Consider the following 54,219-nt stretch of genomic DNA (forward strand, 5'->3'; position numbering starts at 1 on the left):
CGATGGCGTACTTGCCCACCCGGCGGATCTCCTTTGGGTCCATTTCAAGCCCGGCAAGGAGCATGAGGAAAAACACTGCCAAATCAGACAGGACGTCAAGGCTGGGACCGTGCTGTACTATGCCAAGGACAGAGGGCCCTATCAGCACGCCGGCAAGGATTTCGCCTATGAGCGGCGGCTGCTTTATGCGCTGGAACAGCTCGCCAAGCACCCTCGCCGCCACGAGTATGATTATTACGCTGACAAAAAGCTCTTCCGCGGCCATGTGGTCTTTTCTGCTGCACACTAGGGAGAGATAACCCTTCTGGACTTTGGTATGCTACTATAGGGCATAGCGACTGCTTTGCACCTGCGGCTTTTTAGGCAAATTGCCAAAGTCGACGGACAGTTTCTCGTTTTCAACGTCCAGAGTCATGGAAAACTTGGACTGCCTGCCTTTTACAAAAAGTGGGCCAGAAAATTCCATTTTCCCGCAGCCTGCCTTTAGCGATTCTGGGATTTGAGGGTTGATGCTGACAGTGTCATTTACCATGTCAATCTTCATGCCAAGGGCCATGTCAAGAAACGCCTTGACGTACATGCCGGCGGACCACGCCTGCAATATGCACGAGTTAAAGGGCTCCGGCCTGTCTCCCCGGTACGTCTCGGCAAACATGCCGTTTTCCTCAAGTATCCTGTCAGCCATCATCCTGACATAGCGGTATGCCGCTTCCCTGCGGCCGAGGCGCAGCTCTGCCAGCGCCATCCACCCGGTAACAAGCGGCCACACCGCGCCGTCGTGGTAGAGCGCCGGCTGGTACTTTAAATCAAGATTTGAAAGCGTCCTGACGCCCCAGGGAGTGGTAATGTCGTCCTTCTCAAGCCTCTCGACTACCAGCCTTGCCCTCTCTTCCTCTGCCACGCCGGCAAGGACGAGCACCAGCGCGTTTGGCCGTATGCTTGCGTCCTTGGTCAGGTCCTTTCTTATCGTGTCAAAGTAAAAGCCGGCGTCCGGCCTCCAGTATTCCTCGTTTATCTTGCGTTTTAGCTCGTCAGCCCTGTGCGCCCACCTCTTTTCGCTTTCTGCGTCGCCGGCAAGCCGCGCAAGGTCGCTTCCTACCACCAAACTCTCGTAAAAGAGCGCCTGGACGTCGTTTGCGCTTTTGCGCCTGTCGATGTGGTCCATCCAGGTCGAGTCCTGTATTGGAAGCTTCATGGCAATGCCGGAAAAGCCGTGCTCGACAAAGCCGTCGTTGTCAAGGTCCTTGTGCAGGCCCCAGTCGACGAGGTCGACTATTTGCTTCCAGCGCTTCTTTAGGTACGCAATGTCGCCGGTGGCAAGTGCGTATTCGCGGATGGCCCATGGAAAGAGAAAGGTCGAATCAGCCGAGCCGTACGTAGTAGAATGTAAAAAGGCCTTGCCGCTTATTATCATGGGAAGCTCGCCCCTTGTCACCCCCGGCACGTTTCTTGCCTGGTGCGATAGAAAGTTGTCAATCGTAGTCCGGGCAAAAGAGTAGTCGCCGATTGCAAGGTAGCCCCGGAGCGACCATCCCGTGTCACGCGCCCAGTAGTTTGGAAAGCGGGGCAGGCCGGCGCATATGCCCTCGCCAAGCCCGTCGTACTCTCCCTTTAGGTATTGCAGCGACGCCTTGGCCTTCTCGTACGCACTCAAAAGCCTGGCCATGTCGTTTCCCGGCGTTGACCCGGACTGCCTCAAAACCACGGTTGAAGACGCATGGTCCCGGAACGACTGCTCGGTTTCCTGCAATAGCTCCTGGTAGTGGTTGCGCATGTGCAGAAACTCTGCAAGCGATCCCCTTGCGCTCGTAAAGCTGCCCGCACCCACCAGCGCGACTTGCACCGGTTCTTTGTTGCCGACTTCTACGTCGTACGACAATTCAGTGTCGTTGTCAAACGAGTTGACGAGTATGTTGCACGGCGAAAGCATCTTTGGCGCTACGCCTATTGTGCCAAAGTATTGCGCCGCCTTTTGGTGCGCGGTCCTGATGTGCAGGCACTGGTTCTTGGTGTCAAAGCGGGCGACGTTGCTCTGCGAGACTGCGGCAAGGCCGTAGCTGGTGATGTTGCCGTCGATGATAAAGTGGATTCGCAGCTTGCGCTTTTTGCGGCTCCCGTTTGAGAGGCCGCCGGTGCTCATGCGCATCTCCATCGCAATGACAAAGCCCCGGCTTTCCGGCGGCACAAACAGCTTGCGCTGGACCTCGATGCCGCCCAGCTCGTGCCGGGTGGTAAGCACGCCGTTTTCATGCCTTGACCAGACTACGAAATTTGGCAGGCGCTTTCTCACGCCGTCGTCCATGCTTATCTCGACTATTATCCTGCCAAAGACCCGGGCAGGCGGCACGTACAGCCCGCCGTTGTCGTACTTGACTCCCATCCATTCCCAGGGGGCCGAAAGCGAGCCGTTTGACGAGCAGAGGATGTATGCCCTCTTGCCAGAAAGCGCAAGTGGCGTTGAAAAATTGCGAAAGACCGAGTCAGAGACTGCGACAAGGTCGACTGACAGGTCCGACGGGAGCACTATTCGCTCATTCTGCCGGCCTGCCGTGTCGGAAAAAGTAAACGGGATGGCTATCAGCTCAAACCCTTCCAGCTTGCTCACGAGAGTTATCCTGTGCTTGCCCCTGCCAAGCCACGAGTCGTTTATCACGAGGAACCTTGCGCTCTGGAACGGCTTGAACGCAATCGGCCTGCTGTCTGAAAGCGAAGAGGCGTTGACGATGCTTTCCTGCGTCGCTATGTACACCATCTTTTTCTGCACTGGTATGTCGTCGACAAAGACGTCGAGGGAAACTACGTTTCCGCCAAGCGGCACCGGCGGGTTCAGGAGCGAAAACGAAAACGCCTTGTGCTCCTCGCCCCCGACCACCACTGTAGCGTTCTTTAGGCTGCCCTTGACGTAGGAAAGCGACGTATGTATAGAGTCGAGCGCACGCGTCATGCTGTTATGGTCTGAAAGGATGCATACACGGATATTTGAAACCTTTTCGCGTAATCGGTTAGGATTGCATAACCATTTTAAGCAGTCAAACCATACGCTTGCATGGCATGAAGCTGGACTTTCCCAGATACACTGAAAGGCTTGGAGCCGTAAGCATCCACGGGGTGCAGAGGATCTACGAGCTTGACTCGGGCAAGTCCAAGGGGTTCCTCACGTCCCACCAGACGATAAAGAAATTCGACTATGACGAGATATCCAACATACTCCACGACATGGCAATCGTGGTGCCGGTGAAAGACGAGAAACTAAAGCTGCTCGAAGGCGTCCTCTCCGGCATACCAAACGAGTGCCTCGTGATAATAGTATCAAACAGCCCGAGAAACCCCGTCGACAGGTTCACCATGGAGGCAGAGACAGTGAGGCAGCTTGGCCGTTTCATGGACAAGCGCATGATAGTGATGCACCAGCGCGATCCTGCGCTTGGCGACATTTTCAAGAAACTTGGCTATGACTCAATTCTTGCGCCCGACGGAAACGTCAGGAGCGGAAAAGCAGAGGGCATGGTTATCGGCATGTTGATTGCCAAGATGTACCAAAAGGACTATGTCGGCTTTATAGACAGCGACAACTATGTCCCCGGCGCCGTCAACGAATACGTGAAAATATTTGCGGCCGGCTTTGGCATGGCAAGCACGCCGTACAGCAACATCCGCGTCTCGTGGGTCTTCAAGCCCAAGGTGCGCAACAACTCGCTCCAATTCTCAAAGTGGGGCCGCGTGTCAGAAGTCACCAACAAGAACCTCAACTCGATGCTCTCAGGCATCACGGGCTTTGAGACAGAGGTGATAAAGACAGGCAACTCTGGCGAGCACGCGCTTTCGATGCCGCTTGCAGAATCCCTCCACTACTCCAGCGGCTACTCGATAGAGCCGTACGAGTTTGTCGACATTTTTGAAAAGTTCGGGGGCCTCTTGCCGTCGCACTATCCAAACGCCATAGAAAAGGGGGTCGAGATATTCCAGATAGAGACGCGCAACCCGCACTTTCACGAAGACAAGGGCAAGTTGCACCTCAACGAGATGCTTGAAGCCGCCCTTGCGACAATAGCCGGAAGCAAGATATGCCCGCCGGACCTCAAGGAAGGGCTTGACGACCAGATAGCGCACATGTCCGGCGTCAAAGCGCACAAAAAGCCGGACTACCGCAAAAAGTATCCAGTCATCGAGCCGATAAGCGCCATCCCAATAGAGGAGTTTGGGAAAAACCTCAGAGAAAAGGTCGAGACCTTTTTCAGGTATGGCGGACTAAAGTAAAACAAACGACGGCCCCTCCCTCCCCCCCGCAGTGCCCTACATCTTAAATGCGGCCGGCGGCATACCAGCCTTGTGGTAGCGGCATCGCCAGAAACCAAGCTTGAAGGGCTGGAAGCAAAAGAAGAAAAAGAGAATGAGAATGATGAAAGCAAAGAAGAAAGCGTAGCGCTGTTGATGGAGCAGGACATCGAATGCCCTCGGTGCCACGGCTCGATGGTGCTATGCTCGGACTTTGACAGCCTCTACTATAGCTGCGAAGAATGCGACTTTACTCTGTATACAATAAAAAGATGAGGATGAGGTTTTCTATCCTTCTGCGATCTTTTCTACGGGCTCGCCTGTCGGCAGCGGCGCGTCCCTGTCAACCTTGTACTTGAACACGTCCTTGTAGTCCATTCCCAGGATGATGTTTCTGCCAACCGCAATTATCTTTGACTTGGGGACATCAAAGCGCCAGTCGTAATGTCCCCATATTACCACCTTGTCGTCGGTCTCTTTCATCACGTGGCCAACATGCTCTTCGTCTTGCGTTCTCACGCCCTTGTTGAACAGCGAGCGCGGATACTTGCCTTCGTATGTTGCAAGGTCTATGGGTTCAGGCAGGTCTGTGGCATGGACGTGTTCCTGATCAGTCGGCAGCGGTTCGTTTCTGCTCACCTTGTATTTCTTTACCACCTCATAGAACGGCAAGTCTACAAGCACGTTGGCTGCGGCAAAGCGAATCTTGTCCTTTGGAATATCGTACCTGTCGTCGCCTTCTCCAAATACCACTATCTTGTCAGCTGTTTCTCTCACTACATGACCAATGTGGGGGGCATCAAGTGCCTTTACGCCCTTGTTGAAATATTTTCCAGATACCATATGTCTGCTCATCATAGATCCCGCCTTCCAGCTATTTCTGTTTGATAGAAAAAGTGTCTATATCTACATGTGCGGAAGCAGATTTTTTACAACATCTTGCAACAGTAGCAGAACAAAGAAGAAATAGCAAAAGTATCGTATTGTTCACCGGTTGATTATCAAAAACCGCGCGGACCTTGAAAGGGCGCACGGCAAAGGCGCCAAGATAGTACTTGGCGCTGTCGAGGCCGCGATAAAAAGCGTCGAGCCGGGCATGCTTGTCAAGCGCGCAGTCAAGGCAGGCAAGGACTCGATCACATTTTCAGACATTTACAAAAAGTCCTTTACGATAAGGGATTTCAAGGACGTTTATGTTGTCGGCGCAGGCAAGGCGGCCGGACCAATGGCCGCGGCCCTATCCAAGATGTTGAAAGGAAGGGTCACAGGTGGCGCCATAAACGTTCCAAAAAGAACGCGTCATGCAGCAGCAATCGACCGCATTTCAATCACGTACGCTTCGCATCCCGTACCCGACGAGAGCGGCGTAAGAGGAGCAAAAAGGATTACAGGCGTGCTAGAAAAAGCAAACGAGGATGACCTTGCAATAGTACTGATATCTGGCGGAGGGTCGGCACTTTTGCCGCTTCCTGCAGAAGGCATATCCCTCTTGGACAAACAACGCGTAACAAAGGATCTGCTTGCCTCTGGCGCGTCCATCTTCGAGATAAACACAGTGAGAAAGCACCTGTCAGCGGTCAAGGGAGGCCAGCTTGCAAGGCGCGCAAGGTGCAGAGTAGTTTCGCTTGTCCTGTCAGACGTGGTCGGCGACGACCTTGCAGTCATTGCGTCCGGCCCCACGTTCCCGGACCCGACCACGTATTCCGACGCGCTAGAGATCATCAAGAGGCATAAAATCAGAAACGCAAGAGTCGCAAGGCACCTTGAAAGGGGAGCAGCCGGCAAGATCGCAGACACACCCAAACCGGGCGACCCGCTATTTAGCCGCGTCAAAAACGTCCTTGTAGGAAACAACCAGGTCGCCTGCGAAAGCGCTGCGAGGTATCTTGCTTTGCGGCAAATACCTGCAGTCGAGAGCCTCGGGTCAGAATTTGACGGAGAAGCCCAGGACTTTGGCAGGTTTGTGGCAAGGGTCGCATCTGGCAGGTCCGGCCCGTTTGCACTAGTCGCAGGCGGAGAAACGACCGTAAGGCTTGGAAACACGGCGGCAAATAATGGCAAGGGCGGAAGAAACCAAGAAGCGGCTCTTGCCTGCGCCCTTTCACTCAATGATCCAAAAGGCATAACGGCGGCGTTTGTCGGGACCGACGGGATTGACGGCAACTCCGATGCCGCCGGCGCCATAGTTTCAGACAGGTCTGCAGCAGGGATTGCTGCAGTAGGCCCGGCAAACGTTCAGAACCACTTGCGCAGCCACGACAGCTATCATGCGCTCAAAAAGATGAAATCCCTGATCTTTACGGGCTATACGGGGACCAACGTGAACGATATTGCGATAGCACTGAGGCTCAATACCTCATGACGTGGACGTCGCCAGACACCACGTTTACAGTAGTTCCAGACTCTGTCTCTATCAAGAGCGAGCCGTCGTCGTTGATGTCAGCCGCAATGCCATCAACAAAAGAAGAAGCCTTGCCGTGCTGTGCCTGCGCGACTGACACTTTTTTGCCAAGCATGTCAGAGCGCCGGCGCCACTCTGCAACTATTTTTTCAGGCCCGCCGCTTTCCAGCAGCATGCCGTAAAACCGCTCCAGATGTTCAAAAAGCAGCCTTGCAAGCTCAAGGCGGTTGACATCGTGGCCAAGCTCTTCTTTTAATGAAGTTATGGCTGGCCTGCCCCTCCTGTCGCCAACAATTGTGTTTTTTATTCGCGACGTGTCGACGTTTGCGTTTATCCCGATTCCAATGACTGCATAGTTGACAGTCTCCGCCTCGGCGCTTATGTCAACAAGTATGCCGGCAGTCTTTTTGCCATTTATCATCACGTCGTTTGGCCACTTTAGGGTCGCCAAAAGGCCTGTTTCTTGCCGTACTGCATCGCACACAGCAAGCGCTGCCACAAACGGAAGCATCGTGCTTGCGGCGGTAGGCACCGGCGGCTTTAGCACAACAGACACCCAGACTCCGCCTCGAGGAGAGAGCCACTTTCTTTTCATGCGCCCGCGGCCGCTGACCTGCTGCTCTGCAATCACTACCGCGCCGTGGACGTCCTCGTGCTTTTCTGCAAGCGCAATGGCGATGTTCTGCGTCGAATCGGCGCTGTCACGGTAGACAATTCTGCCCTTTCCCACAAACGACGTTTTTAGAATCTTGGCAAGCTCCCACGGCACCGGATGCGTCGTGCCGCCGGCAAGCCTGTAACCCTTGCCGTGCAGCGACTCGATTTTATAGCCGTACTGGCGCAGCCCGCGCACCTGCTTCCACACGGCGCTCCTTGATATGCCTGCTCTTTTTGCAAGCGACTGGCCGGATGCAAAATCCTGTGATTTTTTTAACAGTTCCAGAAATTCCTGCAGCCGATGGTAACTGTTGTCACCACTTTGCGCGACGCGAACCACATATTGTCACCGGTTCCACTTGTAGTAGACCGTCCCGCCCCTGCACGTCGCATAGACTTCTGACTTGGACTCTTTTAGCGAGCTTGCAACTTCAAGCTCGGCCAAGAGCCCGTCTATCTCATCATCGCTTTTCATCTTAGAAAGCAGGTTCAGGATTTCCTCTCTCGAGTACATCCTCTCTGGGTTTTTCTTTAGTATCTCTGTGATCTCTTGCAATAGCGCTTGTTTGGACTTGGTTGTCATTTCTTTTTCTTTGCCGACACTATCGAAAGCACGTCCCTGTCCTTTAGGTGGTAGTTGGTTGGCAGGTGCAGTCCGTCGCGGGCGTCAAGCGCGTACAGCAGGCCCTTTGCAAGCTCGCTGTGTATCTCCCTTGCCAGGTCTTCTACCGTCGAGCCGGAGCGCATCAAGTAGACGTCAGGAAGCACGTTTCCGTGCTTGTCCGACATTTTCTTGGCGTCTGCGACAGGGTAGACTGCGTTCATCTTTAGTAGCTTGAACACCGCGACGTTTATCGCAAACTGGACGCCGGTTCGCATGTACTCGCCCAGGATGTCTTTGCGTATAAAGTTGAGGGCCCACTTTTGCTTGTCGTTAAGAGGCGTCTGCTCGTTTATCTCAAAGCGTTCGTCGCCGGGTATGTAGCGTATGAGCCCGCGGCTTTCTGCCCTTCTGAGCGTAAGCTCGGCGTCCGCGCTTGACGGGACGACTATCATGTCCTTGTACTCTTCGCGCAGGCGCCGGAAATTGTCAGTGGCAGTCGGCAGGTCGACCTTGTTTGCGACTATGAGCGTCGGCTTTGAAATGTCCCGGAGGCTCCAGCAAAAGTCCTTGCTCTGCTGCGGCCCAAAGTCGTCCAGCGGGACGCTTGCAAGGTTGTTCTGCGCAAGCGCCATCTGCACGTGGTCTTCCCTCACCCCGATGCCGCGGAATACCTCGGTGATTGCCGCAACCGGCTCGATGCCCGAGTCGACGTTTCGCGATATCTTGTCGCGGTTTGCTTCAAACAGCTTCAGATACCACATCACAAGCTCCTCCTCGATGTCTCCCACGTCTGCCACAGGGTCGCCGGAGCCCGGCTCGGCTATCTTGCCCGACGCGTCGATGCTGCCGGACGCGTCGACGATGTGCAACAGCGCGTCAGACTGCGCCGCTATGGACAGGAACTGGTTGCCAAGGCCCTTTCCTTCCCATGCGCCCTTGATGAGCCCCGGCAGGTCCACAAGCTCCACAGGGATGAACCGCCAGCCGTCTATGCAGCGAGAGTTTTTCGGGTTGTCCTGCACGCCAAACTCTTTGTGGACGCATACGGTGATTGCGTGCGCGTTTCCAATGTTTGCCTGCTTTGTGGTGAACGGGTAGTTTGATATCTCGGCTGACGCAAGTGTGGCGGAGTTGAAGAATGTCGTCTTGCCGGTGTTCGTCTTGCCGATCAGGCCGATTTTGATCATGCTCTAGCCTCCCCTCTGTTATTATTTATATACTTCTGGGGATCGCTTGCACGGCAAGAGATTCCGCCAAGGTTTTGCAAGCGGGTAGAATGCCGCATTTGGGGGCTGATAGGGTTGTAATAGCGGCCGATGCTTCTATACTTTTTGAGTACTATGTGCATGTCTGATTTTCTTGTTAAATGTAAGGATCTGGGATAGAAAAAAAAGAGATGAATGGACAAAAATAAAAAATGTGGAAGGGATGTGGCATATGCGCATCCCGGTTTTTACCTTGTCATGTTGCTTTGAGCGCTGCCAGTAGTGTTCTGCTGTATTTGTGGCAAGTGAGCGCCAAGTTCTTCCAGTTTTTCTGGACTTAATATCATGCCGTTAATCGGAGTCGGACCAAAGTGGTTGTCTATCTTGCCGGGGTTGACCCATATTGACATGATGTTGTTTTGGAAGTGAAGGTATCCAGGTACATTTTCTGTGGTGCCTTTTTCAGTAGTTACAGACATGGTGCCGTTGATGGCCGTGACATTGTTGCCCTGAAACAGCACTCCTGATTGTACGAAATTGTAGATGTGGTGAGTGTGGAACATTGTACCATTGGAAAGGAGCACCATGTCAACGGTGGCGTCGAAGCTTTTTACAGTTGGCTGCGTCTGGTTGTTTCCTCCAAATATCGGCTTATCCGTAACCAGTTTCCAGGAACCTGCCGAAAGCCACAGGGGTGCACCTGCGTTACTTATCTGCGTGCTTGCAATGATTCCTGATAGTGTAGAATTACCAGTTGTAGTTTGCTGTTGTGCGAAAGCAGCCGGCAGTAGCGATAATGTTGTTGTTGTCATGACAGCAGAAGCTGTTGTTGCAAGTACTGATGTAGTTACTGACAGCACTGCAGCAAAAAGAAGACTCTTTGCAGCTAGTCCGCGTGTCAGATTCATTTTGCAAAGATATCTCTCGTCTCCTAAAGATATACGCATTTAGAACTAGCTTCTCATTTATCCGACGTCTTTTTCTTTTCTGTAGAGTTTTCAGGTACAGCAAAATCAGTGCAGCATGTGGTGGCACATCATGCCAAGGTAGCCAACAAGGCTCACAAAGCTTCCCAGCATGAACAGGTGGACGCCAAACAAGAGGTTGTTCCTGCTTTTCTGGACGCGCTGTCTTGCAGTACTGTTAGTCGTAGGGACTTGCGCCATGTTCACATTATTAACGCAGAACATGCGGATAAAGTTTCTAGCCATCTTGGTGATGATGAGGGTGCATGTCGCCGGCGCGCTCTAGCGCCATCCTTATCTCGTCCAGCCGCCAGCCTATCTCGCTTGTGTTGTCCTGCGACAGGTCCGAGTCCCATTTTTCAAGCAGTATTTTCGAGATCTCTGCCGCGTGGTACAGCATACCCCAGTATGGGTGGTGCTCGGCCGTAGTGTAGGCAAGTTCCAGTATCTCGGCAAGGCCGGCAGACGCCTTTTTCAGCGCGTCAGATTTTTCCGTATAGACTTTGACGAGGCCGGCATCGCGGTCAATCCCGATCTTTGTCATTATTCCGTCCTTTTCGAGGTCGGAAAGCGCGGACTTGACCCGCTCTGCCACCTGCGAAACGTTCCGGTCTGGCTCCTCTGACATTTTATGTGTAGACTAGCATGTAACATGTTGTTATTTATTATTCTTGCAAGCCATTCCTGCATAGGCAAGCTCTTTTGAGCGTGCATAAACGCATAATTTGAGCACGGCCGTGCATAATTGCGCGTTTGCATGGCTGGCCGGATGCCGGCGAGATCATCATCATGTTGTATGCGGCTCGTAGTATGTACACATACACGTGGTCAAGCCTTAAAAGAAATACTTGTCAACGAGAAGGATTGCGTCAAGTTCAAGCAAAAGTCATGGATTGAAAAGCCTGGATGAAGAGAGAGAGAGAGAGAGATAAACGACATCCTGGGCATCAACGGGTTTGCTTGGCTGTTATACCAGTTTTGGTGTAGGAAGGATATGTCCACCCTAGTATCACGCAGGGCTTGATGGTGTATGTGTGCGTGTGGCTAAAAATTACCAAAATTAATTAAAGCCCGGCGTACACACGCAGATTACAAATAAATCAGCAATAACCGAGTTACTGGAACCATTTTACCAAGTCCTTAACTATTTCGCATCACATTATAGAGAGTAGTGGATTAGAGAGTGTCTGACACAATACTGAACTGGGAATCGATAATTCACAAGAACGCAAGGACAAGCGACAGGGGCGACGCCGGGAACGTAATCGAGATAGAGGAAGACACGATAACCATTGAAAGAGGGCCAACCGCCGAGTACGTAATCCCAAAGTCAAAGGTCGAAGGGTTTAACGGCGCAGAAGTCGCCTTGGATGTCACGCTCAAGGAGCTTGGCCAGTACAGAAGGAAGTAAAAAGAGAGAAAGAACCTTCAAACAGAAATACAATATTCGGCGTATAATAATGCAGGGGCGGTCTGTACGCCGAATATGCCTTCTTTTTCCAATCTATAACGCACATATACACACGTTTTATCGATTTTTCAGTCGCCAAAAAGCCTCTGGTGCTCTTCTAGCATGCAGCGGTTGTACACCACCTTGATGCCCTTTTCCTTGGCGAGTTTTTCTGCCTGCTCGTTGTAGATTCCAAGTTGCATCCACACCACCTTGATGCCGGCCTTTTTCACGGCATCCATCACCACGGGCAGGACGTCGTCTGACGGCCTGAAAACATCGACGATGTCGATTTGATCTGGAACGCTTGAAACGTTCGGATACGATTTTCTGCCCATTATCTCTGGCGCCGTCGGGTTGACAGGTATCACGTTGTAGCCCTGCTCTATCAGGTATTTTGGGACATAGTTTGCCGGCTTGCCGTCGGCCTTGGACATGCCCACTACCGCGATGTTTTTCAGCTTGTAGAATTCCCGGATTTCCGCGTCAGAGCACGAGTCGGTGTTCACAACGTGATTTTCGTCCAGATGTTATTTAAACGCAGTCAAGACATCTTGATCCTGATTCCCACAACGACAACTGCCGCCAGACTAGACGCAAGGACGACAGGCGCCAGAGGAAATTCTGGAATAGTCTGCTGCCTGTTTGTCGTCTTTAAAGCTGTACCTGACTGTGGCGTTTCCAGTTGCGCTGTGCAGCATGTTGTTGGGGCTGTTGGCCTGCTTTGCAGCATTGAATAATTCATTGCCGGATGGATCTGACGAATTTGCGATTATGATATTGTAATTAACATCTTTGAGCGGCTTTATGCTGTCGGGCGCAAAGCAGGAAGGAGTTCATAGATAAGGAGTAAAAATAGTATCCCCTTGTTGAGCACAAAAACCTGACATGCTGTCGTAAACTGTAAAGCTTGGTAGATGGTATAATTTGCCAGCTCCGAGAATGAGCATCGGCAAGATAAGCTAATCATTCGCTGTTGAAATGTCCTATGAAAAGCTAAAGTGAGTCTTACTTGTATATATTATCTCGGGAACAATGCGCCAGCACGCTAGCAGACTATCTAAAAGACTGGTGTTCACAGCCACAAAGGCAGTGGCTTTGCTGGCAGTGTTGACGGCCGCCGTCTTGTCTCCCTTTGTGTACCAGAGTGGGACTGATAGTGCAATGGCTATTGGCGCTGAAGATAATGATGGAATGGTACTAGATCAACAAGCAGCTAGTGGAAAAACACATTTCTTAAATCATCCTAGTCCTGATGCGCCTGACGGATATTCTCTGTTGACCCTTAACACAATGGACACGAATGGCACTTCTATCAGAATTGGCAATGTAACTGTGGCGGATATAAGTGAAAAGTCATCTGAAAATAGTGAGCCACAGAATAGGAATAGTGATACTGTTGATAACGAATCCTCCGTGTTATCCAACAATAATAGCAACAACAACCACCCTCTCACTCCAAAGACATTCCTTCTAAAGGACAATCACCGTTACGACATCACCGTACCAGATCACTGGATTTACAATGGTACGTACTACATGTTTGACCATTGGCTTGGAATAGGCAAGAATGATGAAGTTATTGATGATGATGCTAAAGGTAATGGTTCGGGTTCCACTACCACGTTAAACACACTTGCGGGCAGTAATAATACTACTCTTACTGCTGTCTACCAAGCTGTTCCTATAACGGGAGAGCATTTCTCAGACAAGATCTATCATCAGTTCCTTACAAATAACACTGTGATTACACTAAGCGAGGGAGAATATTGTTGTGTCCCCAATGGCCCTGTACAAATTGAAAAGATATACCCCGACCATGTGGCGCTTAAAGTGTTTGGGTTTAACATAGTCAGGATCATTACTGAGAACGCGACATTGCATGTCGGTGAGAATATCACTGCTGGCTGTGGGGATTCGTGGGTTAACCTGAGGCTCTTAAAGATAAATGATAATGACAATACTGCGACATTCTACAAGATTTATACCGTGACTGGTTGTCCCGTTTGAACATAGATTAAACATTTGATGATAGTCAGAGTATCTTCACGGGGAAAAGAAGAAAAGGGCGTTTTTCCCTTCCCCTCTTCCTCCTTAAGACTTTGTCCTATCTGAATATATATCGAAGTTTGCGGCGTTTGTTCCATTAATATTCCTACTATCTGTCCAGACAGTGTATGCTTCTCTAACAGTGGAAGTTGCTATGCCGTGGTAGTCATCGAGAAACCACGTGTTTCCGGATGTTTGTTTATTTGCACTGTCTACGGAGCTTATCTGCTGGTTGAACCATCCTTCTTGTGACGAGCGGCTTACAAAACTATCGTTGTAGCAGTAATAGTCGTAGGGTCTGTACAGTATGTTATTGGCATCGTTTCTTCTATCATAGGCTGTAATGTGTATAACATTTCTTACTTTAGACGCTACTATGGCAGGCTCCCATTGATCGCGATTCAGTGTATCCTTAATTGGTTGAGAGAAGCTGCAGCAAGTGCTAGCAGTTGCCTTATCATCGATTGGTTGTTTTTTGGATAATTTTCCGGCCAATGAAGAATTACCGCACAATCGGATTTTGAAAAGACTCGGATTGGTAGTGGTATTTAGGAGCCTATCATTCCCGGCAACTTTATCGGCGCGCGGTACGCCTGCACTATTTTGATGTCATGATCCGCAGTCACCGTCACAAAAGTCAGTTGCGTTCCTTCCGGCGGCGACACCGTCGTCTTGTGTCCCGGCGCCATCGTGCCGACAAATTCCGTCGAGTTGCCGCCATAGTTTACCATGACGTTTGTAAGGGGCATCCTGCCCGTGTTTGAAAGGACCACGCGGGCGTTTGTGAAAATCGACTGCTCGTCCTTTAGCGCGTCAACGCTCAGCGAATAGTCCTGTGTGGGCAGCTGCGATGCGTACATGGCGACCACCGCGGCGACTATGATGCCGCCTGCAATCGCGACTACAAAAGCGATCCGCATCTACAACAGATTATCTGCGCTTTTCAATATTTAAGAGCGTCGTCATTATTCGCCCTTTATCTGGGCACGGGTCTTGAACACCGGCTTTATCCCAAGAGGCGCATAGTTGCCGGTCGAGCACGTAAAGCACAGCTCTTCTTCCGGCATTCCAATTGCACTTGCAAGGTTTGAAGTGTCGTTGTACGCGACATAATCTGCGCCAATCACCCTTGCGACCTTGCCTGCCACCTTTTCGTTTGCCTGCTCTTCTGCTCCGTGCTGGTACGCGATTAGTTCCTCCTGCGACGGAAAGTCGATGCCGGCGTAGCATGGGTAGCGTATGGGCGGGTACGTGACTACGAGGCTTATCCTCCTTGCGCCGGCAGAACGAAGCGTGCTTATTATTGACGCAGAGCTGGTCCCCCGCACGATGCTGTCGTCCACCACCACGACGTGCTTGCCCTCGATGACCTCCCGTATCGGGATTATGCCCTTGTTTATCTCGACCCTGTCCGTCTGGTATGGCTCGATGAAACTGCGCATCGAGCCCTTCTTGCTGTACCTGTCCTTCAGCAGGCCCTCCTCAAACGGCAGGCAGGATTCAAGCGCGTAGCCAAGCGCCGCGGGCCTTGCAGAATCAGGCACTGGCACGACTACGTCGGCATCCTGTATCGGGAATTTCTTGGCAAGGAACTGGCCTATCTTTTTTCTTGCCGAATAGACGTTTATCCCCTCCATGATGCTTGACGGGTGCGCAAAGTACGTGTATTCAAACGCGCAGTGGGCGTGCGGCTTTTCAGTCGCAAACTGCTGCGACTCGACCCCCGCCTTGCCCATCTTGACCAGTTCCCCGGGCTCGACGTCGCGGACAAGCTGCGCCCCGACTGCGGCAAGGGCGCACGATTCTGACGCCACCATGTAGGTGCTGGTTTCCTTGTGGAAGCCAAGGACAAGCGGGCGGAACCCCCGCGTGTCCCGCGCCGCATACACTGAACCTTCGTCGGTGAGAAAAGTAAAGCAGAACGAGCCGACCATCTCGCTTTTCAGGATGGACATCGCAGACGCCATGTCGTCTTTTTCGGCAATGTGCATCACAAGGCGCTGGGCCGCTACAAGCGTGTCGCTCATGGTCTGCGGCGTGAACGTGCAGCCGCCCACCATGCCTGAAAGCTGCTCCACGTTTGCAATCGTGCCGTTGTGGGCTATGCACAGGTCCTTGACCTTGAGGGGCTGGGCGTTTTCCAGATTGCTCTTGCCAAAAGTGGAATAGCGCACGTGGCCGATGGCTGCGCTTGACTTGTACTTGCGCACAATCGTCTGGAAATCAGGCGCGGCCTGCGATACAAGGCCAAGCCTCTTGAACGGAGGCTTGTTTGGAATGGCAATGCCCCACGCCTCCTGGCCGCGGTGCTGGAGCGCGCGCAGCATGTCGACGGCAAACGGTATGACGTTGTGTCCGGCAAGCGAAAAGATGCCTACTACGCCGCAGTTTTCATGTACCAATGTTGTTTTTTATCCCCCAAGCACAAGCGGCCGAGCAAGTCATGCCCATGACCGGCAGTAGATAAACGCCATGCGTTAAAAAACGTATCTTGCTTTCTCTCCTCATCATCCCATTATCTTTCCAAGCGAGTCAAAGGCGCCTTGCAGTTTTGATAATGGTAACGATATCTTGGCCCTCTTGCCCTGCACAAACTCTGCCTTGCCGCGTACAGACTTGCCAATCTGGGCAAACTTGACCCCCTCTGACTGCAGCAGCCTGGCAACTTGCTCCGGCTTGGTCGTCCCGACAAGGTAGCGCGAGTGCGACTCTGAGAACAGCAGGTCGTCAAGCCTTGTGCAGGTGCTTGGGACAGAATCCAGCTGCACACGAAATCCAGTGTTTCCTGCAACTGCCATCTCGGCAAGTGCCACCGCAATGCCTCCCTTGCTGCAGTCGTGGGCGCACGACGCAAGGCCGCTTCTTATCAGCTTTAGCACGGCAGAGCCGTTTGTCCTGTCGGTCGCAAGGTCGACTGTCGGAAGCTGGCCTCCTGTTATCCCGTGCACGTATTCATAGTATTCCGAGCCACCCATCTCCGGGCGCGTCTGGCCAACCACAAATATCGACTGGCCTGTGCCAAGCGCAGACTTGGTTATCCATTTTTCATCGTCGATGAGGCCAAGCGTGCCCATGACAGGCGACGGCTTGATCGGGCCCTTGGCAGTCTCGTTGTAAAAGCTGACCTTGCCTCCGACCACCGGAATCTCCATAAAGTTGCAATAGTCGACGATGGCGCTTACCGCCTGCGAAAATGTCCAGAATATCTCTGGGTCTTCCGGGCTTCCAAACTGCAAATGGTCGACCACGCCTGCAGGCTCGGCGCCGGTGCAGATGACGTTTCGGCACCCTTCTGACAGGCAGCCAAGCGTCCCCTGGTACGGGTCAAGGTAGCAGTGCTTTGAGTTGCCGTCCAGCTTTACTGCGGCAAACTTTCCGTTGTCAAGGCGCATGACGGCCGCGTCGGCCGCGCCCGGCTTGGCTACGGTGCGCACGCCCACCTCATGATCGTATTGCTGGTAGACCCACCTCTTGCTTGCTATTGTCGGGTTTGAGAGGAGCGCAAGCAGCGTCTTACCCAAGTTTGCAGGCATTTTTGGGGTCCGCACCTTTTTCAGCCGGTCCAGGTACGCCGGTCTGCTTGCCGCCCTGTCTGCAGGCGGCGCGTGCGCGACAAGGCTTGAGGGCATGTTTGCGACCACGGAATCGTTGTACGTGATTACAAGGTCCTGGTGCCCCTCTGCCTTGCCAAGTACAGAATACCGGATCTCGTACTTGTCAAGTATTGACTGCAATTTTGGCAGTTTTTGCGCGTCGGTGACGTATAGCATACGCTCCTGCGACTCGGATATCATCAGTTCTGCCGGCGTCATTCCGACTTCCCTTGCGTTGACCTTTGACAGCTCGACCTTAAAGCCCCGGCCAAGGTTGTCAGATGTTTCCGACAGGCAGCACGAAAGCCCGCCTCCGCCAAGGTCCTTTATCGCCTTGACGCACCCCTGCTGCACCGCCTCCATCGTCGCCTCCAGCAGCAGTTTTTCAAGGAACGGGTCTGGTATCTGCACCGCCGAGCGGTTCTCAGCCTCCAAGGCGCGTGACGCAAACGACGCGCCGTGTATCCCGTCCCTGCCGGTGGAGCCCCCTGCAAGGACGATGTAATCGCCGACTTCGGCGCGGTTTGAAATGACGTCTTCTTTTTTGCCGTGGCCTATCGACGCGACGTCGACAAGACAGTAATCCTCAAACGACTGGTCAAACTCTATTTCGCCTCCGACCGTCGGGATGCCGATGCAGTTGCCATAGTCTGCAATGCCCTTGACCACGTTTTTGAAAAGCCACTTTGATTTTGCCGTTGTTGCCGACTTTTTGCCATTGCTGCAGTCGATTGGCGCAAAGCGCAGAGCGTCGAGCACCGCTATCGGGCGCGTGCCCATCGACATGATGTCGCGGATAACCCCTCCGACTCCTGTTGCGGCGCCTCCAAAGGGCTCTACTGCCGACGGGTGGTTGTGGCTTTCAATGTGCACCGTGAGAACATAGCCATCGCCGACGTCAAGCACGCCGGCGTCATAGCCGGGGCCGACAAGGACGCGCTTGCCCCTAGTCGGGAGAAGGCGGAGGAATTTCTTGGACGACTTGTACGAGCAATGCTCCGACCACTCGGCTCCGACAATGTCCTGCTCGACTTCGTTTGCCTTTCTCTTTAGCTTGCCCTCAAGATAGGCCAGTTCTTGTTCTGTCAGGACGCCCATGCCTTCTCTCTCACGCAACCGCCTTTTGCTCTTTTTCAAGATAGCTGGCAAGCGACCGGAAAACCGTGATCGCGTCGTTTGCGCCCGTGGCAGAAAGCAGGCTTTCGCTTGCCCGCTCTGGGTGGGGCATCATGCCCATGACGTTTCCCTGCTCGTTGCATATTGCTGCTATCAGGTCAGTCGAGCCGTTGGGGTCGTCGTTTGAATACTGCAAGACAACCTGGTTCTTTTTCCTCAGCTCTTTTAGGATTGCCGAGTCGGCCACGTAGCGCCCCTCGCCGTGCGCGACCGGTATGTCAAACACCTGCCTTTTTGCAAACTGGCCGGTAAAAGGCGTCCTGTTGTTTTCCACCTTGACCTTTGTCCACCGGCAGACAAAACGGAGAGAGTCGTTCATCATTAGCGCGCCCGGCAGCAGCCCAGATTCAACGAGTATCTGAAAGCCGTTGCATATCCCAAGCACGGGCATACCGTCCTTTGCCATCCTCTTTACCTCCTGCACGATTGGGCTGTGCGCGGCGATGATCCCGGCGCGCAGCCGGTCGCCAAACGCAAAGCCGCCGGGAATGACCATGGCGTCATAGCCGGATATGCGGTCCTTTGTGTGCCAGATAAAGTCGGCCTGAATCCCGACAACCTTGTTCAGGACGTGGTGGACGTCGCGGTCGCAGTTGCTACCGGGGAAAACGGCAATGCCGATCTTCATTCTTTTATTCTTTAAAAAAGAATCGTCGGTGCTCGTATTAATATCTTGAGGGGAGTTCCGGAAAAGAGACTGTAATGCCACTACGGCAAGGATTAAATTTTCAGCCTTCCAAGGTAGCTCTTGTGGTAGCCGGCGTAGTCCGCGACATCATGACAAAAGAGATAGTCACAATCGACGCCGACAGGAGCGCCCTTGAAGCGGCAAAACTGATGACCGAAAAGGGCATAAGCTCGGTTTTCATCGTCAACAGGGACGGAAACCCGATTGGAATCGTGAGCGAGCGTGACTTTATCAAGAAGATCTGCGCCAAAGAGCTTGTCATATCGCAGGTCAAAGTCGGCGACATCATGTCAAAAATCCTGACCACCGCAGGGCCGGAGACGGCCATCGAAGTCGCCGTCCAGCGCATGGTAAACCACAAAATTCGTAGACTGCCCATAATGGAGGGAAACAAAGTAGTCGGCATCATCACGGTCACGGACCTAGCCAAGCACCTGCGCACGACGCTATTGCTTGAAGGCGCGCTGCGCGACACTGAAAGCATCGACGACGTCATTGCGACTATGGGCCACGACGAAAAGCACTAGCTAGTCGGCCTTTTGCGCCTTTATGGTGCAGTTGCTGACAACGGGGTTGAATATGCGCAGCTCCTCGCAGAGCTTTTGCACGGTCTTTTCAGCCTCTTTTTCCGAGCCGGCGTTCACCGTCATCTTTAGCATCTTGGCGGACCTGACAGCCTTGACGTCGGAATAGCCGCCCTTGACAACAAGGTCGCGGTGGATGGTCTCGCCTTCTGGGTCGTTGATGTAGGGCTTGTTCTCTATGATGACCTGCACCAGGAATTTACCGTTGCTAGCTCGCGCCATCGGTTGCCTGTAATGCCGGCGGTAATTTAAATACTCTCAAGCATCCTTGACTGGACGCAAAAGCTTTATGAAATTTGGAGCCGCACCAGTCATGGTTGAGACATGGACATTTTTGACGGCATTGCAACAAAACTTGACGTACGGCAATACAGCCCGCAAAACGTTTCTTCGGAAATAAAGCAGAGCGTCCTTGAAGCCGCGCGGCTGACAGGGACCGGCCTTAACACCCAGCACTGGCGGTTTATCCTAGTTGAAGGCAAGGACCGCCTTGCAACTCTTGCAGAGGACAGCACAAGCGGGGGATGGGTGGCAGGTGCCAATTTCGCAGTCATTGTCCTGACAAACCCTGACTACAAGTTCCACATGATAGACGCTGGAAGAGTATTGCAGAACATGCAGCTTGCGGCATGGAACCACGGCGTAGCGTCAGGGATTTTCACGGGGGTAAAAGAGGAAAAACTGCGCAAGGATTTTGCAATCCCAAAAGAGCTGAACATCACGCTCATTGCAGGATTTGGGTACCCTGCAAAGAAACTGGCAGGCAAGAAAAGCCGCGTGCCTCTGAACGAGCTTGTGTATTATGGAAAATACGGCAATGCCGCTGCCTGATTTTTAGCAAATCATCGAGCAAAGCCGCAGCGAAACTATTAATTATGTTCTGAAATTGCCCTAACGTAAGCAGTGGTCACGTAGCTCAGCCTGGCAGAGCGGCTGACTTGTAATCAGCAGGTCGTGGGTCCAAATCCCACCGTGACCTTCCCTATCATGCTTCCCGCCAAATCGCCTTTGTCTTTGCCAGCGTGACAAACCCCACCAGGTACGCGACCTGCACTGCAAATCCAAGTCCAAGCGACCAGTCTGCAGGCGTCGGCAGGCCCATGATGTCTTGAAACATTATCGACGCGTGCGTTGTCGGCACCGCGTACGACAGGTAGCGCAGGCTGTCGCTTGGCAGGTTCGTGACTGGGTAGAATATCGGAGGCAGGACAGCAAGGACGACGTTTACAAACGATATCACCTGCGTTGCGTTGCGCATGTGCAGCATGTGCGACGACAAAAAGAAGCCCATCGCAGACATGGAGCTCCACAGGAGCACTATTGTCGCTATCAAGAGCGGTATCGCTGTCAGCGGTGCGCCAAAGTACACGACGAGCGCGGCAAGTACTGTCAGCGCCGGCAGGCCAAACAGCAGTTCAGAGAGCGCAAGGCCCATCATGTACGTCAGGGGCGAAACGGGCGAGGCGACAAAGATGTCCTGTATCTTGTATTCTGTCTTGTAAAACGAGATGTCCTGCCCAAGCGCAAGGCCATATCCTACGAGGGCCATGACGAGGCTCCCTGCCACCGCATAATGCGTGTACTGGCCGTTGCTGACCACAAAGAGCACGAACAGGAGCGAGAACGGGCTTATTGCGGTAAAGACAAGCGACATCGGGTTTCTCTGCAGCCACAGTATGCCTGTCGAGTACGCAATCAGGCACGCCTGCCTGACAGGGAGCATGGCACTCATCCTTCTTCTTCTGCCTCCTTGCCGACAAGAAACACAAAGACGTCGTCAAGCGTGACTGGCGATACCGTAAACGGCAGGTTCCGCCGTATCGCAAGCTCTGACAGCTCCCGCACGGCAGACTCGAACGCAAACACACGCAGCATGCCGGCTCCCGTGTCCACCACCGACCCGTACGATTTCAGCGCGTTGCTGTCAAGCCCGTCCTTGGCAATGTCCACTCTCGTGTTGTGCGGTATGACCCTGCGAAGCTCCTGTATAGTCCCTTGCGCGATTATCGACCCGTTGTCCACGATTACGATATAGTCGGAAAGCATCTCTGCCTCGTCCATGTAGTGCGTCGTAAGAAGTATCGACCGGCCCTTTGCCTTCCAGTCCTTTATGGCGGACCAGACCTGCCTCCTTGAGACGGGGTCAAGGCCAATGGTCGGCTCGTCAAGGAACAAGAGCTGCGTGTCAACGGCCATTGCCATTGCCACCAGTATCTTTTGCTTCATGCCGCCGGACAGGTTCATGGCCGGCCTGTCCCGGGCGTCCCACAGCTCCAGCTTGCGCAAAAACTCCTCCGTCTTGTCCCTTGCAGACGCCTTGCCCTCGCCCCTTATCTGGAGCCAGTTGTAGACGTGGTCCCACGGCGTCAGTGCCCGCAATGGCCTGCCCTCCTGCGGGACGATGGATATGAGGTTTCGCACCTCCTTTGCCTGCTTTACCACGTCGTAGCCGAGCACCTTTATCGAGCCGGAGGTGGGCATGAGCTGCGTCGCGCACATCCTGACAAACGTGGTCTTGCCTGCGCCGTTCCGTCCAAGGAGCGTAAAGACCCTGCCCGACTCTACCTTCAGCGACACCTCAGAGAGCGCCGGGCGGCTGGAACCCTTGTACATCTTTGTTACGCACTCGGCCTCTATTGCAAGCACAAGGGGATGATACACGCTGCGGTAATGTCAAGTTTTTGACCCTAGAGGCGGACAATAGACAGATTATCGACGACCCTTTTAAGCAAAGGCGCCAAATATACGCATGTCAGGACCAACTAACTGACATCATACATCTGCCCTATAGAAAACCAGACCAATCCCCGGGATGCCCCTGTCAGGCTCTGGCAGGGTGCTTCCTGGTACGATATACAAATAAGCCCCGATTTCCCAACTAGTACTACACATCATGAAAAGAGAATTCATAGTAGCCCGCATTGAAGCTTCCCAAGATGGCAGTCCGTACGTCTATGTCACGTTCAACGACCCCAAAGACTACAAGCCTGACAGGCCCACGAACCCCTTTGGACAGAACACCATGGCGTTTTCTTCCATCGAGGACATGATGAAGAACATGCCAAAGGTGATAGCAAATATGCCAGGCATGTTTGGAGGCGGCCTAACAGACACCCCAATCATGAAGATGAGCATGAAGGAGTACCAGGACATGGGGATAAAGGTTGGTGAAAAAGTCACCATCGAGATCCAAAAGATCGAGTCTTCAGGCATTTAGCGAGCCCTTAATTTAAATACGCATTCAGTGATATACCTGCTGTTTGGAACAGCAAAGAAAGGTGCGCGCAGAGGTCAAGCTGCCACTCATACTTATCCACACCCCGTTTGGTCTGGACTTCTTTGACAAGGTGGCCAGGGCTCCGGGGGCAAAAGCGTGGGCCAAGGTAAACACGTACCTCATGCCTGCCATAACTGTCCTTGCTATTTTTCTCATAATAGGCTCCCTTGCCGTGCTCTTTGCAAACTCGGAAGCAAGGACCAGCATCCGCGGAGTCGGACCGACGGCAAACCTGCTCATACCCGGCCTCAACCCGTACCTGCCCATAACATACGGATGGGCCGCCCTTGTGATAACCATCATAATCCACGAGGCAGGCCACGGCATAATTGCGCGAGTGTACAACATCCGCGTGGATTCGACAGGGCTTGTGCTGTTTTTGGGAATACCGATAGGCGCATTTGTCAACATTGAAAGGGATGAGCTTGCCAAGGCCACGTTCAAGCAAAAGAGCGCGGTGCTTACGGCCGGCCCTCTCAACAACATGATACTTGCAGGCGCCTCGCTCCTCGCGCTTTTTCTGGTGATGACCACTCTTTCCCCGCTACCGCCAGCTCCCGGCGAGCCCCAGTTCGGAGTAGCCGTGGTCAGCGTCAATCCCGACTCGCTTGCCCAGTCCATAGGGCTCCCGCAGGGCGCCGTCATACAGGAGGTGGCAGGCCAGCAGGTAAGGAAGATCGAGGATCTCGGCCCCATGCTTCGCGCCAACCTTGGCCAGACCATAGACATTACCTGGGTCGAGAGGTCCACTGGCGACGGCAATATCGCTTCTTTTGCGACAGTGACAAAGTCAGTGACACTTCCTGATGCAGTAGAGCCGGGCAAGGGCACACTTGGCATTGGCGTGGCAACCTTGGATACCACTGGCGCGGTCCTTGAGAGGTACAAGGGCGCGTTTGGTTCAAACCCGCTTGCAATACTCCTCCCGCCAACCATACAGGAGGGAGTAGTGCCGTACTCTGACCTGATGACGCCAAAGTACGAGTCAACCATCGGCCCAGTGTGGTCGCCGCTTGCAAACATGCTGTTCTGGCTGTGGTTTGTCAACTTTAACGTCGGCATATTCAACGCGCTCCCGATTGGCCCGCTTGACGGAGGCCAGCTGTACAGCGCACTTATCGAAAAGAAGATCAAGTCGCAGGTGATGGCCAAAAACGCTGCCACGATGCTCACGATACTGATGGCAGTAATCGTAGCGGCGGCGATACTGCTCCCGTACGTGATGTAGAGTCAGAAGAAAAGAAAGCAGCGAACTTTGCTCTAGCCTCTTTGGAACATAAGCCCCGCCGGAACAGCCTTTTTGCTGCCTTGTCATCACGTTTGCCGCGGCGGCGCAGAACACACCCGCGCAGGCGGGGCAGTTAGCGCTTATTTTTTCTGCTGCTGTTGTTGAAGGAAGTGTCGCGGATCGAAAACCACCCTGAGCGAACTTATTTTCCCCTCATCGTTTACGTGGTACCAACCGCATACGAAAACGGCCACAGGCGGAGTGCCGACGTTCAGGTCGTAGAACAGACAGACATCGTTGCCATCCGCAACTACCTTCTTGATCTCAAATTTTGGCAGGCGCAGGCGTTCCATGTCCTTAAAGTATGCGTCAGCGCTGTCATGCGAAGCAAGGGGCCCCAGAAACGACATGTTATCGCTTGCATAGCTTCTCGCAGATTTGTAATCCTGGTTCCCAAGAGCCTCGACAAACGACATCACGACTTGCTTTGCGTTATTTACAGATCCGATATTTTTTTGCATGGCATTCCTTCGATGGCATTGGATTTATCTGCGCGTTAGACCAGCCTTTTGATTTAGGGAAACTTTATTCAGTCGCCGGCGCAGACAAGAGGCATATCATTGGACTCTAAGGACTTTCAGCTGCTTGTGGCGCTTGAGGATAACGCGCGTCAGAGTTACCGGTCGCTTGGCCGGCGAGTCTTGCTCTCTGCTCCTTCGGTCCGGGACCGGCTTGGGAGCCTGAAGCGCAAGGGGGTCTTGCAAGGGTTCATGCTGTCGATAGACCCGGGCGTATTTGGCCGCGACGACCTTTTGCTATTCTTCCGGGGCGACTTTACGCGGCAGGCGGTGCTGGCGGCACTTGCAGCGCCAGACGTGTCCTGGGCGGCCTGGAAACTGGACGAGCGCGTGACCGTGGGGATGTGGACAAAGGATGAGCGCAAGGCTGCAAACACCCTTGCAGATATCCTTGGAACCAGACCGTCGGGGCGGGCTTTAACGCCGCGCAAGAAAAAGGAAAAGAGGCTTGCGCCGGTCTCGATTATCGACCTTTCCATAATGGATGCATTGGTAGACGATCCCAGGCTGCCATTTGGCGAACTTGTCAAATCTACAGGCCTGAGCCCAAAAACTGTACGCAAGCACCTTGAGCTACTTCTGGAGACGAAGACGATTTCCATAGAGCCCCTTCTTGGAGCGCTGACAGACTCCGGCAAGTTGATTTATCAGCTGCTGGTCGCCGGGACGGTCGGCATGAGCGAAGTGCGAAGGATAATGGGCGAGACTGCTCTGACTCACCAGACGCAGGAACCTCCGATGAAGTACATGCTCTGCATGGGAGGCTCTTTGACCGAAGTGATAGCCAAGACCCGGGCGCTGGAGAAGGTTTCGGGAGTCGAGTCTGTCACGATATCCCTGAATCGGGAAGTGCTGGTCTCCACCGACCTCCGGCACTCTCTGATCAGGGAGGAGATTAAAAAGCTGGAAAAGGACAGAGCGACCTAGCACCGTCGTCGCCAAACATGGGATATCATCATTGGATTATCTTGGCACCTATTGTTTTCTCTGAAGGAGAGGCCGCGGGTCATAGACCAACTTGAGAGATCGTATTTTCCCACCCTCTACACGATACCATCCACAAGCAAACAGGGTTACATCCCCCGCAATGACATCGTTAAAGACGCAGACATCGCTTCCATCCGTGAAAACCTTCTTGACGTCGAATCTATACGGTTCTTGGTGCGCCTGTTGCGCCTGTTCTGCAGCCTTAAAGTATGCTTCTGCGCTGTCAAAGGACCCTTGAGGAAGTTTGAACGTAAAGTCATCGCTCACGCAACTCCGGGCAGATTTGAGATCCCCGTTGTTCAGGGATTCAAGAAAAGATATCACTACTTCCTTTGAGCTTTTTGCGGGTTGTTCGTTCTTTTGCATGGCATTCGATTAGTAGCACTGGATTTATCTCCTCGTTAAGCGAACCTTTTGATTTAGGGAATCTTATATTCAAGCTGGGCACATGAACTAGCTGGTGGACTCTAAGGACTTTCAGCTGCTTGTGGCGCTAGACGACAACGCGCGCCAGAGCTACCAGTCACTGGGCAGGCAGGTCTTGCTCTCTGCCCCTGCGGTCCGGGATCGTCTCAAGCGCTTGAAGAGCAAAAGAGTCCTCCAAGGATTCAACTTGATGATAAATCCAAGCGTGTTTGACCGTATCGGCCTTGTCTTGTTCTTTAATGGAGACTTTCAGCGAAAGACGGCGCTTGCGGCACTTGCTGCGCCGGACACATCCTGGGTGCGCTTGAAACTGGACGGGCAAATGATCGTGGGGCTATGGACCAAAGATGAAGACAAGAGTGCTGACCATCTCGCAAACATCCTGGGTACAAAACCATCTGGACGAATTTTTACGCCGCGCAAGAAGTGTGCGCCGGTTTCCATCACAGACCTGTCAATAATGGATGCCCTCGTAGACGACCCCAAAATGCCATTTGGTGAACTCTTGAAAACTACTGGGCTAAGTCCAAAGACTGTACGCAAGCACCTTAACCTGCTCTTGGAGACAAAAACGATTTCCATTGTGCCTCTTCTCGGGGCGCTGGCAGATTCGGGCGAGCTGATATATCCGCTGGTAATTACCGGGACGGTCGGCATGAGCGAGGTGCAAAGAATAATGGGCGAGACGGCGCTATTGCGCGATATTCAGGAGCCACCAATGAAGTACGTGCTTTGCAGGTCAAATTCCTTGGCCGACGTTACAGCCAAGGTACGGGCGCTGGAGAAGGTGAGTGGAGTCAAGTCCGTTGAAATATCCTTGAATCGTGAGGTGATGGTTTCTACAGACCTTCGGCACTCTCTAATCAGGGAGAAAATCAAAGAGCTGGAAATGGTCCGGGTGGAAACTAGCTAGTGGCAAATCTCTGTCCCAAATCACGCCATTCCCGACCTGTCCACCACGTCCCAGTGCTCTGCAATCTTGCCATTCTCAATCCTGTACAGGTCGGCAGATTTTATGGTAACTCTTTTGCCTGTTTGCTTGTTGGTGGCAGTCGTGGTCAGCATGACAAGCACCCTGTCATCTTCGGCAACAATATGATCTATTGTTGTATGCGAATCTGGAAATTCCTGAAAGAATCTTTTGCGGTGTTCCTTAAAACCCTCTGTCCCCATTGCCTGCTGATTATTGTTTCGTATTGGGATTTGTCCAAGGTACTTGTCAGCAGTTGCAACGTCGTGCCTGTTCAATGTATCTTCGATAAAGTTGCGCACAAGTTGTTTGTTCTTTTCCAAGTTGGACGGTTGATTATCATGAGCCGTTGCTTCGCTCATGCAAACTTTGGGAAATTAAAGCTATTAACCCTATAGCTCTTGCAAGACAGGTTGTTGGCAAGCAACCCGTGACTTGCAACAAAAGCCCGCAAGATACGACAGCCAAAGGAATTACCCATCGACACGCATGTATGCAACAGAACTTGGAAACAGGCTCAAAAAGATAAGAAATAGCGAGTTCATTCTTATCATGCGGCAGTGACAGCGCATGAAAGGCGATAATGATGGCCCCTCATTCTCTAATATTCCTGCGAAGTCTGCGAGCTACTATGATAGAAATACTCAGAGCTATTCGGAGAGCAATCAAAATCCAGCAGACTTTATAGACGAATTTCTAGAATACTTGCAAAAAGGCAAAGGAAAAGCTGTCCTTGACCTTGGCAGCGGGCCGGGCATTAATGCAGGATACATGCATTCAAGGAACTTTCAAGTTATCGGAATAGACCTGTCTGAAAAGATGATCGAGTATGCAAGAAGCAGGTATCCTCATATTGAATTTCGATTAGGTGACATGACAAAGCTGCCGTTTTCAGCTAACAGCTTTGACAGCATACTTGCTTCATATTCCTTGATACACTTGACAAAAGATATTATCGGTTCCGTCTTGGCAAGACTCTATGAAATTCTAAGGCAGGGCGGGGTAATCTATCTCTCCGTTCAGTGTGGCAATTCCACACAAGGATTCTTTTCTCATCCCTTGATTCCAAGTGATCAGGTATTCCTCAACATATTTGCTAAAGAAGAGATAGTTGGTTTGCTATCAGAACATCGGTTTGAAATAATCTCTCAACATGAAAAGCTGCCTCATGGCAAGGTATTCAATTTTACAAAACTGTTTATAATTGCCAAGAAAACCGAGCCTTTGCAACAGGCTTGAAGCAACCGCGACGCAGCACTAGAAACCAAAGTGTAGCAGCCAGTCATAACAGCCGACTTTGCAGCAGAACTCTGCGGGATAAGAATGCAGGAAAGAGAATAGATTATCTCTTTACATAACTGATAACTACTGCAAGGGCAAATCATTTCTACACACAACGAATGGATGCCAAAGCACCAGCATACAACATTGGCAGGTGGCATAGACCGAGAGTCTATGGTACAATCGTTGCTTTGTATTTCCTTGTTGTAGGGGCTGTTGGATTTATCCCCCTTGGAGTAGTTTCTTTGATGTTTATACCGTTTCTAGGCTTGTCTATTCTTGCAGGTATTATTACGCTAAGAGAAAGTGAGGGAAAATATGTGAGGGCATTTCAATATGGCATGCTCATTGGCTGGTTACTGCCAAGCGTATGGGTCGTACATCTGGTCGCTGGCATTGGTGGCTCGCAGCCTGATGATGCTACAAGTACACCGATTATGGTCTCCATGTGGACGGCAAATATCCTGATGTACATATTCCTGTACAAACGATACTCTCGATCTCCAACAAAATCTGCTTTATTTCAACAATGAATATCGCTGCAAGCGATGTGCATCAGCCACCGAGCTCCAACGAAAACAACCGCGCTGAAGCAATAACTCCCTTGGTGAAGCGCGTTCCAGAAACTCCCGCGTACGAAGCAGAACTGAAGAGCAGTATGCTTTTATATCTGGAAGGTGGAGGTAAGCTTGACTTATAGCTGGCTCGTGCCGAGGCATTTTCTACAGCACAATACTTGGCATAGCTAGACGAAAGATAAATGAGGCAAGAACTTGGAAAAAAATGAAATAAAAGAATTTGAAGAACAGGCGCAAACCCAGCGCAGGCCCCGGCCGGAGCAGCAGCAAAGAAGGTCCGCGCAGGCTCAGGTCGCTTCTGCTGCAAACCACGTGACCAAGGTCACGACTGAAAGCGAGGACGACGTTGCCAAGATAATACTGCAGTCCATACCGGCCGACTCGCAGATAACAAACGTCAGGTTTGAGGGCCCCAACATTGCGCTATACACGAAAAACCCCAAGTTTGCACTCACCGACTTGACCTACTACCTTTCTTCGCTTTCAAAGACCCTGAAAAAGAGGTTCATAATACGCACTGACCCGGCAGTTCGCCTGCCAGAAGACGCCACGCGGCAGGCGGTGGTGAAGCTCTTGCCAAAAGACGTGCAGGTGTCGGCAGTGTTTTGCGACGACGCAACCGGCGAAGTCGTCCTTGAGGTGAGCAGGCCGGAGGCAATAGACCCGGCTATGATAGTAGAGATTGCCAGGACAACCGGCTGGATAGCCCACACGAGGCGCTCGCCCCACATACCGTCGACCAGCATCAACACGATACATTCTACGCTAAAGGGCTCAGCAAAGGAGCGTACAGACTTCCTCCAAAAGCTCGGGACGAGGCTGTTCCGCGGGCCGCTTGTGGTCGGCAACGTATCAGAGAACGGAAACGGCAGGAGCGAGCCGTCTGACGTCTCGCCAAGGCCCCAGTGGTCGCAGAACCGCGAGGAAGTGATGCTGTTCTGCCTTGGAGGCGTCAAGCAGGTAGGGCGCTCGTGCTTTATCGTAGTGACGCCGGAGAGCAAGGTCATGCTTGACTGCGGCATAAACCCGGGCGAGATGTCCGGCCTTGACGCATATCCGCGGATTGACTGGCTCAACTTTAATCTGGACGAGCTTGACGCGGTTGTCATCAGCCACGCCCACATCGACCACCAGGGGTTCTTGCCGGCGCTCTTCAAGTACGGCTACCGGGGGCCTGTGTACTGCACCGAGCCGACGCTTCCATTGATGACGCTTCTCCAGATGGACTCGGTCAAGATAGCAAATTCAAACGGGACGTACCTGCCGTACGAGGCAAGGGACGTCCACGAGGTAATAAAGCGCACGATAACGCTCCCGTACGGCAAGCCGACGGACATTTCGCCGGACATCACGGTCACTTTGAACAACGCCGGCCACATCATGGGAAGCGCAACCGTGCACCTGAACATCTCTGGCGCGCACAACATACTCTACTCTGGTGACTACAAGTATGCGCGGACGCAGCTGCTCGACAGCGCGGTGGCGACGTACCCGAGGGTCGAGACGCTGATAACAGAAAGCACGTACGGCAATACCTCTGACATCATGCCGGACCAGGCGTTTGTGTACAGGACGTTTTCAGAGTCGATAAACAAGGTGCTGTCGGAGGGAGGCAAGGTGCTGATACCGGTGCCTGCTGTCGGCAGGGCGCAGGAGATAATGCTTGTAATGGCAAAGGAGATGAGCGAGGGAAGGCTCGTCGAGTCGCCCATATACATCGAGGGCATGATATCGGAGGCAAGCGCAATCCACATGTCGTACGCCCACTACCTCGGCGCCGACGTGCGCAGGTCAGTCTCGCAGGGCATAAACCCGTTCACGTCAGAATACTTTACCGTCATAAGCGGAGGCAAGCGCGAAGAGGCGATAAACGACCAGAACCCGGCCATAATCATGGCGACGTCCGGTATGCTCGAAGGCGGCCCGTCTGTCGAGTATTTCAAGGAGCTTGCGCCAAACCCCAAGAACAAGATAATCTTTGTCTCGTACCAGATTAACGGCACGCTTGGCCGGCGCGTCCTTGACGGCAACGTGTCTGAAGTGAGCATGATGGACAAGTCCGGGAAGGTCAAGGTGGTGCCCGTGAGGTGCCAGACTCAAAAGATAGACGGCTTTTCAGGCCACAGCGACTTTAACCAGATAATGAACTTTGTAGCCAAGATCAAGCCAAAGCGCGTCCTTATAAACCACGGCGAGCGGACCAAGTCAGAAAACGTCGCAAGCGCGATATACTCAAGACTAAAGATACGCTCCGGGGTCCCGGACAACCGCGAGATTGTCCGCCTGCGGTAAAGGAAATCCTCCATAGCGTTTTTTACCCCGTGTATCCAATAGTGTGTGCGGGTAGAACCTTGAGATGGCTATTAGGTACAGGTGCGTCAACTGCAACATTGTTTTGTCAGGTGAGGGGGCATCTAGGCACTACCTTGCAAACCCGACGCACAAGCTCGAAAAACTGCCGCCACCGCCCAAGCCGGTGAAAAGCCCTACCAGGTAGTAGAGGGCTATCACTGCGGCTCAAACATGCAAAATATTATAGAATGACGCGTCGTCGTGCTTTTATACAATGGACTGCCGCGTTACTCATTGACTGCAGGAACAAAGCGCAGTACGGGAGAAACTTCTTCTGAACATGATGTTCGCGGTCAGGAATTTGATCCTGAAGAGGCTGCAGAAGCAGTAAAAGAGGTTGCAAAAAACATACGGGACACTTCTCGCACGGTCCGGAAAACCGTAACCACGCTTGACGAGAGCGGCGCCATAGAGGAGATAGCAGATGCCGCACGCGACACGACGCAGGACATCAGGGACACTGCAGAGGACATCCAGAGGAGCGGCGTAATTGAGGACACCGCCGGCGCCATAGAGGAGACAACCAAGGCAGCGTCAGAGACGGCCGAGATGGCCAGCGGCGCGTCGAAAAAGTTTGCAGCAAAAACGCCGAAAACAACAAGGGCAGTAAGGCGAGGCGCCAAGAAAATCAAAAAGCAGCAGGGCAGAAGAACGGTAGGGCGCCAGACAAGAAGAAAGATGACCAGAAAAGAAGGTGCAAAGGTGGATCACATTGCCCGCAAAGCAAAGCGGCGTGTCAAGTCAGTTCCAAAGGGCCTGAGGGGAAAAGCAGCCGTTGCAAAACGCAAGGGCAAGAACAGAAGAAAGTAATAGCAGTTGTAGTCTTTCCGTACACACGCGTCGTCATACAGATAGCAGTAATGCGTGCGTATGCATATGTATGACAGGATGAAAAAATTGTTTTCATTCCCGGATGCTTTCCAGCGTCGACACTACCTGCCACAGCATCGTGCGTATGTGCGACTGCATCTGCGGGCTCTGGGTTGCGCTGTCAAGCAGGCTTATGGCGTTTGCCGCTCGGACTGACATGCTCCCTGATTTTTCATCCTTGAGCGCCATCAGCACTTCCTTTATCATGTTGCGGATGCTCTTTTGCACGTCGTTGTTCTTTGTAATAGTGTCAAGCGTCTCAACGGCGCGAGCAAGGCGCTCTTGGTTTTCCTTTTCTTTTTGCCCTTTCTTTGAAGATGATGAAGATGATGTCATCCCGTTTCCACCACAGCCGATGAGCGTTCAATAATCTTGTGGTTGCTTTTGAATGTTTTTATCAGTATTCAGGGGCTGCCTGCTCGGCCTGCCTTGCCAGCTCCTCGATGTGCCTTGTGCCTTTGTCAGTCAGTGAAAATACCTGCGCGTCGCCGTCTTCTATTCCATCAGGCAGGCTTGACCTCACATAGCCCTTTGACATAAGGTCCTTGAGCGCTTCGTGCAGGAGCATCTCAAAGTACCCGTTGTTGATGCTGTAATCGTATTCGTGCTCGGCCTTTTGCGGGACCAGCCACATCCTTATCTGGCCAAGCGAAGCGCCTTCGGAGCCTCGCGTCAGGTTTGACAGTATTGCCCTTGCAGCAGGCTCGATTTCCATGCCACCCCCATGTACGCGCCCATCTCATAAATGGCTTTTGCCGCGTACGTCTTTTTATAGAACGGGCAGGTTCCTGTACATCGTGGCGCAGGCGGTAGAAAAGCTACGGTGCAACATCTGTGACATGACAGTCAGCCTGGCAGAGGCAAAGGAACACTCTGCAAGAAAAGACCACGCGCTGCGAAAGCAAAAGCTGGAAGGCGACCTGAAAGAGACGGCGTCCAGAAAATACGGCCACGACAGTTCTGTTATCGTGCAGTGGGCCGCAAGCATACGCTAAAGAGAACTATTTTACGATAAGGACGGAGCACTTGGCCTGGCGCAGCACCTTGCTTGTCGTGCTCCCAAGCACCATCTCCTTCAGCTTGCCATGTCCCCTGCTTCCCATCGCTATCATGTCAAAGCCGCCCTTTTCGCAAAACGCGACGATGCTTGCCGCAGGGTCGCCTTCTGCGACGATGGCAGTATCAATCCTAAACCCGAGCTCTTCTGCAGCAGCCTTGTATTCGTCAAGCATCCTTGCAGACTCGCTCTTGTATTTTGCCATCGCACTGTCAAGCACCTTCTGAGACTCGACGTATACGGTCGGAGGCGTTTCGATAACGTGGATGACAGTCACGCTTGCCCCTGTTCCTTTGGCAATCGACAGCGCTTGCTCCAGCGCTTTTTTAGAGTATTTCGAGCCGTCAACCGGCACCAGGATCTTTGAGGGCACGCCTTTACAATTGGTGGCGCGCTATTTTACCCTAGTGGCACGTACAACTTTTGCCGACGCATCGAATTCAGGCAGTTTTGCCATTTAATTACTTTCTTGCAGGCGAAAACTATACGATTATCGATCACCTTATGTTAAAAGGCATCAGTTGAGAACGATTATCACGTTTTACAACCCTGATTTTCTACCTGCAGGCCGATTAGCCAGGGCCATTGCGGTGGACATGATTTTGATGCCAAGAACTGAATCAGAACTAGAACGCCGCATTGTACGCGCTTTGGAAGAATATTATGCGTTGGACTTTGTAAGTTTGCTTAGACTGACGACTGTTTCCGAAAGTGCACTAAACAAGGCGCTAGAGTCTTTGAAAGGCAAGAATATAGTCGATTGGTTTGTTGTACCAAAGTAGCACGTACCAAGTTGTTGCATCCTTATTGCACACAAAAAGTACGCAATCAAAAATTACCCTAGTGGAGCGTCAGGTCCTGCGGGAGAAGGAACTGGATGACGAGGCTGACGGCGTACAGGACTGCAAGTATGATGCCTATCTTTAGCCCTATCTCTTTTTTGAACATCATGGCAACGGCGCCGATGGTCATCACCGTCACTAGAATCATCTGGTATTCCAAGAGCGGGTTTGCGTCAATGTGGGCAAAGAACCCGCCGTGGTACATGGCGCCAAACACCGCGACTGCAAGCAAGAGCGTGTTGTTAAGTATCTTTGAGCCAAGCACGTTTGCGACTGCGATTGAAGCGCCTGCAGCGCCTTTTCTTGCAAGCAGTATCATGGATATCTTTTCAGGCATCTCGCCTGCTATCGGGCTGATGATGACTGCAAGCACGATGACTGACACGCCGCTGTCCAGAGAAAACCCCTGAAGCGAGTGGATGAACGGCTCTGCGCCGATGAATATGCCGGCAGTGCCGGCGGCAAACGCAAGGGCGGCTTTTGTCATCTGCCTGCCGCTTACGGTATGAGTTTCCACGGCGACCACCTCGTGGCTCCCTGCCGACTTGACTTCGTTTTTGGCCTTCTTTTTCTCGTTCTTCATCTCCCACAGGGCCATCACGAGGTATGCGGCAAACATGCCGGCAAAGACAAAGCCGTCGATATAGTCATAGCCGTCCAAAAAGAGCGCGGCGCTTACCACCGCCGTTATAAGCAGGAATATCTTGTCCAGTTTGAACGTCGACACGTCTATGCCCTTGAGCGGCGCCTTTGACAGGCGCGTCGTCGCAACGATCAGCATGATTGCAAGGCCAAGTGTCATCATGAGCAGGTTGCTTCCAAGGCCTGCGCCAATCGCCGTGCCGTACGAGCCGGCCGCGGCGGCGTAGACCACGATAGCTATCTCGGGAAGCGTGGTGGCGACGCTCAAAAGGGTGCGCCCGACAAACTTGGCCCCGTACCTCATGGAAAGGTGCTCTGCGCCGTACGACAGGACCCAGCTGGCAAGCGTAAGCTCGCCAAGCCAGAGCAGCATCATGAGAAGGTTATTCTCTTCGGCCAAAGAACAGCAGTTTTCCTAATGAAAGACGCAATATAAATCACAAAGCGGTTCTCGCAGTCGTAGTAAAGGTAAAGACGTACGGCGTGTCGTGCGCCTGCTCGGCGGTCCAGTGCGTCGGAAGGGTCACGACCTCGGCGACCTGGAGCCCATAGTCGCTTATCACCTTGCCCCACCCCCATTTTGAAAGATCCCGTGCGTACTTGCGAAGCGAGTGGCTGCCCATGAACGCAAACCCCGCAGCGTGCTTTAGCTCCGGCACGGCAAGTATCCTCGCAATAGCGCTGTTTGCAAGCATCTCGCCCATCTCCGGCAGGCCGGAGATAAAGAACACCGGCCGTACAAGGCCAAGCGAATGGTAGTCAAATTTCGTCGCATCCGCGCCCCTTGCGCAAAAGTCCACGCCTGTTGCGGAGGCGATCTGCTCCTGCAGCATCACGAGGTTGTCGTCTATTTCGATGCCGTGCGCCTGAAGCCCGGCGACCCTGGCGCAGTAGGCTATCCTGCCGTCGCCGGAGCCAATGTCCACCACCTGCCCAAAGCCAAGCCTCTTTGAGGCAAGGGCAAGCGCGTACGCCGAAAGTATCCATGTCGGGTAGAACGGCTGGTAGCCCGAGTCGTGCTTGATGCTTCCAAGCCAGTACTCGTTGATGTCACCTTCGTACACCCTGCACGGTACGCCGAAGAACTTTGAGTCGTGCCACTTGTAGTATATCGGGTTGTTTTTTGCAAAGTCATGGAGGGCGGCAAGCGCGCTCTTCTCTATCGGCAGGAACTCTGAAGTATCAAGCGGTATTGCTTCGTGTATCGGGCTTGTGCCCTTGAAGTTCAGGGCAAAGTCGGCCTTGAGCCTCACTATGCTTTCTGCAAGCGCGTCATTGTTTGCCATCATGATCAGTACACGGACTCCGCGCTGGGCCGCAGGCCACGCTTGAAGCTCTTGTGGCCGCATTCCCTGCACCTGTAGAGCCGCCGGCGCTTGTAGGTGTATATGGCGTCCGGCTCCTCGATGACCTCGTGTGCCGTGCGGTTCATGCACCGGTCGCAAAAGCGACGCTCCTCCTGCTGCACGTACACATTTGCACCCTACTGTAATTTTAATACATATAGGCACACGTGTGTGTTGGCAATGTCACATCAAAAAAAGTGATTTAGAAACAAAAGAAGGTGAAAAAGAGAAAAGAGAGAGGTGGTTTGTTGTTACTTTACCTCTTCCTTGGCCTTGTTAAGATTGGCTTTGGCGGCGTCGCCTGCCTTTTGCCCCGCTTCTGTAGCCTTTTGCGTCGCCTCTTTTCCCATTTCACTAGCTTTGTCCATTCCCTTGTTAGCCATCTCAGCGGCCTTGTTTGTGCCCTCTTTGAGCTTTTTCTCTGCCTCTTTTTTAGCGTCCTCTATAAAACCCATTACACAATATACTAATGCGCTTTATTTTAGAAATTGGCTTAGAAATAATCCAAGATGAGGATAACATAACAATATTGCAATGAGAAATTCGCAGTTTAGTATCATTACAAGCCGTTGCCGGGTTATGCAAATTTTTACTGATGTTTGTCAGGTAGCACGTACAGAGTCTTTGGGCGCGGTCAAACATGCGGCAGGTACTGCATGACCCTCCGTGCCAGATCCCGGTGTACATGTATTCATGCAAGCGCCAAAAAATATGCATATGCGCGCGTTAGGGCAACAGAGTGGCTTTGAGATAGACTTGCATTGAAATTTTAATATGTGCATCATCTGAAAAAAATAACGCAAAAGATGGCGACGGTATACACAGAGCTTTTCCAGCGGGAATGCGAAAACAGGTTTGGGGTTACCCGCGACCTTGTACGTGACGCCATTGCGCAGCCTGACAAGGAGCAGCGCCTTGCGTCGCAGGGGCTGACCCTGATTCTATACAGCAAGAAAATACCCGGCTCTGACGACTACCTTGTTGTCAGCACGCACGTGCAGGGCCAGGACCTAATGGTTGACCTTGCGTTCAGGCTGAAAAAAGATCTGGTCGACGAAGCAAAGACCACGCTTCCCTTTCCGCTATTGCAGGCCCTTGCGCTCCAGTTCGGCCTGCCGGTCAAGATAGGTGACAGGGAAGGCAAGTTTGTGTACAACGAGATAATACCCACGACAAGCCGCGACGTCAAAAAAGTGCTTCGCATAAACAACCCCGACGGCAGGCCGCTTGTCTCGTCCATCTGGGTACGGATGCTCCAGAACAACATGGGTTTTCTTGCCCAGTGCGCGCTCGTCTTTTGCATCGACTCGCAAGCCTACGCATCATGGCTTGAGAAGAAGCAGTGGTAGAAGAGGTAAAAACCGATCCGAGCGATGATGACCTATCGAGACACTTCCATGAGCTTGGGTGTGTCTCTCGAAAGTACATACTCGTGTGCATCAAAAACAAGACCCGGTATATCCATTATATTCGACTACGAAAACTATTAGGATTCTTTTATATATTTTCGCCATGTTTAATTACACAGAACCGTGCCTGAAATTTTTATACCTATTTTCTAAATATGAAAAAGGTGGGGAGCATCTGAAGGCAAGGTCCAGACTATTTCACATCTTTGAATAATAGTCAGACCGCCTCACACATACCTTAACTGATGTTAGTGTCCATAATTGATCTCCCATATTATAGGACCGCGAAGTGTTTCGCTCGATCCAGCGATGTTCACGCTAAGTTCGCCGGTGCCCTTGAATCGCAGATATTCAGGATGTCCTAAAGCAGTGGCATTGGTAACCACAGTGGAGGATCCTGCCACGATAAGATGAGGATCGCTAAGGGTTAAACGAACTGTGTCTGAGCCATTTTGATAATTGAAGGTCAGTTGACTAGGATAATCATGTCCGAGTGGAGATGTATTATTCCCTGTTCCTTGCACAGTAACGAATTTCATGCCCTCTGCCAAGACCTGATTTCCTTTGGCTAAAGTGAATGCAGGTAACTGCTGATAGTCATAGAACGAGGAAGCAACTCGCAAAGCGAGATCTAGGGTATAGTTACCAAAATTTGCCCTGCTCCAGTACCAGTGGTCCATGACCTTATTGTATTCGACTGTTCCCCAATTGTGGTCATGATAACCGCTCCCCTGCACCGGATGAGCCTCACCATCATAGGTCAAGGTGCCTTTAACTTTAGCAGAAGGCATTGCTACAAACCAAGCGCTGTATTGAGTTAATGATGGATCCCAGTATTCTTTGCCGGTTCCTCCAAATCTTGAGGATGGTGCCTCGCGGGTAAAGGTCAAATCGGCTCCATATCCCTTGGCAGATTGCACATGCAGTTGATAGTTGGTTAGATTGCCACGCACCCAGTTCTCTCCCATAGTTACATTAGTTTGGCCGCGTGCAGCCGAGAATTGGTCAGTACTGACTTGAATGTGATCATTTATTACCGTGCCATTAGGAGTCGTAATGTCTACACCAATGTAAGGATCAAGGGGTAGCGGGGTCTCAACTCAAGGCTTTAAAGAAGGTAAAAATGGCAGTTGAATTATCGTCAAGTACTGCCTCAAAGTACCACCACTCATAAGTATTTGAAGTAGGATCCGTACGCATACCGTCTTCCCAAGGTTGCGGCTCAGGTTCTAGACCTTCATGTTTTACTAATTCCGGCGTGTCGCCCGTGATTACATGTGGTTTTGTGACTGCTGCATATACTTGAGCTACGCTAGTATACATTGAAATGCTGATTAGTCCTGCTGCTAAAATTGCCACTACAGCCAATTTTGTCAAAACTGGTAGAGCCCTCCTTGTCCAGGCAGACGATTTTACGCCTGCGATCTTTCTAACTGCGCTCATACGTCTTTATGGCAAATACGAAATTTAAGCTTGTGCTAACGTTATTCGCACTGGTGTTTAAGGGCTAACCATACAAAATATAATTGCAACAAATGTGTATGCAAGGAATTACTGTTTCCAGTTAGTAACTATATAGAAAATAGTATATAAACGAAGGGATGAAATCTGTGGCTAATCGATTTTGCAACTGTTGCTACTTCAGAAAAACCTGTCAGAAACAAGTCAGGTAAAAATCAGAATAAATCCTAAAGTTATTCAAAGACGACAAGAGTACTACTTTGGCAGAAGCCAGCAATTCAAAGGCGGAGAAGATACGCAAGAGAAAAGCCGCATGGGCCTACATAGTCGGGCTGTTTGCAGTCGTCTTTATGTGGAGGTCGATCTGGGATTGGTCTGATATGTACTTTTCAACGATGGGAAGTTTTATCATAGGCTTGATTCTGGTCGGCGTCGTCGCAGTATTGCAAAGGGACCACGTCAAGGACCTGTTCTGACAGGTTTTAAAGCGCTCAAAAAGTCCTGCTTATTGCGATGCTGGGTAGTTAAGGGACATGAAAAACCTGAGCTAAGTAAACGTCATCTAACTTTTGGATATATTTATAAATTTTAAATGAATTTCAAGTTTACTATGGAGATTATTCGTCAACTCAAAATGCTAAGTGTACCTGTAACTAACATGGTCAATGCAAAAAAGTTCTATGTAGATGCACTCGGACTTAAAATGATAAATGATTTCCGACAAGACGACAGCCACTGGTGGGTATCGCTTATTCTTCCTGAAGGGGGAGTTACTATTACCCTCGCTACGCATCACGAAAACATGAAGCCTGGCACGATGAAGGTGTACTTTGCGACTTCAGATGTTGCCGCAGCCCACAAAGAACTGAGCAACAAGGGCGTCAAAGTTGGCGAAGTTAAAGATGACCTGTTTGGCCCAGGCTCAGGCGTAAAGTGGTTTAACCTTGAGGATCCGGATGGTAATCAGGTACTCCTGGTACAGGCATAATCGAGGCAATGGTGGAATAGTGAAAGCGACGGGCCAAAAGGTTCTTCATAAACTCGTCGCACTTGAATTCAAAGGAAAGAGGAGGAACGATGAATGAGAAATTATAGCGCAAAAGACATTGATTCTTACAATGCCAGTTCAGGCATAGAAGCCTTTCCGAAACTCAAAGAAATGATAAAATTCAAAGTCCAAATTTAGACCCTTAGCGAGCCACGGAACGCCCTAACGCCATAGTAAGATTGTGCACCGTTGTGATACACGAAGACATGGCCGTAGCGAAAATCAGCAAAGAGGGCGCCGCCGAGTTTTCTAATATCAGAAGGTGTTCTCACCCAGCTCGATGTCTTCGTATCGAAATTTCCAAGTTTCTGCAACTCTCGATATTGTTCTTCCGTTAAAAGCTCAATGCCCATGGCAGCAGAGCCATATCAATAGCGTTATTTTCTGATTTATGCTCCTTCCTTGACTCCTGCCCTTCACGGTCGTAACAAACACTTCTGCGGCCTTTAGGACTTTCCGCTGAACAATCATAAAAAATGTATTCGCCCGTCTTTTTATCATGACCAACAACATCCGGTTCACCACCAGTTCTTTCCATTTCATTGAGTGACCATAGTTTTTCAGTATTAGCTTCCAGCTTTGCTTGTACTTTAGCCCATTCAAGACCTTTATGGCGGTTCATGTTTTTCTCAAAACGGGCTTTCAATGCTCTGAGTAGTTCTTCATGTTGTTCTGGTGACAACTCTTTTTGAAGCTTGGGCATAATCATGGTATTTATCCCGAGTTCATAAGATCATCTATGCAGGGTGACGTTTACTTTAAAGCTCAGGTTTTTCATGTCCCTTAACTACCCAACATCCTTTTTGCAGTGTCAAAAAAAGAGGAATATCTGCAGCGCAGGACAAAAGGCTTACGCATCGTTACAGACATCCTGTTTTGGAGCGTAAGGGACGCAGGCCCTACGCTTGTTTCATACGTCGTTGGCAAAGGCGTTGGCGTAAAGCCGCCAGAGCAGCTAGTCGCGTCCATGATTTTTCTTTATAACGCAATTCGCCCGCTCAACCCCGGCTATGGGTTCAATCTGGATGACGCCGCGCCGTACAAACATGTAGCGGAAATATCGCCCCGGGCCGTTTTTCTGATACAGGGGAGACTAGACGATGTCGTACTGCACAACAGCGCAAACAGGCTGTACAATGCCGCTGCAAGCCCTAAAGAGATATGGTCGGGAATGGACGTGAGACACTGCGAGGCTTCTGTAAAGCAAGGTCCAGAATTTGTTGAAAAACTTCATTCTTTGAGAAATACCTTGGTATGGCAAATTCTACAAACATTCGATAAAAAGTGCAACTAGAGTTTTACCACCTGTCGTCAGGATTTACATACAAATTATAACTTTTTATACTACCATTGACGAATGCTATTCGTGCGTGAAGCCGAGCTCGTCAATATGCACTGGGACATTGTCAAGCTTTTGTCGCTTGGCGTTGACGAAAAATTCCTTCAAGAATCAAACATCACTCCCGAGCAGGCAAGGGACCTTGTAAAGGGGCTCCTGTACCTTCGCGAGCGCTATGCCGACCAGATCGGCCAGTAATTTTGTAAAAAAACTGTTACTTGCGCATCTTTTGCGCAAGCAGTTCCGGCACTTCTCCGGGGCGCTTTGCCACAGGCACGCCTGCCTTGGCATAGTTTGACACCTTCGAGTCGGCAGAGCCATAGTTGCCGTACACAATGGCGCCGGCGTGGCCCATCCTCTTTTCCTTTGGCGCGGCCCTTCCGGCGATGTACGCAACGACCGGCTTTGAAAACGACGTCTTGATGATATACTCGGCAAGCTGCTCTTCAGCGTCCCCGCCTATCTCGCCGACTACAACTACAGAGTCGACGTCCTGCCTGTCGCGTATCAGGTCAAACGCCTCTATCAGGTTGGTGCCGTTTATCGGGTCGCCTCCGATGCCAAGCGCTAGCCTCTGCCCAAAGCCCTTGTTTGTCAGGTTGAAAGAGCACTCGTACATCAGCGTGCCGCTCCTTGAAAACACGACCGTGTTGCCGGCCTTGAACGGCTGCGCGGGCATGATGCCCACCTTCATCACCTCCGGCACGATGACGCCAGGGGTGTTTGGGCCTACCATCCTTGCGCCCTTGCTCTTGGCGTATTCAAGCACCTTTATCGAGTCGCGCACGGGGACGTGCTCGGGTATTGCAACAAGCAGTTTCACGCCTGCGTCGAGCGCCTCAGTTGCAGCGCCTAGGAAGAACTGCGCAGGAACGAAAATGCCAGATATCTGTGCGCCGGTTGCCTTGACTGCGTCGGCCATGCTGTTGTAGATTGGTATCCCCTCAAACGTCTGGCCGCCCTTGCCCGGCGTGACGCCTGCCGCCACGTTTGTGCCGTACGCCTTCATCAGGCGCGTGTGCGTCGAGCCGTAGCTTCCGGTTATGCCCTGAATAACTACCGGCTTTTTGCCATAGTCCTTGTCGCCCTTTTGGCCGACCAGTATGTCAAAGATGTTGAATTTGCTGTTGTTATTCTCCATGACCATCACACATCTCCACTATTGTTTGCCCACCGCAGCTACTGCGGCCTGTATGGCTTCCTCGACTGTCGGGTACAATTTTGCCTTGCTCCCGTTGAGCATCTGCCTTGCCTTTTCCGACTCGGCACCAGAGATCCTGGCAAACACCGGCACGGCAATGATGTTGTTCTTGTACGCGTCGATGATTGCCTGCGCGACAAGGTCGGTTCGGACAATTCCTCCAAAGAGATTTACAAGGATTGCCTGCACGCGCTTTATCTTGCTGATGACCGTCAGCGCCTCGTAGATTGTCTCTGTGGTTGCGCGGCCTCCAAAGTCAAGGAAGGTGCCTGCTTTTCCGCCTGCGTCGGAGACAAGGTCAAGCGTGGACATGACAAGTCCGGCGCCGTTTCCAATGATCGCAATGTTGCCGTCAAGTTCCACAAGGGAAAAGCCGCTTTCCTCTGCCTGCTTTTCAAGCTCTGAAACGTGCTCGTATTTCTTTAGTTCAGGGTGGCGGAACATGGCGTTGTCGTCGATTATCACCTTGGCGTCAAGCGCAAGCATCGAGCCGTCGCCAAGGATTGCCACGGGGTTTATCTCTGCAAGCTCGGCCTCCTTTTCTCCGGCCATCCTTGACAGTTTCGTTGCAAGGTCGACAAACGCGACTGCCGCGTTGCCTGTCAGGCCCAGCCTGCCGGCAGTGTCTTCTGCCACCTGCGGGCTGATGCCGCCTATCGGCACGTCGACTACCACCTTGTTGCCGGTGCTTTCGATCTCGACTCCGCCTTCTGCGGACGCGATGAGCGAGTAGCAGCGCTTGCTCCTGTTCAGAAACAATGACAGGTACAGTTCCTTCTTGATGTCTGCCATCTCTTCAAGCAGGATGCCGCGTGGAAGCTCGCCCTTGACCTCCTTGTGTACAAGCTCTGTGAATTTTGGCTCAAGTTCAGCTTCTGTCTTGCATTTCAGAATCGCGCCGGCCTTGCCCCTGCCTCCCACGGTAAGCTGCGACTTTAGCACAAACGGATAACCGAGTTTCTTTGCTCCCTCACGGGCTTCGCTCAGGCTGTTTGCCAGGTACGACCGGGGTATCCTTATCCCGTACTGGTCAAACAGCTCTTTGCCCTGGTATTCCAGTAACCGCATAGATAAGGAGGTCAGCGATTTCCGTTATTTATAATTCTACTTTGCAATTGGTGTTGCAGAATAAACACCAAAGGCAAGCCCTCTGTATCGTTGTAAAGCGTCATTTTGCAAGCTCGGCCTTGGGTCTTCTTTGCATAAACCTGACTATTGCAAGGTATGCAAGCGAAGCTGCTGCAAAGCTTGGCATGGTGGCGCCTATGGTAGGCATCGACGGCACGTACAGGGGAGAAAGGGGCGACATGACAAAGTTGAGGAGCGCCCCAATGGCCCATGCCGCGACTGCGGGCCACGCGATGCCTTTGTTGCTGATTCCAAACATCATGCCCTCGGTGTATTTCTGGCGTTTTACAAGGTAATAGTCGGTCAGCACGACGCCAAACAGTGGCACAAATATTGCGCCTATGAGCAAAAGGAAGGTTTCATAGTCCTGTATCGTGACTACGGTTGCAAGCACGGTGGAAAACGCGGTAAACCCGATTATCAGGTGCTTTTGCGACAGGCGCGGCAATATGTCCTGCACCGACACCGCGGCCGAGTACAGGTCGGCAAACGCGTTGTCTGCTTCGTCTACGAGCAGAAGCAGCATCAGAAAGCCAAAGAATATCGCCTGCATGGCCACGATTATCGCAAGCACGTCAAAGGTGCCAAGGAGCACGCCTCCAAAGTAGAACATCATGTTTGTGAGCGCAAAGCCAATCAGCGTTGCCCAGAACGCGGTCCTGCTCTTTTTTGCAAACCGGTTGTAGTCTGCGACAAGGGGCATCCACGATATTGGCATCGCAATGACAAGGTCAAGCGCGGTAAAGAAGGACATGCCCTTGCCTTGCGACGTGATGATGTCGTGCGCGCCCGGCGCCATCAAAAGGGTTACTATGATTATGCCAGACGTGCCGTAGGCTATCCACACCGCAAACTTGCCTAGCCACTGCCGCGCAACTGCAAGCGGGCCGGCGATCCCAAGCAGCGCAACGACGGCACCAAACGCTGCGGCAAGTGCGGGGTACGGGATTGCATTGCCAGAAAGAAGCGCGGCTGCGCGGGCCATTATCATTATCTCAAACGTGGTCCACCCCACAAGCTGCATCACGTTGAGGATGGCCGGCAGGTACGAGCCCCGTATGCCAAAGGCGGGCCGCATGCTCACAAGCGACGTCACGCCGTGGTCGCTTCCAATCTTGCCGGCAAGCGCAAGGAGCACGGACCCGCCGACAGAGCCGGCGACTATGGCAAGCGTCGCGTCGACAAAGCTTGCAGAGGACAAAAACGAGCCGGCGGAAAGCACGAGTAGGCCGACCCCAAGGCTTGACCAGAGGATGAAATAGTCAAGGCCGCCTAGCCTGCGGCCCTTCTCTGAAATCGGGGTTATGCCCCACTCTGGCGCCCGGATTATCGCCATGTGCAGAGAAAAAGATGCGCGTGGCCTGAATTAAATGCTATTGCGCACTTGGCTTTCGGCAGCAGATGATTCTTCTTCCGCCCGGGGCTTTCTCTGCTGCGGGAGCATTATGTACACGCACGCCGAGCCGCACATCGTGCACGGCACGTTGTTTCCTTCGTGCTGCCCTCCGCGGTAGTGTATGCGCTCTGCCTCTTCAGGGTTTATCGAAAGCGCTATTTGTTTTTCCCAGTTGAGCGTGCGCCTTGCCTCTGTTATTGCTGCGTCCCATTTTATCGCCCGCTCCCTTATCTTGACAAGGTCGCCGGCGTGCGCGGCTATCCTGTACGCTATCAGGCCCTCTTTTACCTCCTCTGCCGTCGGCAGGCCGAGGTGCTCCGCTGGCGTAAGGTAGCACAAAAGGTCGACCCCTTCTGCCGCAGAGACTGCCGCGCCTATTGCGCTTGCGATGTGGTCATAGCCTGCAGCCACGTCAGTCACGAGCGGGCCCAGCACATAGTACGGGATGTCGCCGATGAGCGACTTGGCAAGCCTGACGTTTGCGGCCACCTCGTTCAGGGGCACGTGGCCGGGGCCTTCAATCATGACCTGCACGTCCTTGGCGTGCGCCCTCTTGGCAAGCCTTGCGACGTTTATCATCTCTGCCACCTGCAGTTCGTCGTGCGCGTCAAGTATCGAGCCGGGCCGGAGCGCGTCGCCGAGGCTGAACGTGACGTCGTACTTTCTCGCTATCTCGCAGAGGTAGTCAAAGTGTTCAAAATAGGGGTTTTCCTTTTCGTACTTCAGCATCCACGCTGCAGTTATCGTGCCCCCTTTTGAGACGATGCCTCCGTGTCTCTGCACTTCGATAACGCGCCTGGCAAGCTCGTTTGTGATGCCCGAGTGGATGGTGGTATAGTCCACGCCGTCCTTGACGTTCTTTTCAAAGGCGTCAAGAAAGTCGTCCTCGGTTATGTTGAGCGGGTTTTTGAATTTCTCAACCCCGTGCCAGTACGCCTGGTACACGGGGACGGTGCCAAAGGTAATCGGCGCGGCTTCAAGGAGCGTCTTTCTTATCAGGTTCAGGTCGCCCCCGTCGGAAAGGTCCATTATCGTGTCTGCGCCGTGCTTGACTGCGACCTTGGCCTTGGACACCTCCTCGTCGAGGTCCTGGTGCAGGGTCGAGGTGCCGATGTTCACGTTCACCTTTGTCTTTAGGCCCCTTCCAATTCCGGTGACTTTGATCTTTTGCGGCCTTGCGTTGTTCTTTGGGATGATTATCGAGCCGCTTGCAACGCCTCTGACTATGAAATCAAGATCCACGCCTTCGTCTTTTGCTACCTGCTTCATCTCATCGGTCGCGATGCCGCGCCGGGCACTGTTCATTTGGGTAGGCATATTGTTAGAATCAGAAAAAATACACGCATTGACAGGATATAAAGAATATTCCACCACTAATACTTTTAAAAAAAAGGGTCTAGCTACTATCCAGCGTGTCTATTACGTCAAGCACCCATCGCAAAGTGTTTATCCTTATCAAATCGTTTCTGTCCGCCGTACGGGAGAATGCGCCGCCCAGCTCGTCAAAATCCTGCCGCTGGTTGTCTTCTATGGCTCTTCTTATGTCGCTTATCTCTTGCCGCAGTATCTGTTTCAATCGCTCCAAGTCCTCGCTAGGCAAGTTCTATCATCATCAACAATTGTCTATACTCATAAACGCCCTCAAAATATTTTTGAAACGGCAGCTTGTACGGCAAGAAAAATCTTTCTTGAATGAATCTCATAGGGCTGAAGGCTCGAAAAATGCAAGAGAGCTTTTGGCTGTCGCTTTAACCGTACGCTTTTAGCTCTTTTGTCTAAACTAGCTTGCTACGCGGATTAACCGAATCAATGAAAAGTAAGGGCACATGCAGACAGCAGCAGTAGAGGAGCAGCAGCAAGAGCGAACGGTGTTTTGCGAAACCCACAGCAAGAAATGCAGGTTCGTGTCGCAGGGAGCAAAGTGCGCCTGCTGCGGAAAACGCGTCTGCCTGTGCAATTATGTTCTGTGAGCCGACAGGCTGGGCAAGCATATCTTTGATGTCACGATTGCTTTTGCTTTAGCAGGACCCAGTCATAGTCAGTGGCAGGTGGCGGTTTTTTGCGGCTGGTCAGAAATTTATGCACCGGGGCAATACCGGACATTTATGCGGCGGCGATGATGATGATGACGACGCCCATGCCTGGCCGCCGTCAAGACTTGCTACAATTGCCCCCAAAACAAGTGCTGCGCCTACTGAAACTGCCATCATTGTTATCTGCGGATGTTTTGCCACAAGGCTTGCGGTTTTTTGTGCAATCCTATGGAACATATTTGTGGCTTTGGCAATTGCCTGCTATTTAAGCAGGCAAGTAGTTTTCGACGAGTAGATTATTACATTATTCAAATGCAGCTTCACGCAAAATCAAGAGGCTGAAAAGGCGTAGCGCCAAAAAAAAGTAATGAGCCGAAAAATACGCCGATAGACTGAATAAGTCTCTTCTCTGCTATTCTGCCATAAGTTGACAACAACGAAGGTAGCGCTTTCCATCGCAGGAAGCGACTCGGGCGCAGGCGCCGGCATCCAGGCCGACCTAAAGACGTTTTCGGCCCTTGGCGTCTATGGCTGCACCGCCATAACCGCGCTGACCGCGCAGAACACGGAAAAGGTGGCCAAGATACACGAAGTTCCTGCAGACATTGTCGAGGCACAAGTAACGTCAATCATGGCAGACATGCCGCCAGCAGTAATCAAGGTGGGCATGGTCTACAGCCGTCAGGTAATAGACGCCGTTGCAAAGCCGCTAAGGAAAGCAAAAGCGCCAATCGTGCTTGACCCGATACTTGCGGCAGGGACGGGTGCAAAACTGCTAAAGGACGACGCGCTGGACTCGTTTGTTTCAAGGTTGATTCCGCTTGCAACCCTCGTCACGCCAAACAGGATGGAGGCTGAAAAGCTGTCCGGCGTAACGATAAGGAACGAAGGCGGTGATGGCATAGAGGCTGCAAAAAAGCTAAAGGCGCTTGGGGCAAGAAACGTCATCGTAAAGGGCGGCCATTTCGGGAAAAAGACGGTGACTGACATACTGCTGCTTGACGACAACAAGGTAGTAGAGATCACAAACCCCCGCGTCGACATCAAGGAGAGCCACGGCTCGGGCTGCAACTTTTCAGCGGCAGTCACCGCATACCTCGCGCGGGGCATGGCGCTTGAAGAAGCGTGCAGGATGGCAAACGAGTACGTGCACGACGCCATAAAAAATGCGGTAGCAGTGGGAAGGGGTCTGCCGGTCACAAACCCGCTCTCGTCTATCTACAAAGACGCGATGCGCCACAGGGTGCTTGCAGAACTGCAGGCGGCAGTTGACAGGCTTGTTTCGCTTGACGGCTTGTACCGGCTGATACCGGAAACGCAGACGAATTTTGCCTATGCGCTGCCCGACGCCGCGAACCATTCGGAGGTTGCGGCAGTCCGCGGCAGGATGGCAAGGGCAGGAAACGCGGTCGTACAGGTGTCAAGGGTAGAGTTTGGCGCTTCAAGGCACATGGCGTCTGCCGTTCTGGCGTACATGAGCATCAGGCCGGCGACAAGGGCGGTTGCCAACATCAGGTTTGGCCAGGAGGTCCTTGCCGCGTGCAAGACATTGTTCAAGGAGCAAGTGTCAAGCTATGACAGGAGCAAAGAGCCTGCCGACGTCAAGAAAAAGGAAGGCTCTACAATATCGTGGGGCACAAGGGCCGCGCTTGCAAAAAACCCAAAAGCAGAAGTGATATACCATAAAGGCGACGTTGGCAAGGAGCCCATGATAACCGTCTTTGGCAGGAGCCCTGCAGAGGTAGTTTACAAGATCGAGCAGATATTGAAGATTTGTTGAGGCTCCTCCTGTAGAAAACGCGGTCTTACCTTATATAGTACGGAATGTGACAGAAACGCCGGCTATGAAAGCAGTCATTCTTGCAGGCGGCCTTGGAACGAGGCTCCAGCCGTACACGTTCTTTATACCCAAGCCGATGCTCCCACTTGGCAACAAGCCGCTCCTCGAATACACCATAGAGTGGCTAAGAAACGCCGGCGGCATCAAAGAGATCGTGATCTGCGTCAGCTACCTCCATCGGACAATCGAGGATTACTTTGAGGACGGGAGCAGGTTCAACGTCAACATAGACTATGCCCGCGCAGAGAGACCCCTTGCAACAGCGGGGCAGCTGAAAACCGCGGAAAAGATGCTTGCCGACGACACGTTTGTCTGCGTCTATGGCGACTCGGTATACGAGTTCAACCTGCGCAAGATGCTTAAAATGCACAAGGAAAGCAACGCGTTTATTTCGATGGCGCTCATGCACTACTCGACAAAGCTAAAGTACGGCTTTATCGACGTCGAGGGAAACGACATAACCGGCTGGCGCGAAAAGCCCGAGATAAGCGGCCTCATCAACATAGGATGCTACGTCATGGAACCGAGCTTTCTAAAGGCGATACCAAAGGCGGGCGCGTTTGGCATGGACGACGCTGTCAGAAACGCCCTTGCGCAGAAAAAGAAGGTCAAGGCTTTTGAGGTAGACGGCTCGGGGTTCATTGACATTGGCGACAAGAAATCGTACCTTGACGCGTACAAGCAGTTTGCAAGCAGGCTGGGCAAGATATAAGACATGCCATCGATTGCGCTCTTTGAAGACCACCATTGGCGCAACTTTTCGCCGCTTACGCTCACGAAGGCGACCTTTGACCTCAAGGTGGGCGCCAGGACGTTTTTTGAAGAGTGCACCTATGCAGGCAACGCGCCTGACGCGCTGCTCGTGCGCAGGCACCTTGAAAAAGTCACGGCCGAACGACACGACGGCTGCAAGGTCAATGACCCTGGCGCCTTTGATGCCGACACCATCTTTGTAAACGGGCTTCTCCACCCGGCAACACTTGACCTGCCACGTCTGTCAAGGGTAAGCCACACTTTTGCCATAACTTCTGCAAACAGGCTTTTGGTGGCGCGCCTGTCAAAAAAATCTGCAGAGTACCTGCAAAAATGCGTCGAGGCCGGCAAGCCCGCCAGCATCAAGGCACTTGCGGTTGAAAAATCCACGGACACGCAGAGCGCAGAAGGGTTGCTGTCAGAGCCGTGGGACCTGACAAGGTTGCTTGAAAACGCGCTTGCCATGCAAACGGTGGCAGCAGAGCAACAGCAGTCAAGCGAAACAATGCAGGGCATAAAAGTACTCGGGCAAAACGCGGTGGTGACAGAAGGTGCCGCAATAGAAGAAGGCACGGTTCTTGACGCAAGGAACGGCGGCATCTACATCGGCCCGGGCGCGTACATTTCCCAGAGCAGAATAGTGGGCCCGGCGTACATCGGCTCGCAGACGCAGGTAAAGCAGTTTTCAATAATAGAGAAAAGCTACGTCGGGAGGAACTGCCGCGTCGCCGGCGAGATAGAGCATTCCATAGTTTCCGATTATACTAACAAGGCCCACGACGGGTTTTTGGGCCATTCGTACGTCGGCGAATGGGTCAACCTCGGCGCCATGACTACCACGTCAGACCTAAAGATGACGTATGGCAACATACGGATTGAAGGTCGCAATACTGGCCTTGACAAGCTGGGCTCGTTCTTTGCGGACATGAGCAAGACGTCCATCGGCACCCTCATTTACAGTGGCCGCAGGATCGGAGTGTCATCGCACCTGCATGGCCTTGTTTCAGGCGACGTGCCGTCGTTTACGATATATGGCAAGGGCATCGGCGCAAAAAACGTCGAGCTTGAACTTGCGTCGGCGATAGAAACACAGAGGAAGGTGATGCCAAGGCGCGGCCAGCAGATGAGCAAGGCGTACGAGCAGATGATAAAAGACGTGTTCCTTTCTACCGCGCAGGAAAGGAAGAAGGCAGGTGTGCGCAGGGCCAAGTTTGCAATTTAATCTATCGGATCAGTGTTAAATGACTGGAGACGTGTTTTCATTTTCTATGTCTGACCATAATACCGCCATTAAAAACTAGAGCTAGAAGGACTATATGTGAGAAACACCATATGAAATATCACATGAGCAACCAGGAATCAATTCGAACTAGACGGATCGTGGCTGGGGCTCTAATAGGATTGACGGCTATTGTAGTAGCAGTATCGATAGCGGCTCCTTTCTTTGCTGCCCGGCAGTCGGGCGCTTTCTATTCCTATTATTATTATCCTTATCATCATCCATTCTTCTTCCCGTTCCATTTCGGTTGGTTTGGCGGAATAGGCATCCTGCTTCCGATTCTTGTGATCCTTCTGATCGCAGGGTGGCTGCTCTGGCCTTCGAGAAGGTACCAGTCAGAAGATCTACGTCAACACAGTGACAATGCCGCATCTATCCTCAGAGAAAGATACGCCAAGGGCGAGATCACAAGAGAGCAGTTCGAAAGCATGATGCGGGATCTGAAGCAGGCAAGCTGATATTATCTTTGCAAGCAGCAGGGCGACGTTGTCGTCCACACGCGCTGTTACTATTGGGTTGAACATCAGCAAGAACATAACACACTTCCAGAACTTGATTAACATTGGTAAGTGAAGATTAAATTCTCAGAATGCAGAGGTTTCCATGTCAGGGCGAGACGCAGTGAACGGGAAGAACTTCCGGACTGGCATTGTCCGTCTGGCATACGGCAGCATGGTAATCGTCCTTTTTTTTGCAATGGCCATTGCCCCGCCACAGGCTTCTGCCATCAAACTCCATTCCATAGTAACAATCAAGCCTACGTTTACCATTGCGGCATACCAGCCACGAGGATTTTATGACTATTACCGCAATACGTGCAGCACACGATGCCTGACAGTGCGATTAAGACCTGCGCAATACACCAGCGATATGGACTATGCAGGAAGCAGTAATGCCCTCAAGAAAATAGAGTCGCTGGGAATAAGCGACGTTGTTACTGACGAGCAGGTAACCAAAAACCCCTCCATCCTGGCAAGCTACGAGAAGGTGATAGTGCTTCACAATGAATACGTCACCCAGGCAGAGTTTGATGCCATAACCCGCCATCCAGACGTCCTTTACCTGTACCCAAACGCGCTATATGCGCTTGTTTCGTACAATCCTGTCTCCAACACGATAACTCTGCAAAAGGGTCATGGCTACAAGGGCGTCAACGATGCTTTCAACTGGCCACCCTCGAGGAGCACCAAAGACGAGTACAACACCAGCTGCAAGAACTGGCAGTTTGAAAAGGCAAGCAATGGCTCAGTCCTGGATTGCTATCCCGAGTTTGATATACTGCACGATGCGAAATTGATGTCGTTAGTTGCGGGTTGAGACCACCAGTTTATCAGCCTAATTCTTTAAAGCAAGCAGATGCTCCACTGGAAGCACGCCCCCTCCTCCCTATGCGCGCTGGCAAATAGTATCACATATAGCTGATGCTCTGCTTTTCCTTCCACAGCCCAAGGCGCTGGTGGAGCCACGGGTAAAAGTTGGCGTCGCCATTTTCAAACTCTTTTTTGATTATCCGGATTATCTTTTTTGACACCTGCCCCGGCCTGCCGTAGATCTGTTTTTTCTTTCCAAGCCGCATGCCAAGGCCCTCGCCCTTTTCATGAGCCTCCTTTGCCATCAGCGACAGCCACGCACGGTTGAGCGGAGGCACCAAGATGTTGCTCTTGGCGTCAAAAACAGTCTCCGGCCTGTCCGTGTTCAGCCTGACGGTAAGCGACGTCACCTTTGGGAAATAAAGCAGTTCTTCCTGCATCGAGCCCGAGTCTGTCATCTCAGCCCAGCAGCGGCCGCTGTCAAGGAATTCTATTACGTGCGCGTACTCTTTCCACAAGGGTGTCATCAGGAACCTGTCCTTGTGATCCTCTGCAAGGTCCTGCAGTTTCTTTTCAAGGCCGTACTGCTTTAGCGCAGAAACCGTCGCGTTCAGCATCACCAAGACTATTTTGTTGTCCGTGCGCTCGATAATGTCTACAAGCCCGCCGATTATTGATGTAAAGCGTCGCTCTGTCAGGTTCTCCCGCCTGTGTATGTCCATCCTTATCCACTCGCCCTTTTCCAGCTGCGGGTACGCGTCAAAGATGCTCTGGCTTGGGCGTTCCCTGCGCTTTTGGTGTATCGCATCAACCACAGAGTTTCCCACCACGTGCACAAACTCTTCCGGGTATCCTTCCCTGACTAGGTGGTCCTTGTTGAGCTGCGTTGGCGCAAAAAAGAACTGCGTGCCGGCGGAGCATATCCACGTGTCTATCTGCTCTGGAAAAGGCTCTTCCCTTGCAAGGAACCACCTTCTGCCATCAAACTGGCTGTGGACAAGGTCGCGCACCGTCTTTTTTGTCGGCTCTTTTGCCGGCGAGAGGTGCTTCATCATCTCCGGCCCCATGGAGCGCAGGCCGGCCTCGTTCTGACCCACCTTCTGGCCCATGCCAAACACCCACGCAAGCGGCGCGATGCCTGCAACGAGCGTGTCGCCGTGCACTATTGGAAGCATCGACTCGTTGTGGCGAAAGTTCTTGCGGCAGTACCGGCCAAAGTAGCCAAATTTCAGTATCAGTTCGCTTGCCTTTTCCATCAGGTCGCCCCGTATCTGCAGATTGCACCCTACAAAGTCGTTAAGGCTAAACTCGTGCATCCCAAAGCCGAGCACGTCGTCAAAGTGCTGGCCCGTGTTTATCACAAAGGACGGCACGTTTTCCTTCGCCGCCTCCACCATCAGGGGAGCCTGCTTGTAAAAGTCTGGCTTTGTCCCAGTCACGACGGCAAGTATCGGGCTCCTCTGCTTTTTTGCGTGCTCAAACACTGATGACAAACTTCCAGAGATTTTTATCGGGAGCATGTCCCGCGATACGTCAAGCTCTGTGTCTTCTTTTGTCTTGTTGTTCAACGGAGATCATCCAGGTTGCCGGCGTACCTGCTCCTCTTTGACGTGACTGCCAGATAACCTCCCAGTCCGGCCACGCCTGCGCCGGCGGCCGCAAACACGTACGGCACAATGCCGACTCCGCCCTGCACGTACTGCGGATGGATCTGCGGGAGCATTCCCAGCGCGGCGACCATGCCGGCCGTCATTATTGCGCCAGAGGCTACCAGCAGCAGGCCCGCAGGCTTGTTGCCTGTCGTCCGGGACATCACAAACACGACGCCGGCAAGAACAATCCCGGGCGCGGCCGATATGGCGACCTCCTGTACGAGCAACCCCGCAGGGTCTATGATGCGGCTTGGGTTTTCCCCCTGGCTGATAAGAAAGTTGTAAAACG

At 52.2% G+C, this 54,219-nt stretch carries 67 protein-coding genes, 1 tRNA gene and 1 pseudogene (2 of these 69 cut by a window edge); 30 read left to right on the plus strand and 39 right to left on the minus strand.

The features are described 5' to 3' along the window. Together NTE_RS08850 and NTE_RS08855 are read right to left on the minus strand one after the other, a co-directional pair. Nucleotides 1–265, minus strand: the 5' end (the start) of a protein-coding gene (locus tag NTE_RS08850; protein ID WP_148700687.1) for a cation:proton antiporter. The gene continues 1,010 nt to the left of window position 1, outside the view; the window shows 265 of its 1,275 coding nt (coding positions 1–265); its start codon is at nucleotides 263–265; its stop codon lies beyond the left edge, outside the window. Nucleotides 266–322: 57 nt separating this feature from the next. Continuing rightward, nucleotides 323–2,944, minus strand: a complete 2,622-nt coding sequence (locus tag NTE_RS08855; protein WP_148700688.1) for an amylo-alpha-1,6-glucosidase — start codon at nucleotides 2,942–2,944, stop codon at nucleotides 323–325. A 107-nt stretch (nucleotides 2,945–3,051) separates the two neighbouring features. On the opposite strand from NTE_RS08855, the gene mpgS reads away from it, so the two are divergent. Continuing rightward, a complete protein-coding gene (gene mpgS / locus NTE_RS08860; protein WP_148700689.1) occupies nucleotides 3,052–4,257 on the plus strand; it encodes a mannosyl-3-phosphoglycerate synthase in 1,206 nt (401 codons plus the stop codon). Between the two features lie 72 nt (nucleotides 4,258–4,329). Then, on the plus strand, nucleotides 4,330–4,551 hold the full coding sequence (locus NTE_RS08865; RefSeq protein WP_148700690.1) for a hypothetical protein: 222 nt from the start codon (nucleotides 4,330–4,332) through the stop codon (nucleotides 4,549–4,551). 12 nt (nucleotides 4,552–4,563) lie between these two features. On the opposite strand, the gene NTE_RS08870 is transcribed toward NTE_RS08865, so the two are convergent. Beyond that, complete coding sequence (locus NTE_RS08870) at nucleotides 4,564–5,133, minus strand: hypothetical protein (RefSeq protein WP_226986932.1); 570 nt, start codon at nucleotides 5,131–5,133, stop codon at nucleotides 4,564–4,566. Nucleotides 5,134–5,269: 136 nt separating this feature from the next. Here NTE_RS08870 and NTE_RS08875 point away from each other — a divergent pair, with 136 nt between their 5' ends. Beyond that, the gene (locus NTE_RS08875; RefSeq protein ID WP_148700691.1) at nucleotides 5,270–6,637 is read left to right on the plus strand and encodes a glycerate kinase type-2 family protein; all 1,368 of its coding nucleotides are present in this window, start codon (nucleotides 5,270–5,272) and stop codon (nucleotides 6,635–6,637) included. Here NTE_RS08875 and NTE_RS08880 read toward each other — a convergent pair. The 6 genes from NTE_RS08880 to NTE_RS17135 all read right to left on the minus strand — a co-directional run bounded on the left by NTE_RS08880 (nucleotide 6,624) and on the right by NTE_RS17135 (nucleotide 10,735). Then, nucleotides 6,624–7,673: a biotin--[acetyl-CoA-carboxylase] ligase gene (locus tag NTE_RS08880; protein ID WP_148700692.1), complete on the minus strand. Its 1,050-nt coding sequence runs from the start codon at nucleotides 7,671–7,673 to the stop codon at nucleotides 6,624–6,626. The two genes, NTE_RS08875 and NTE_RS08880, sit on opposite strands and share 14 nt — an antisense overlap. A gap of 6 nt (nucleotides 7,674–7,679) precedes the next feature. Beyond that, complete coding sequence (locus NTE_RS08885; protein ID WP_148700693.1) at nucleotides 7,680–7,916, minus strand: hypothetical protein; 237 nt, start codon at nucleotides 7,914–7,916, stop codon at nucleotides 7,680–7,682. Further along, nucleotides 7,913–9,124 (minus strand): redox-regulated ATPase YchF, encoded by a 1,212-nt coding sequence (locus NTE_RS08890; RefSeq protein ID WP_148700694.1) that lies wholly within the window; start codon nucleotides 9,122–9,124, stop codon nucleotides 7,913–7,915. The genes NTE_RS08885 and NTE_RS08890 overlap by 4 nt, the downstream gene beginning before the upstream one ends. A 266-nt stretch (nucleotides 9,125–9,390) precedes the next feature. Next, nucleotides 9,391–10,050, minus strand: coding sequence for a hypothetical protein (locus NTE_RS08895; protein WP_148700695.1), 660 nt, complete (start codon nucleotides 10,048–10,050; stop codon nucleotides 9,391–9,393). Nucleotides 10,051–10,155: 105 nt separating this feature from the next. After that, nucleotides 10,156–10,308: a hypothetical protein gene (locus tag NTE_RS16585; RefSeq protein WP_158385313.1), complete on the minus strand. Its 153-nt coding sequence runs from the start codon at nucleotides 10,306–10,308 to the stop codon at nucleotides 10,156–10,158. Nucleotides 10,309–10,345: 37 nt separating this feature from the next. Continuing rightward, a complete protein-coding gene (locus NTE_RS17135; RefSeq protein WP_226986933.1) occupies nucleotides 10,346–10,735 on the minus strand; it encodes a hypothetical protein in 390 nt (129 codons plus the stop codon). Between the two features lie 555 nt (nucleotides 10,736–11,290). On the opposite strand from NTE_RS17135, the gene NTE_RS08905 reads away from it, so the two are divergent. Further along, complete coding sequence (locus NTE_RS08905; protein ID WP_148700696.1) at nucleotides 11,291–11,518, plus strand: hypothetical protein; 228 nt, start codon at nucleotides 11,291–11,293, stop codon at nucleotides 11,516–11,518. 128 nt (nucleotides 11,519–11,646) lie between these two features. Here NTE_RS08905 and NTE_RS08910 read toward each other — a convergent pair whose 3' ends face one another. Further along, nucleotides 11,647–12,066, minus strand: a complete 420-nt coding sequence (locus tag NTE_RS08910) for a CoA-binding protein (protein WP_148700697.1) — start codon at nucleotides 12,064–12,066, stop codon at nucleotides 11,647–11,649. Nucleotides 12,067–12,721: 655 nt separating this feature from the next. On the opposite strand from NTE_RS08910, the gene NTE_RS08915 reads away from it, so the two are divergent. Continuing rightward, nucleotides 12,722–13,567 (plus strand): hypothetical protein, encoded by an 846-nt coding sequence (locus NTE_RS08915; protein WP_226986934.1) that lies wholly within the window; start codon nucleotides 12,722–12,724, stop codon nucleotides 13,565–13,567. Between the two features lie 84 nt (nucleotides 13,568–13,651). Here the strand turns inward: NTE_RS08915 and NTE_RS08920 are convergent, their stop codons facing one another. The 5 genes from NTE_RS08920 to purQ form a co-directional block, all read right to left on the minus strand. Next, entirely contained in the window at nucleotides 13,652–14,101 is a 450-nt protein-coding gene (locus NTE_RS08920) for a hypothetical protein (protein WP_148700699.1), read from the minus strand. Between the two features lie 53 nt (nucleotides 14,102–14,154). Beyond that, entirely contained in the window at nucleotides 14,155–14,526 is a 372-nt protein-coding gene (locus NTE_RS08925) for a hypothetical protein (protein WP_148700700.1), read from the minus strand. A 45-nt stretch (nucleotides 14,527–14,571) separates the two neighbouring features. Then, nucleotides 14,572–16,008, minus strand: coding sequence for an amidophosphoribosyltransferase (gene purF / locus NTE_RS08930; RefSeq protein ID WP_148700701.1), 1,437 nt, complete (start codon nucleotides 16,006–16,008; stop codon nucleotides 14,572–14,574). A 105-nt stretch (nucleotides 16,009–16,113) separates the two neighbouring features. Continuing rightward, nucleotides 16,114–18,315: a phosphoribosylformylglycinamidine synthase subunit PurL gene (gene purL, locus NTE_RS08935; protein WP_226986935.1), complete on the minus strand. Its 2,202-nt coding sequence runs from the start codon at nucleotides 18,313–18,315 to the stop codon at nucleotides 16,114–16,116. Next, complete coding sequence (gene purQ / locus NTE_RS08940; RefSeq protein WP_148700702.1) at nucleotides 18,308–19,003, minus strand: phosphoribosylformylglycinamidine synthase subunit PurQ; 696 nt, start codon at nucleotides 19,001–19,003, stop codon at nucleotides 18,308–18,310. Before purQ ends, purL begins: the two co-directional genes overlap by 8 nt. 122 nt (nucleotides 19,004–19,125) lie before the next feature. On the opposite strand from purQ, the gene NTE_RS08945 reads away from it, so the two are divergent. Beyond that, nucleotides 19,126–19,590 (plus strand): CBS domain-containing protein, encoded by a 465-nt coding sequence (locus tag NTE_RS08945; protein ID WP_158385315.1) that lies wholly within the window; start codon nucleotides 19,126–19,128, stop codon nucleotides 19,588–19,590. Here NTE_RS08945 and purS read toward each other — a convergent pair whose 3' ends face one another. Further along, complete coding sequence (gene purS / locus NTE_RS08950) at nucleotides 19,591–19,869, minus strand: phosphoribosylformylglycinamidine synthase subunit PurS (RefSeq protein ID WP_148700704.1); 279 nt, start codon at nucleotides 19,867–19,869, stop codon at nucleotides 19,591–19,593. Nucleotides 19,870–19,971: 102 nt separating this feature from the next. Here purS and NTE_RS08955 point away from each other — a divergent pair, with 102 nt between their 5' ends. Beyond that, entirely contained in the window at nucleotides 19,972–20,478 is a 507-nt protein-coding gene (locus NTE_RS08955) for a nitroreductase family protein (protein WP_148700705.1), read from the plus strand. A 74-nt stretch (nucleotides 20,479–20,552) separates the two neighbouring features. Further along, nucleotides 20,553–20,626, plus strand: a tRNA-Thr gene (locus NTE_RS08960). 6 nt (nucleotides 20,627–20,632) lie between these two features. On the opposite strand, the gene NTE_RS08965 is transcribed toward NTE_RS08960, so the two are convergent. Further along, complete coding sequence (locus NTE_RS08965; RefSeq protein WP_148700706.1) at nucleotides 20,633–21,379, minus strand: ABC transporter permease; 747 nt, start codon at nucleotides 21,377–21,379, stop codon at nucleotides 20,633–20,635. Then, nucleotides 21,376–22,293 carry an ABC transporter ATP-binding protein gene (locus tag NTE_RS08970; protein ID WP_148700707.1) on the minus strand — a complete coding sequence of 306 codons (918 nt, stop codon included), beginning with the start codon at nucleotides 22,291–22,293 and terminating at the stop codon, nucleotides 21,376–21,378. Before NTE_RS08970 ends, NTE_RS08965 begins: the two co-directional genes overlap by 4 nt. 247 nt (nucleotides 22,294–22,540) lie before the next feature. On the opposite strand from NTE_RS08970, the gene NTE_RS08975 reads away from it, so the two are divergent. Further along, the gene (locus NTE_RS08975) at nucleotides 22,541–22,864 is read left to right on the plus strand and encodes a hypothetical protein (protein WP_148700708.1); all 324 of its coding nucleotides are present in this window, start codon (nucleotides 22,541–22,543) and stop codon (nucleotides 22,862–22,864) included. Nucleotides 22,865–22,907: 43 nt separating this feature from the next. After that, nucleotides 22,908–24,152 (plus strand): site-2 protease family protein, encoded by a 1,245-nt coding sequence (locus tag NTE_RS08980; RefSeq protein WP_148700709.1) that lies wholly within the window; start codon nucleotides 22,908–22,910, stop codon nucleotides 24,150–24,152. 140 nt (nucleotides 24,153–24,292) lie between these two features. Here the strand turns inward: NTE_RS08980 and NTE_RS08985 are convergent, their stop codons facing one another. Then, complete coding sequence (locus NTE_RS08985) at nucleotides 24,293–24,673, minus strand: nuclear transport factor 2 family protein (protein WP_148700710.1); 381 nt, start codon at nucleotides 24,671–24,673, stop codon at nucleotides 24,293–24,295. 99 nt (nucleotides 24,674–24,772) lie between these two features. Here NTE_RS08985 and NTE_RS08990 point away from each other — a divergent pair, with 99 nt between their 5' ends. Then, nucleotides 24,773–25,657, plus strand: coding sequence for a winged helix-turn-helix transcriptional regulator (locus tag NTE_RS08990; protein WP_148700711.1), 885 nt, complete (start codon nucleotides 24,773–24,775; stop codon nucleotides 25,655–25,657). A gap of 48 nt (nucleotides 25,658–25,705) precedes the next feature. Here NTE_RS08990 and NTE_RS08995 read toward each other — a convergent pair whose 3' ends face one another. Next, nucleotides 25,706–26,083, minus strand: a complete 378-nt coding sequence (locus NTE_RS08995; protein WP_148700712.1) for a nuclear transport factor 2 family protein — start codon at nucleotides 26,081–26,083, stop codon at nucleotides 25,706–25,708. Nucleotides 26,084–26,177: 94 nt separating this feature from the next. On the opposite strand from NTE_RS08995, the gene NTE_RS09000 reads away from it, so the two are divergent. After that, nucleotides 26,178–27,056 carry an AsnC family transcriptional regulator gene (locus NTE_RS09000; protein WP_148700713.1) on the plus strand — a complete coding sequence of 293 codons (879 nt, stop codon included), beginning with the start codon at nucleotides 26,178–26,180 and terminating at the stop codon, nucleotides 27,054–27,056. Between the two features lie 20 nt (nucleotides 27,057–27,076). On the opposite strand, the gene NTE_RS09005 is transcribed toward NTE_RS09000, so the two are convergent. Next, nucleotides 27,077–27,475, minus strand: a complete 399-nt coding sequence (locus NTE_RS09005; RefSeq protein WP_148700714.1) for an ester cyclase — start codon at nucleotides 27,473–27,475, stop codon at nucleotides 27,077–27,079. Nucleotides 27,476–27,683: 208 nt separating this feature from the next. On the opposite strand from NTE_RS09005, the gene NTE_RS09010 reads away from it, so the two are divergent. The 5 genes from NTE_RS09010 (at nucleotide 27,684) to NTE_RS09025 (ending at nucleotide 32,134) form a co-directional block, all read left to right on the plus strand. Further along, the gene (locus tag NTE_RS09010; protein ID WP_148700715.1) at nucleotides 27,684–28,352 is read left to right on the plus strand and encodes a class I SAM-dependent methyltransferase; all 669 of its coding nucleotides are present in this window, start codon (nucleotides 27,684–27,686) and stop codon (nucleotides 28,350–28,352) included. 161 nt (nucleotides 28,353–28,513) lie between these two features. Then, nucleotides 28,514–28,927 (plus strand): hypothetical protein, encoded by a 414-nt coding sequence (locus NTE_RS09015; protein ID WP_148700716.1) that lies wholly within the window; start codon nucleotides 28,514–28,516, stop codon nucleotides 28,925–28,927. Between the two features lie 240 nt (nucleotides 28,928–29,167). Next, on the plus strand, nucleotides 29,168–31,264 hold the full coding sequence (locus NTE_RS09020; protein WP_148700717.1) for a beta-CASP ribonuclease aCPSF1: 2,097 nt from the start codon (nucleotides 29,168–29,170) through the stop codon (nucleotides 31,262–31,264). Between the two features lie 64 nt (nucleotides 31,265–31,328). Continuing rightward, the gene (locus NTE_RS16590) at nucleotides 31,329–31,469 is read left to right on the plus strand and encodes a hypothetical protein (RefSeq protein WP_158385317.1); all 141 of its coding nucleotides are present in this window, start codon (nucleotides 31,329–31,331) and stop codon (nucleotides 31,467–31,469) included. An 89-nt stretch (nucleotides 31,470–31,558) separates the two neighbouring features. Then, nucleotides 31,559–32,134, plus strand: coding sequence for a hypothetical protein (locus NTE_RS09025; RefSeq protein WP_148700718.1), 576 nt, complete (start codon nucleotides 31,559–31,561; stop codon nucleotides 32,132–32,134). A 93-nt stretch (nucleotides 32,135–32,227) separates the two neighbouring features. Here NTE_RS09025 and NTE_RS09030 read toward each other — a convergent pair whose 3' ends face one another. Then, the gene (locus NTE_RS09030; protein WP_148700719.1) at nucleotides 32,228–32,530 is read right to left on the minus strand and encodes a stationary phase-response protein; all 303 of its coding nucleotides are present in this window, start codon (nucleotides 32,528–32,530) and stop codon (nucleotides 32,228–32,230) included. Between the two features lie 61 nt (nucleotides 32,531–32,591). After that, entirely contained in the window at nucleotides 32,592–32,909 is a 318-nt protein-coding gene (locus NTE_RS09035) for a hypothetical protein (RefSeq protein ID WP_148700720.1), read from the minus strand. A gap of 82 nt (nucleotides 32,910–32,991) precedes the next feature. On the opposite strand from NTE_RS09035, the gene NTE_RS09040 reads away from it, so the two are divergent. Then, nucleotides 32,992–33,189 carry a hypothetical protein gene (locus NTE_RS09040; RefSeq protein WP_148700721.1) on the plus strand — a complete coding sequence of 66 codons (198 nt, stop codon included), beginning with the start codon at nucleotides 32,992–32,994 and terminating at the stop codon, nucleotides 33,187–33,189. 6 nt (nucleotides 33,190–33,195) lie between these two features. Here NTE_RS09040 and NTE_RS09045 read toward each other — a convergent pair whose 3' ends face one another. Then, the gene (locus NTE_RS09045; RefSeq protein WP_148700722.1) at nucleotides 33,196–33,624 is read right to left on the minus strand and encodes a universal stress protein; all 429 of its coding nucleotides are present in this window, start codon (nucleotides 33,622–33,624) and stop codon (nucleotides 33,196–33,198) included. 232 nt (nucleotides 33,625–33,856) lie between these two features. On the opposite strand from NTE_RS09045, the gene NTE_RS16595 reads away from it, so the two are divergent. Then, on the plus strand, nucleotides 33,857–34,033 hold the full coding sequence (locus NTE_RS16595; RefSeq protein WP_158385319.1) for a hypothetical protein: 177 nt from the start codon (nucleotides 33,857–33,859) through the stop codon (nucleotides 34,031–34,033). Nucleotides 34,034–34,091: 58 nt separating this feature from the next. On the opposite strand, the gene NTE_RS09050 is transcribed toward NTE_RS16595, so the two are convergent. From NTE_RS09050 to NTE_RS09060, 4 genes are all read right to left on the minus strand, one after another. Beyond that, complete coding sequence (locus tag NTE_RS09050) at nucleotides 34,092–35,135, minus strand: sodium:calcium antiporter (protein ID WP_148700723.1); 1,044 nt, start codon at nucleotides 35,133–35,135, stop codon at nucleotides 34,092–34,094. A gap of 37 nt (nucleotides 35,136–35,172) precedes the next feature. Further along, nucleotides 35,173–36,024: a class I SAM-dependent methyltransferase gene (locus NTE_RS09055; protein WP_226986936.1), complete on the minus strand. Its 852-nt coding sequence runs from the start codon at nucleotides 36,022–36,024 to the stop codon at nucleotides 35,173–35,175. Nucleotides 36,025–36,026: 2 nt separating this feature from the next. Next, nucleotides 36,027–36,203, minus strand: coding sequence for a hypothetical protein (locus NTE_RS16600; RefSeq protein WP_158385321.1), 177 nt, complete (start codon nucleotides 36,201–36,203; stop codon nucleotides 36,027–36,029). Between the two features lie 129 nt (nucleotides 36,204–36,332). Next, a complete protein-coding gene (locus NTE_RS09060; protein ID WP_148700724.1) occupies nucleotides 36,333–36,536 on the minus strand; it encodes a hypothetical protein in 204 nt (67 codons plus the stop codon). 351 nt (nucleotides 36,537–36,887) lie between these two features. On the opposite strand from NTE_RS09060, the gene NTE_RS09065 reads away from it, so the two are divergent. Beyond that, nucleotides 36,888–37,430, plus strand: a complete 543-nt coding sequence (locus NTE_RS09065; protein WP_148700725.1) for a hypothetical protein — start codon at nucleotides 36,888–36,890, stop codon at nucleotides 37,428–37,430. A 308-nt stretch (nucleotides 37,431–37,738) separates the two neighbouring features. On the opposite strand, the gene NTE_RS09070 is transcribed toward NTE_RS09065, so the two are convergent. Together NTE_RS09070 and NTE_RS09075 are read right to left on the minus strand one after the other, a co-directional pair. Then, complete coding sequence (locus NTE_RS09070; RefSeq protein WP_338031191.1) at nucleotides 37,739–38,560, minus strand: lipocalin-like domain-containing protein; 822 nt, start codon at nucleotides 38,558–38,560, stop codon at nucleotides 37,739–37,741. 25 nt (nucleotides 38,561–38,585) lie between these two features. Continuing rightward, complete coding sequence (locus NTE_RS09075; protein ID WP_148700727.1) at nucleotides 38,586–38,933, minus strand: hypothetical protein; 348 nt, start codon at nucleotides 38,931–38,933, stop codon at nucleotides 38,586–38,588. Nucleotides 38,934–39,211: 278 nt separating this feature from the next. Here NTE_RS09075 and NTE_RS09080 point away from each other — a divergent pair, with 278 nt between their 5' ends. Both NTE_RS09080 and NTE_RS09085 read left to right on the plus strand, forming a co-directional pair. Next, nucleotides 39,212–39,427, plus strand: coding sequence for a hypothetical protein (locus tag NTE_RS09080; protein ID WP_148700728.1), 216 nt, complete (start codon nucleotides 39,212–39,214; stop codon nucleotides 39,425–39,427). Nucleotides 39,428–39,585: 158 nt separating this feature from the next. Next, the gene (locus NTE_RS09085) at nucleotides 39,586–39,939 is read left to right on the plus strand and encodes a glyoxalase superfamily protein (RefSeq protein WP_226987264.1); all 354 of its coding nucleotides are present in this window, start codon (nucleotides 39,586–39,588) and stop codon (nucleotides 39,937–39,939) included. 194 nt (nucleotides 39,940–40,133) lie between these two features. Here the strand turns inward: NTE_RS09085 and NTE_RS17605 are convergent. Then, nucleotides 40,134–40,702: pseudogene (locus tag NTE_RS17605) on the minus strand (DUF4256 domain-containing protein). A gap of 105 nt (nucleotides 40,703–40,807) precedes the next feature. Here NTE_RS17605 and NTE_RS09095 point away from each other — a divergent pair. Both NTE_RS09095 and NTE_RS16605 read left to right on the plus strand, forming a co-directional pair. After that, nucleotides 40,808–41,293 (plus strand): alpha/beta hydrolase family protein, encoded by a 486-nt coding sequence (locus NTE_RS09095; RefSeq protein WP_148700730.1) that lies wholly within the window; start codon nucleotides 40,808–40,810, stop codon nucleotides 41,291–41,293. 72 nt (nucleotides 41,294–41,365) lie between these two features. Further along, the gene (locus NTE_RS16605; RefSeq protein WP_158385323.1) at nucleotides 41,366–41,536 is read left to right on the plus strand and encodes a hypothetical protein; all 171 of its coding nucleotides are present in this window, start codon (nucleotides 41,366–41,368) and stop codon (nucleotides 41,534–41,536) included. Nucleotides 41,537–41,552: 16 nt separating this feature from the next. Here NTE_RS16605 and sucD read toward each other — a convergent pair whose 3' ends face one another. From sucD to NTE_RS09120, 5 genes are all read right to left on the minus strand, one after another. Then, entirely contained in the window at nucleotides 41,553–42,485 is a 933-nt protein-coding gene (gene sucD, locus NTE_RS09100; protein ID WP_226987265.1) for a succinate--CoA ligase subunit alpha, read from the minus strand. A gap of 12 nt (nucleotides 42,486–42,497) precedes the next feature. Then, on the minus strand, nucleotides 42,498–43,607 hold the full coding sequence (locus NTE_RS09105; RefSeq protein ID WP_148700731.1) for a succinate--CoA ligase subunit beta: 1,110 nt from the start codon (nucleotides 43,605–43,607) through the stop codon (nucleotides 42,498–42,500). Nucleotides 43,608–43,707: 100 nt separating this feature from the next. Beyond that, nucleotides 43,708–45,003 carry a purine-cytosine permease family protein gene (locus NTE_RS09110; protein ID WP_148700732.1) on the minus strand — a complete coding sequence of 432 codons (1,296 nt, stop codon included), beginning with the start codon at nucleotides 45,001–45,003 and terminating at the stop codon, nucleotides 43,708–43,710. Nucleotides 45,004–45,033: 30 nt separating this feature from the next. Next, nucleotides 45,034–46,380, minus strand: a complete 1,347-nt coding sequence (gene thiC / locus NTE_RS09115; RefSeq protein ID WP_148700733.1) for a phosphomethylpyrimidine synthase ThiC — start codon at nucleotides 46,378–46,380, stop codon at nucleotides 45,034–45,036. 79 nt (nucleotides 46,381–46,459) lie between these two features. Beyond that, nucleotides 46,460–46,663 carry a hypothetical protein gene (locus NTE_RS09120; RefSeq protein ID WP_148700734.1) on the minus strand — a complete coding sequence of 68 codons (204 nt, stop codon included), beginning with the start codon at nucleotides 46,661–46,663 and terminating at the stop codon, nucleotides 46,460–46,462. A gap of 226 nt (nucleotides 46,664–46,889) precedes the next feature. Here NTE_RS09120 and NTE_RS16610 point away from each other — a divergent pair, with 226 nt between their 5' ends. Beyond that, nucleotides 46,890–47,033 carry a hypothetical protein gene (locus NTE_RS16610; RefSeq protein WP_158385325.1) on the plus strand — a complete coding sequence of 48 codons (144 nt, stop codon included), beginning with the start codon at nucleotides 46,890–46,892 and terminating at the stop codon, nucleotides 47,031–47,033. A gap of 99 nt (nucleotides 47,034–47,132) precedes the next feature. Here the strand turns inward: NTE_RS16610 and NTE_RS16615 are convergent, their stop codons facing one another. After that, nucleotides 47,133–47,333, minus strand: a complete 201-nt coding sequence (locus NTE_RS16615; protein ID WP_158385327.1) for a hypothetical protein — start codon at nucleotides 47,331–47,333, stop codon at nucleotides 47,133–47,135. A 190-nt stretch (nucleotides 47,334–47,523) separates the two neighbouring features. Between NTE_RS16615 and thiD the strand changes: the two genes are divergently transcribed. The 5 genes from thiD to NTE_RS09150 all read left to right on the plus strand — a co-directional run bounded on the left by thiD (nucleotide 47,524) and on the right by NTE_RS09150 (nucleotide 52,285). Further along, nucleotides 47,524–48,876 (plus strand): bifunctional hydroxymethylpyrimidine kinase/phosphomethylpyrimidine kinase, encoded by a 1,353-nt coding sequence (gene thiD / locus NTE_RS09130; protein ID WP_148700736.1) that lies wholly within the window; start codon nucleotides 47,524–47,526, stop codon nucleotides 48,874–48,876. A 64-nt stretch (nucleotides 48,877–48,940) separates the two neighbouring features. Further along, on the plus strand, nucleotides 48,941–49,648 hold the full coding sequence (locus NTE_RS09135; protein ID WP_148700737.1) for a nucleotidyltransferase family protein: 708 nt from the start codon (nucleotides 48,941–48,943) through the stop codon (nucleotides 49,646–49,648). 3 nt (nucleotides 49,649–49,651) lie between these two features. Beyond that, entirely contained in the window at nucleotides 49,652–50,911 is a 1,260-nt protein-coding gene (locus tag NTE_RS09140) for a putative sugar nucleotidyl transferase (RefSeq protein ID WP_148700738.1), read from the plus strand. 122 nt (nucleotides 50,912–51,033) lie between these two features. Next, nucleotides 51,034–51,426 carry an SHOCT domain-containing protein gene (locus tag NTE_RS09145; RefSeq protein ID WP_158385330.1) on the plus strand — a complete coding sequence of 131 codons (393 nt, stop codon included), beginning with the start codon at nucleotides 51,034–51,036 and terminating at the stop codon, nucleotides 51,424–51,426. A gap of 145 nt (nucleotides 51,427–51,571) precedes the next feature. Further along, nucleotides 51,572–52,285, plus strand: coding sequence for a N,N-dimethylformamidase beta subunit family domain-containing protein (locus NTE_RS09150; protein WP_148700740.1), 714 nt, complete (start codon nucleotides 51,572–51,574; stop codon nucleotides 52,283–52,285). A gap of 91 nt (nucleotides 52,286–52,376) precedes the next feature. Here the strand turns inward: NTE_RS09150 and NTE_RS09155 are convergent, their stop codons facing one another. Both NTE_RS09155 and NTE_RS09160 read right to left on the minus strand, forming a co-directional pair. Next, nucleotides 52,377–53,846, minus strand: coding sequence for a UDP-N-acetylglucosamine 2-epimerase (locus tag NTE_RS09155; RefSeq protein WP_148700741.1), 1,470 nt, complete (start codon nucleotides 53,844–53,846; stop codon nucleotides 52,377–52,379). After that, nucleotides 53,843–54,219, minus strand: partial view of a hypothetical protein gene (locus NTE_RS09160; protein WP_148700742.1) — the 3' portion only. Its footprint extends 70 nt past the window's final position; 377 of the gene's 447 nt are visible here — the last part of the coding sequence; its start codon lies off the right edge, out of view; it ends in the stop codon at nucleotides 53,843–53,845. The genes NTE_RS09155 and NTE_RS09160 overlap by 4 nt, the downstream gene beginning before the upstream one ends.

Source organism: Candidatus Nitrososphaera evergladensis SR1 (genome assembly GCF_000730285.1).
In the GTDB taxonomy this organism is placed as follows: Archaea; Thermoproteota; Nitrososphaeria; order Nitrososphaerales; family Nitrososphaeraceae; genus Nitrososphaera; species Nitrososphaera evergladensis.

Excerpts from the sequence above, each read along its gene's own strand:
- NTE_RS08855 (WP_148700688.1), bottom strand. The coding sequence starts at position 2,944 with ATGACGCGTGCGCTCGACTCTATACATACGTCGCTTTCCTACGTCAAG.
- mpgS (WP_148700689.1), top strand. The coding sequence starts at position 3,052 with ATGAAGCTGGACTTTCCCAGATACACTGAAAGGCTTGGAGCCGTAAGC.
- NTE_RS08870 (WP_226986932.1), bottom strand. The coding sequence starts at position 5,133 with ATGATGAGCAGACATATGGTATCTGGAAAATATTTCAACAAGGGCGTA.
- NTE_RS08885 (WP_148700693.1), bottom strand. The coding sequence starts at position 7,916 with ATGACAACCAAGTCCAAACAAGCGCTATTGCAAGAGATCACAGAGATA.
- NTE_RS08890 (WP_148700694.1), bottom strand. The coding sequence starts at position 9,124 with ATGATCAAAATCGGCCTGATCGGCAAGACGAACACCGGCAAGACGACA.
- NTE_RS08895 (WP_148700695.1), bottom strand. The coding sequence starts at position 10,050 with ATGAATCTGACACGCGGACTAGCTGCAAAGAGTCTTCTTTTTGCTGCA.
- NTE_RS16585 (WP_158385313.1), bottom strand. The coding sequence starts at position 10,308 with ATGGCGCAAGTCCCTACGACTAACAGTACTGCAAGACAGCGCGTCCAG.
- NTE_RS17135 (WP_226986933.1), bottom strand. The coding sequence starts at position 10,735 with ATGTCAGAGGAGCCAGACCGGAACGTTTCGCAGGTGGCAGAGCGGGTC.
- NTE_RS08915 (WP_226986934.1), top strand. The coding sequence starts at position 12,722 with ATGGCTATTGGCGCTGAAGATAATGATGGAATGGTACTAGATCAACAA.
- NTE_RS08925 (WP_148700700.1), bottom strand. The coding sequence starts at position 14,526 with ATGCGGATCGCTTTTGTAGTCGCGATTGCAGGCGGCATCATAGTCGCC.
- purQ (WP_148700702.1), bottom strand. The coding sequence starts at position 19,003 with ATGAAGATCGGCATTGCCGTTTTCCCCGGTAGCAACTGCGACCGCGAC.
- purS (WP_148700704.1), bottom strand. The coding sequence starts at position 19,869 with ATGGCGCGAGCTAGCAACGGTAAATTCCTGGTGCAGGTCATCATAGAG.
- NTE_RS08955 (WP_148700705.1), top strand. The coding sequence starts at position 19,972 with ATGGACATTTTTGACGGCATTGCAACAAAACTTGACGTACGGCAATAC.
- NTE_RS08965 (WP_148700706.1), bottom strand. The coding sequence starts at position 21,379 with ATGAGTGCCATGCTCCCTGTCAGGCAGGCGTGCCTGATTGCGTACTCG.
- NTE_RS08975 (WP_148700708.1), top strand. The coding sequence starts at position 22,541 with ATGAAAAGAGAATTCATAGTAGCCCGCATTGAAGCTTCCCAAGATGGC.
- NTE_RS08985 (WP_148700710.1), bottom strand. The coding sequence starts at position 24,673 with ATGCAAAAAAATATCGGATCTGTAAATAACGCAAAGCAAGTCGTGATG.
- NTE_RS08995 (WP_148700712.1), bottom strand. The coding sequence starts at position 26,083 with ATGCAAAAGAACGAACAACCCGCAAAAAGCTCAAAGGAAGTAGTGATA.
- NTE_RS09005 (WP_148700714.1), bottom strand. The coding sequence starts at position 27,475 with ATGAGCGAAGCAACGGCTCATGATAATCAACCGTCCAACTTGGAAAAG.
- NTE_RS09010 (WP_148700715.1), top strand. The coding sequence starts at position 27,684 with ATGAAAGGCGATAATGATGGCCCCTCATTCTCTAATATTCCTGCGAAG.
- NTE_RS09015 (WP_148700716.1), top strand. The coding sequence starts at position 28,514 with ATGGATGCCAAAGCACCAGCATACAACATTGGCAGGTGGCATAGACCG.
- NTE_RS16590 (WP_158385317.1), top strand. The coding sequence starts at position 31,329 with ATGGCTATTAGGTACAGGTGCGTCAACTGCAACATTGTTTTGTCAGGT.
- NTE_RS09030 (WP_148700719.1), bottom strand. The coding sequence starts at position 32,530 with ATGACATCATCTTCATCATCTTCAAAGAAAGGGCAAAAAGAAAAGGAA.
- NTE_RS09035 (WP_148700720.1), bottom strand. The coding sequence starts at position 32,909 with ATGGAAATCGAGCCTGCTGCAAGGGCAATACTGTCAAACCTGACGCGA.
- NTE_RS16595 (WP_158385319.1), top strand. The coding sequence starts at position 33,857 with ATGCCAAGAACTGAATCAGAACTAGAACGCCGCATTGTACGCGCTTTG.
- NTE_RS09055 (WP_226986936.1), bottom strand. The coding sequence starts at position 36,024 with ATGATGGCAAACAATGACGCGCTTGCAGAAAGCATAGTGAGGCTCAAG.
- NTE_RS09060 (WP_148700724.1), bottom strand. The coding sequence starts at position 36,536 with ATGGGTTTTATAGAGGACGCTAAAAAAGAGGCAGAGAAAAAGCTCAAA.
- NTE_RS09065 (WP_148700725.1), top strand. The coding sequence starts at position 36,888 with ATGGCGACGGTATACACAGAGCTTTTCCAGCGGGAATGCGAAAACAGG.
- NTE_RS09075 (WP_148700727.1), bottom strand. The coding sequence starts at position 38,933 with ATGAGCGCAGTTAGAAAGATCGCAGGCGTAAAATCGTCTGCCTGGACA.
- NTE_RS09085 (WP_226987264.1), top strand. The coding sequence starts at position 39,586 with ATGCTAAGTGTACCTGTAACTAACATGGTCAATGCAAAAAAGTTCTAT.
- sucD (WP_226987265.1), bottom strand. The coding sequence starts at position 42,485 with ATGGTCATGGAGAATAACAACAGCAAATTCAACATCTTTGACATACTG.
- NTE_RS09105 (WP_148700731.1), bottom strand. The coding sequence starts at position 43,607 with ATGCGGTTACTGGAATACCAGGGCAAAGAGCTGTTTGACCAGTACGGG.
- NTE_RS09110 (WP_148700732.1), bottom strand. The coding sequence starts at position 45,003 with ATGGCGATAATCCGGGCGCCAGAGTGGGGCATAACCCCGATTTCAGAG.
- thiC (WP_148700733.1), bottom strand. The coding sequence starts at position 46,380 with ATGCCTACCCAAATGAACAGTGCCCGGCGCGGCATCGCGACCGATGAG.
- NTE_RS16610 (WP_158385325.1), top strand. The coding sequence starts at position 46,890 with ATGCAGACAGCAGCAGTAGAGGAGCAGCAGCAAGAGCGAACGGTGTTT.
- NTE_RS16615 (WP_158385327.1), bottom strand. The coding sequence starts at position 47,333 with ATGTTCCATAGGATTGCACAAAAAACCGCAAGCCTTGTGGCAAAACAT.
- NTE_RS09135 (WP_148700737.1), top strand. The coding sequence starts at position 48,941 with ATGAAAGCAGTCATTCTTGCAGGCGGCCTTGGAACGAGGCTCCAGCCG.
- NTE_RS09140 (WP_148700738.1), top strand. The coding sequence starts at position 49,652 with ATGCCATCGATTGCGCTCTTTGAAGACCACCATTGGCGCAACTTTTCG.
- NTE_RS09145 (WP_158385330.1), top strand. The coding sequence starts at position 51,034 with ATGAGCAACCAGGAATCAATTCGAACTAGACGGATCGTGGCTGGGGCT.
- NTE_RS09150 (WP_148700740.1), top strand. The coding sequence starts at position 51,572 with ATGTCAGGGCGAGACGCAGTGAACGGGAAGAACTTCCGGACTGGCATT.